The organism is Mycobacterium sp. NPDC004974, assembly GCF_053600815.1.
Genome location: NZ_JBSGAQ010000016.1, coordinates 109,886 through 167,058, shown reverse-complemented (window position 1 = coordinate 167,058; position 57,173 = coordinate 109,886). Strand labels below are relative to the sequence as shown.

Genomic DNA, 57,173 nt, shown 5'->3' with positions numbered 1-57,173 from the left:
GCCGATTGACCCTGGTGGTCGGCGAACTGAACATCGACGTCGGGTTGCCTGCACACGTCAGCATCGCCCAATACATTCCCGATGTCATCGATATCGCGAATGAACAGATCACCGCGCACGACGCGATCATCGAGTTCGACGCCGCCGACGGGCGGTGGACCCTGGCACCGCTCGGCGGTGAACCGATCGCCCCGCACCTGTCCATCGCCGAGGCGGGCGTCCATGACGGCGACCTGTTGATGATCCGCGCGGTCGGCCAGCCGGTCAGCCCGTTGTTGTTCGACGACGTCGACGACACCCACGACACAGCGGCCGGCACCGTGGCGAGCTGGTTCGCGGACAACGCCAACGTGTTGGCCGGGTTCGGTGTCGCCGCGGCCGCCGCCGTGACGCTGGCCGGCGTGACGGCACGGTGGACCGCCCAACCCGCAGTGCCCGCGGCGGTACTGGCCCTCGGCGTGATGGGGATGCTGCTGGCCTGCCTGGTGGCGCACCGGCCGGGGTTCGCCGCGGCGCCGGGCTGGATCACCGCGGTCTCGACGCCACTGGTCTTCGCGGGCTCGCTGTACCTGGTACCCGACGGTTCCGGCGCCACCTCCCTGCCGATGGCGTTCGCCCTGACCGCTTTCGGCGCGCTCCTGGTGCTGCTCGTCTCGGGCAGCGGATCCGCGGTGTACACCGCGATCATCGCGGCGTGCGCTTTCGGCGGCGTCAGTTCGACGGCAATGTTGCTGTGGCAGCCACCCATCCGCGCGGTAGGTGCTTTGCTCGCCACCGTGGCCGTTATCGTCGTCTACCTTGCCCCGCGGGTGACGATCGGGCTGTCGAAACTCCCGATCCCACGGGTGCCCACCGCCGGTGAGCCGCTCGATGACATCGAGACCCAGGGTGGCCCCACCGTCGAGGGCGTCAACGCGATCGGCAAACAGATCATCCCCACCGAGGAAGACTTGATCAGCCGGGTTCGGCGGGCCAATCAGCACCTCACCGGGATTCTCGTCGCGGCCGCGCTGGCCGCCCTGGCCGGTTGTTATCTGGCCGTGGACGTCAGCAACGGGTTCTATTGGCAGGGCACCGTTTTCGCCGTCATGGTGGCGACGGTGCTGTGCCTGCGCGGTCGCGGCCATCACGACCTGGTGCAGTCGGCGACGCTCATCGGCAGCGGGCTGACCATCGCCGTCGCCGTGGTCCTCAAGACCGCGCTGAACGTCGAGGGGTGGCAGGCCCGCGCCGCGGTCGTGCTGCTCGTCCTGATGGTGCTGATCCTGGCGTGCGGGCTGGTCGCACCCCTGCGCGAGTTCTCCCCGGTGGCGCGGCGTCAGGTCGAGATACTCGAATACATCGCCGTGGGATCGCTCTTCCCGCTGTGCTTCTGGATCATCCGGGTCTACGCGTTCTTCCGCGAGATGCGACTGTAAACGGCTGGTCAGCCGGTTGACACCTTGCTGCTGTCCGGGTCGGCGGCCATCCCGTCATGGGCGACCAGGGCCGCCTCCTGAGACAGCTCCGGCCCGGGCGGCAACAGCGACAGCACCGGCCAGGGTGCCCACTGCGGGGCGTTGGCCGGGCCGTCGGGCACCTTGACGCCGCTGACCCCGAGCACCTCGGCCGTCGGCAAATCCTTGATGTGGTAACGCACTCCGGTATCCGAGACGTAGAACAGCTGTCCCGCCGAGCGGCTGTCGGGATCGTTGCCGGTGGCCTGCACGTACTCGCCGGCTCCCGGGGTCAGGTAGACCGAATCCGCCCCCGGCCCGCTGCCGTCGGCGCTGGCCAGCCGGACCATCTGCGCTCCCTCGGCGGTGGGCAGCCGGTGCCCGACCAGCAGCCGTACGTCCGCTCCAGCATCGGTGTTGGACCGCTGCCAGCCCATGCACACCACCCGATCGGGATTGGGCGACACGATCCGCGGCGACACCAGCGGGTAGTGGTCGATCGGCAGCCGGTGCACGGTCGGCACCTCGGCCAGTGTTGCGGGCGCGATCTCGTCGATCTCGCCGGTGGCCACCTCGCCGGACGCGCTGTAGCGAATGATGTCGGCGGTGGCCTGCGAGACAGGCTGCAGACCTTCACGCAGCACGACGTAGAGCTGTTCACCTCGCGAGTCGACGGATTTGACGATGGCGCCCACCGGGTGGTCCGGTCCGAGCAGGCCGGGCTCCCCCGAACCCTGGATCAGCACCGGCGTGATCGGGTCGACCAGCGGGAAGGTGTTGAGCACGGACAACGACATTGGCCGTGTTGCCGCGCCTTGGAGGTGAAGTCCGTTGACCAGGACCGGATCTGACACATCGATCGGGGCCCGTACACCGCGGTAGACCAGATAGGTGGTGCCGCCGGTTTCGGTGAGGATCGCCTCGGCGGAGTCGGCCGGGCGAATGCCGCCGTCGAGCACCGGGTCATTGGCCAGCACCGTGGTCTGCAGGCTGGGCGTGCCGGTGGTTTCGGTGACGGCCGGCATCTGCAGGTTGTCGCAGACGGTCCACGACGACGTCACCAGGTCGTCGCCGCGGTTGATGCTCGCGGGCGCGCCGACGATGCCGACCATGGGCCCGCGCGGTACGGCGTCGAGGAACTTGTCGTCAACCTGCTTGGGGCTGTCGTTCCTGCCGACGATCAGCCGGGCCGAGGCCAGATTCAGCACGGGGTGGATCTGGTCACCGATCCGGACGAACGGCGCACCGCTCGATTTACTCAGCACGATCTGCGCGTCGCCGATGTTGGGTGCCGGTTTGAAGAACGCCATCACGGCCGAGGCCCCGGTGATCAGGACCGCGATCACCACCCCCACGATCAGGGCCCGCATCTGGCCGCGCATCGGATCGTGGATCATCCGCGAATCGCCCCGGATGAGTGCGTGCTCAAGCCGGCGGATCAGGAAACGGTAGCCGTTCACCTGTGCGCGAGTGGTAACTTGCGCTGGCATGCGTAGTGTTTAGCACGTCCGCACCACCTCGACATGACGTCCGAGCGCCTATTCGAAAAGCGATGCGTCCATTGACTTTCGCAGCAAAGCTGACCACCGCCGGCGATACCGGCCCGCAGCGGCTCGTCCCCCTGGCCGACCTGATCGTCCTGCAAATACTCGTCGGTGCCGGCATCGTCGTCGCGCAGCAACTGCACCGGCCCGGCTGGCAGGGCGCGGCGGTGGGTCTGGTGGCGGCGCTGTTGCTGGTTGCCCCGGTCGTCAAGGGCACGACAGCACCGCGGGCGCTGGCGCTGCGCGGGAGGTTTCTGCGGAATCGACGGCGACGCGCGGGCAAGACCGAGCCGGGTTCCCTGCCGACCGAACCGTTCGACGTTCCGACCTCCGACGGGTTGCAGATCGGATTCCGTTGGAACGGCTCGACTTTGCTGTCATTGCTCAAGATCGACGAAAACCCCAGGGCTCTGACCGTTTTGGAGCCCGGGGTCACAGTTTCCGGTGAGATGGTTCCCGTGCAGGCGCTGCTGGACTGCCTGCGCCAGTTCGACATCACGCTCGAATCCATCGACATCATCAGCCAGGGCGCCCGCTCGGCCGGTCACACCGACGTCGCCGCCGTCTATGACTCCGTGCTGGGGCCGCTGCCCGCGATCGCCCAGCGCACCGTGTGGATTGCCGTGCGGTTCAACCCGTCACGCTGCGCGGAGGCGGTCCGGCGCCGGGGCGGTGACCGTGACGGCATCCTGCGCGCCGCCACCACTGCGACCCGTCGCGTCGCCAACCGGCTGGCCGAGGCGGGCCTTCAGCCCCAGTTCCTGTCCGCCAGCGGCATCGCTGCGGCCACCAATCAGCTCAGCGACGGCATCAATCTCGGCACCGTCGAAGAAACCTGGGAGGACTGCCGCGAAGGCCACTTCCGGCTGTCCAGCTTCGCCGTGCAGCCGAACATGCTGACCACGGCGGGACTCGGGCTGCTGTGGACGGTACCCAGCTACTCCACCACCGTGTGCCTGTCGCTGCGCGAGGCCCCCGATCACGGCACCGACGAAGATCTGGTCCAGGTCCGCGGATTGGTCCGCTTCGACAGCGACGTGCGCGTCCCCACCCAATTGCGCGGTCTCATCCCGCTGCACGGTCAGCAGTTTTCCGCGCTGGCCGCGACGCTTCCGATCCCGACGGTCCCCGGGTCCGACCACATCGAGCACTGGGCGTCCGGCCTCCGCGGTGATGCGCTCAGTGATCTGGCGTTGCCGGCCTCGGGCTGCGGACAGGTGATCGGCGCCGACCAGGAGGGCCGCGCGGTCGCGCTGCCGCTGTTCGGCGCTCAGATCCGCCGGGTGGAGATCGTCGGCACGCTGCACCTGGCGCAGCAGGTGGTGCTGCGCTCGCTGGCGTTGGGCGCCCGGGTGCTGGTGCACAGCCGGCGTCCGGCGTTCTGGCGCGACATGGTCGACGTGGTCGGGCGCCATGACCTGCTGTGGGTTGCCGACTTCAACCGGCGCGCCATCCAGGCCGGTGCGGAGCGCAATTACACCGTCGAGATGTTCGACGGTGTTCCAGAGCAATCAGTCCGGATCGGGGTCACCACCATGGTGCTCGCCCCACCGAACACCCCCGCCGGCCACGCCGACGTGGTCCTCGATCTGATCTCACTGGAACACGACACGGTCAAGGTCAGCACGCAGGCCGGTTCGGCGGTGGTCACGATGGTCGCCACCGACGACGAGATGCGTTATCTGAGAGCGTCCGCGAATAGCACTGACTGATATGAAGGAGTGATCGTGGTCAATCCGCTTCATCGCAACCTGTCGATCGCGGTGGTGGTGCTGGGTCTCGTCGGCTACTGCGTGAGTTTCGGACCGGCCGCCGACGGCGGCGGCAACGACTGGCACGTCAGGTTCGCCGCACTGGCCGCCCTGGCCGCCGCAATCGGTTTGTTGCCCAAGCAGACTGCCCTCCCATGGCTGCCCGCCGTCCTGGCCGCCGCGGGTTTTCTCGATGCCTTGTCGAGTGTCCTGACCTCCTCCTCGGGTTGGGTGCTGACGACCATCGCGGTGCTCAACGGACTGCAGGCCGTGGCGGCCGTCGCGGCGATGTGGCTGGCACCGGAGCCACCGGCCGCGGCCACTGCCGCCGGCGGCTACGAGGCCTATCTCGACTACTACAACCAGGCTGTGCAGCAGTACTACCAGCAGGGCGCGGTGGCACAACAGGATTCGTCGCAGCACAGCAGTTACGGCCAGGCGTATGGCCAGGGTTACGCCCAGTCGCAGGTAACCCAGCAAGCACCGCAATACGGCGATTATGCCGATCTGCTGTCGCCACAACAGGATTACGGCCGGGCCGCGGCTGCGGCTCCGGCCCAGCCCGGTGGATCCCTGCCCCCGCCCGGGCGGGCCGGGGCAGGCCCCGTGACTAACCGCGCGGCCGAGTCAGCCGATGTAACAGCCAGGCGAACGGCACCGTGAACACCAAGGTCACGATGAACAACACCGTGGCCGATCCGGTGTAGACGTGCCAGCCCAACACGAACGCCATGACCAGGTCCATGGCGACCACGTGTAGCAGGAATACCTCGTAGGAGATCTCGCCCAGCCACACCATCGGCCGGCTGCCCATCAGCCGCGCGTAGAGACCGTTCCCGCCCAGCGCCAGCGGGGCCACCACGAGTGTCGCGATGATCGCGTAGAACATCGTCTTGGCCAGGTCCTCGGTCAGGTCGAGGGATACCGCGGTGGTGATCCCGGCGATCGGGGTCGAAACCACCAGATAGCAGGCCAGCGCCAGGGGCAACGCCGCCATCGCATAGCAGCGCACGCCCATCGTGCCCAGCACGGCCAGCACCATCCCGCCGACGAACCAGACCAGATAGTGCGGCAGCCAGGCACCACCTCCGACCGGCATCCATTCGGTGTTGTGCAGCAGCACCAGCCACACCGGGCTGACCGCAGCCAGGACAGTCAGCCCGGCCAATAGCAGAACCGGCCGAAAACGCCTGCGACACAACACCACCAACAGCAGATAGGCCAGCAGAGGCAACACGGCGTAGAACGCGACCTCCACCGCCAGGCTCCACATCTGGCTCAATCCCTGGTGCAGGTACTCCGCGAAGTAGTTGTCGCCGTAGATCTGAGTCAGGGTCAGGTTGCGTAGCAGGCCGGGCCACGTGTGTCCGGGATTCGGCTGTACGGGCCGCAGTTCGTAGATCCCGTAGACGACGAGGACCGTGACGACGTAGGCGGGCATGATGCGGCGGAACCGATTTCGCGCATAGCGTCGGGTGCTCGGCGCGTCGGCCCCCGAGGCCGCGGCCTGCACCCAGGGGCGGAACAGCAGGAGCCCCGAGAGCACGAAGAAGATCGCCACCCCGACCTCGAGGCGGGCGCTCATCAGCCCCAGGTATCCGTGCGAGAGCAGGCCGGTGCCGTACGCCGCGTGGGTTCCCATCACCGTCATTGCGGCGACCGCGCGCACCCCGGTGAGTGATGCGACGCGATCGACGTGCGAGACCTGCTCGAGCCCGCCCTGGTCGTCCTCAACCGCTGAGGTCATCGGTCGGCCTCCGCCTCCGTGGTCATTTGGCCATTCTGCTGCGCGCACGCCCGTTCGCGTTGTTGCATCGCGGTGTGGGTGAAGAGGTCAAGAACACCGAGTTCAGCCGCGCGCACCGGCAGGAGTACCGGCGCAAGGTGCAACTGTGCCTCGACGTGTTCGAAACCATGCTGTCCCGGTCGAGTTTCGAGTTCGAGCGCCCGCTCACCGGCATGGAAATCGAGTGCAACCTCGTCGACGATGAGTACCAACCCGCGATGACCAACCAGGAAGTGCTGGCATCGATCGCCGACCCGGCCTATCAAACCGAATTGGGCGCCTACAACATCGAATTCAACGTCCCTCCACGACCGTTGCCCGGCCGAGCCGCGCTGGACCTTGAGGACGAGGTGCGGCTGAGCCTCAATGCCGCCGAGGCCAAGGCCAGCGAGGACGGAGCGCACATCGTGATGGTGGGCATCCTGCCGACCCTGATGCCCGAGCACCTGTCGGACGGTTGGATGAGCCAGTCGACGCGCTATCAGGCGCTCAACGACTCGATCTTCACCGCCCGCGGCGAGGACATGCCCATCGACATCTCCGGGCCGGAGCGGCTGAGTCTGCAGTCGGCGTCCATCGCGCCGGAGTCCGCATGCACCAGCATGCAGCTGCATCTGCAGGTATCCCCCGCCGATTTCGCCCGCAACTGGAATGCCGCCCAGGTGCTGGCCGGCCCGCAACTCGCGGTGGGGGCCAATTCACCGTATTTCTTCGGTCATCAGCTGTGGGCCGAGACCCGCATCGAGCTGTTCACCCAGTCCACCGACACCCGGCCCGATGAGCTCAAGGCCCAGGGCGTGCGGCCGCGGGTCTGGTTCGGCGAGCGCTGGATCACGTCGATCTTCGATCTGTTCGAGGAGAACGTGCGGTATTTCCCGTCGCTGCTACCCGAGCTGTCCGACGAGGATCCGGTCGCCGAGCTCGCCGCGGGCCGGGCGCCTCAGCTGGCTGAGCTACGGCTGCACAACGGGACGATCTACCGGTGGAACCGCCCGGTATATGACGTGGTGGGCGGTGTTCCCCACCTGCGGGTGGAGAACCGCGTGCTACCGGCCGGCCCGACCGTGGTGGACATGCTGGCCAATGCGGCGTTCTACTACGGCCTGCTGCGAACGCTGTCCGAGGAAGACCGCCCGTTGTGGACCAAGATGAGCTTCGCCGCGGCCCACCACAACTTCATCGAGGGCGCCCAGAACGGCCTGGACGCCCGGCTGTACTGGCCCGGTCTGGGCGAGGTGACGCCCGATGAGTTGGTGCTGCGCAGGCTGCTCCCGATGGCGCACGACGGGCTGCGCCGCTGGGGTGTGGCGGGGGAGGTGTGTGACCGCTATCTCGGGGTGATCGAAGGTCGCGCCAAGACCGGACGGACCGGGTCGACGTGGCAGGTGGCTACCGTGCAAAAGCTGCAGTCACAGGGGTTGACCAGGCCCAAGGCGCTGGCCGAAATGTTGCGGGAGTATGTCCAGCGTATGCACAGTAATGAGCCCGTCCATACGTGGGATTGAGACGCGTACGTTGGAGGAATGACTTCTGGACAGGTCTTGGACTGGGACGGCGCGTACAAGGGGGAAGCAGGTTTCGAGGGCCAGCCGCCGTGGAATATCGGTGAGCCGCAGCCCGAGCTTGCGGCGCTGCACCAGGCCGGGAAGTTCGAGAGCGACGTGCTCGACGCGGGCTGCGGCCATGCCGAGTTGTCACTGGCGCTGGCGTCGGACGGCTACACCGTCGTGGGGCTGGATCTGAGCCCGACGGCGATCGCGGCGGCCAATCAGGCTGCGCAGGTGCGCGGGCTGTCGACGGCCAGCTTCGCCCAGGCCGACATCACGTCGTTTACGGGTTACGACGGCCGGTTCAACACCGTGATCGATTCGACCCTGTTCCACTCGCTGCCGGTCGAAGGTCGCGACGGATACCTGCAATCGATCCGCCGGGCCTCGGCCCCGGGTGCGCACTACTACGTACTGGTGTTCGCCAAGGGCGCGTTCCCGGCCGAGTTGGAGACCAAGCCCAACGAGGTGTCCGAAGACGAACTGCGCGCCGCGGTGTCGAAGCACTGGGAGGTCGACGACATCCGGCCGGCCTTCATCCATGCGAATGCCGTCGCGATGCCTGCCGATGTTCCGTTCGAGTTGCCCAAGCACGACTTTGACGAGAAGGGCCGCATCAAGTTCCCGGCATTCCTGCTGACCGCACACAAGGCAGGCTGAGATAGGCCGCCGCGTCAGAGCGGTGGCCGCACTGGTGCCGAATCGATTTGGCACCCGTCATGCGTGTCCGTATCCTGGTTGGATTCCTCGCATCCAACGGAGAAGGGACCCAAGTGACGACGCCGATCACGCTCGCACGAGACGTGGAACCATTCTCCCCGGAGGCGATCGATGCCCAGGTGTCCGCCGTGGCCGCCGGTCTTCGGGCTCAGATCTCCGAGCGCCTTGCGAAAACCCCGCTCCCAGTTGAGGATCCATCGACGGTCATCGACGCCCTCTCCGGAGGGAAGCACCTGCGCGCCCGGACCCTGCTCCTCATAGCGCACTCATTCGGCACGCCGGATCCACGGTTCGCTGCCGATGCCGCCGTCGCCCTCGAGCTGTTGCACACCGCTTCACTGGTCCATGACGACATCATCGACAGGTCTCAGTTTCGCCGGGGGCTGCCATCGCTGCACTCCGCCGCGGACGAGGCCACCGCCATCCTCATCGCAGATCTGCTCATCGCCGTCTCGTTCGAAACCGCGGCAGTTCTCGGCGAGCGCGCCGTCACCCCCCTCGCTCGCGCCTTCGGGCAGCTCTGCAAGGGCCAACTTCTCGAACCGACGCTCGGATGGGGTGACGACGGCCAGCCCTCAATCGAGGACTACGCGACGCTCAAGACCGGCGCCCTCTTCGGAGCGGCCTTCGAGCTGGGTGCCATGGCAGCTTCGTACGACCCGGCGTGCCAGGATCGTTTCCGCGAGTCGGGCCAGCGGCTCGGCCTCGCATTTCAGCTCACCGACGACCTTCTTGACGTCAGGGACGACGCGCTGAACCTAGGCAAGGATCACGGGGCCGATCTCCGCAACGGAGTTCCGACACTGCCACTGTGGAGCGCGTATCGGCACCTCGTCGATCTGGGCGAAACGCGTTCCGCCTCAGACCCGTCCCTGCGAACCGTGTTGGCCGACGAAGCAGGTTCGGATCGCACGCTGCGCTACACGAAGGAGCGAATCGGCGCTCTGGTCGAAGAATTCCGGACGTTGCTGCCCCCTGCGAATCGACTCGGGACACTCGACCTCACGGTGGACACAGTCCTGGCCAATCTTGACCAGTTCTCAAATACGGATTGCGAGTCGGGCGCTCCGTGAAACCCCGCCGCATCACCATCAAGGACGTCGCGCATGAAGCCGGCGTCTCGATCGCCACGGCGTCAGAGTCGCTGAATGGCAAGGGACGCGTCGCCGCGGCCACTCGTCAGAACGTGATCGATGTCGCGAATCGCTTGGGGTACACGGCAAACCGGATCGCCAAGAACCTGAATGCGGGCAGGACCGGCTCGCTCGTGCTGACCGTCTCCCCTATGGCCGTACGGTCCTCGACCACCGATCTACAACCCGAATGGGACATCGAGTACTACTTCAGGGTCCTCAACGGGGCCAGCGCTGAAGCCTTCCGGCGCGGGTTCCTCCTGTCCATGCTCCCGTCCCAGCTGTCCTCAGAGGCGTTCCTCTCCGCAGCCGACGGCCTCATCGTGGTCGACCCGAGCGATGACGACGAGTTGCTCACACAAGTCGCGCGCACCGGCCTGGCCTGCGCCACCATCGGTCGGAACTCCGGCGACTTCAGCTGGGTGGACAACGACTTCTCCACCGGCACAACGACGGCTCTGGTGCATCTGAACGCGGTCCGCAGTTCGCGAACGGCGCTGTTCCTGAGCGAGACCAGCTCCTCCTATGTGCGAGACGAGCTCTCCGCATACCTCGATTGGTGCTCGACCGTCTCGCTGGACCCGATCATCATCCGCTCTCCCGGCCCGCGTGTGGATGAGGCCGAGCCGGTTATCCGGGCCGCACTCGCCTCTCCCGATCGCCGTTTCGACGCGGTGCTGGCCACACTCGACACGCTGGCATTCGCCACCGAGCGCAGCGCCCACATGCTCGGGCTGGCCGTCCCCGACGACCTCCAGGTGGTCAGCCTCACGGACAGCCGCTACCTCGACTACGGCCTGCAGAAACCCATCACCGCACTCGATCTGCACCCCGTTCGGCTGGGAGAGGTCGCAGTGGATCTGCTTGTTGCGGCACTCGACGGGGAGACCGGCCGCCGTCGCGAACTCGTGAACGCATCGCTGACCGTTCGAGAATCGACGCTCGCGGACTGAGTGAACGGGCTCCTCACACGGTCTCCGGGCTGGCACTGTAGTTCCGCAGCGGGTCGCAATCAGGCTCTGGCTCCGGGTCGCGGTCGGGTTCTTCGTCGGCCGACTCGTCACGCTCGAAAATCACGATCGACTGGCCCGTCGAGGCCGCGTGCAGTCTCCTCCGGTGCACCCAGTTCTCCACCACCACGCCGAGTAGTCCGACCGCCAGCGCCCCGATGATCGTCGACCAGTCGCTAGCCCAGCCACTGCCGGACTCTCTGGGCCACGCGACGTTCACGATCTGAAATCCCAGCCACGCAAGCGCAATCCACCCGATCACTCGTCCCGCGCGTCCCAGGAAGAGGCCGGGCTCCTCGCTCCACTGGCCGCGAACGCGCGCGATGGCCAGGCCGAGGATCGGGAAGAGGAAGGAGATGAAGAATCCCACCGAGGAAAAGGAGATCAGGGCCATCTGGATGCCCTCGCTCTGGAACGGGATAAAGAGCAGCGCCGCGATGATCGCCGTGACGACCACCGCCTTCCTCGGCAGCCCGGTCGCTCCCGAAAGACTCGTGAGGGTATGGGCGAACGGCAGCTCTCCGTTTCGCGCTGTCGCCCAGACGATTCGAGAGACCGTGATCTGAATCGTCATGAGGCTCGCAGCGAATGCGATGACGAAAAGGGCGAGGATGCCGCGAAACATCGGCTCGGGAAGCGCGCCGGCCATGATGGCGACGGCCGGATCCGCGGCGTTCTCGGGGTTTCGCAGGAAGTCCTCGCTCGGCACCGCGAGCGTGAACGCGAGCGTGCTGAACACCACGATGGCCATGATGGCGAAGAACGAGACCACCATCGCCCGGGGTACAGCCCGCTTCGGGCGCTTGACCTCCTCGGCGATCGAACTCGCGCTCTCGAAGCCGATCGCGAAGTAACTCGAGAACGCGATGGCCATCACGAGTGGAGCCGCGAACAGCACCCCTTGGTGGTCAGGGAGCGCCGTCGGTGAAATGTACTCGAGGCTCTGGTGGCGTTCGAACACGAGCAGCCAGATCGCAACCCCGACGGACCCCACCGCCTCGGCGGCGATCACTGCGACCATCAGGATCTTGATGAACACTCGCCCAGCGAGGTTCACCAGCGTGCTGAACGCGAGGATCGCGACCGCCAACCACGTCACCAGCCCATGATCGACGCCCGAAAGACCGAAGATGGGCGGCATCAGCACCGCTCCGGCGTATGCGACGGCAGGAAGCGTGATCAGCAGTGTCCAGATGTAGGTCCACGAGGCGAACCAACCGTAGCGAGATCCCAGGAGCCGGCGAGACCACTGATAGATACCGCCCGAATCCGCCCACTTCGAAGCAAGCACACCCAGCGTGAGCACCACGACGAATTGGCCGGCATAGAGGATGAGGCCGCCCCAGATGAACGCGGGCCCCGAGGTAGCCAGCCCGACGCCCAGGACGCTGTAGACCGCCACGATCGGCGAAACGAATGCGAACGCGACAGACAGAGCGGAAAACGTGGTGAATTCTCTCTTCATCACCATCGGCGCCTCGGCGATGGGGCTCCCTTGATTCACAGGTGAAGGCATGTAACGGCGCTCACACTACGGCCGCCGAAACGTTTTAGCAACCCAAGTTAAAATGCTGGTGAAAGTGTGATTGTTGATCGAAACGGTTCAGGTTAGCCCGCCCCGCCCACCCCTCGGAGATACTGGAGAGCACTATGACGCCGCCGGACACACTGCGCCTCACCGTAATTCAGGAAGCACCCAGGCCACGCGATCTCGAAGCCAACATTTCCCGGGTCGGAGAGGGCATTGCTGCGACGCGTGGAACAGACCTGATCGTCTTCCCCGAGCTCTTCCTCTCGGGGTACCAGACGACTGCTCTCGACGAGATCGCACTGCAGCTTGACGATCCGAGGATCACCGAACTGGCGGACCGTTGTCGCTCCTCAGGCACAGCCCTGCTGGCCGGGTTCGTCGAACGCGGCCCGGGTGGCTGTTTCGATGCCTATCTGGCCATCGACCGAGACGGCACGATCAAGGATCCCATTCGCAAGACACACCTGTTCGGGACGGAGCGCGAGGCATTCCTCAGCGGCGACGTGCTCGAACCGGTCACCCTCTGCGACACCAGGATTGGCGTACTGAACTGCTTTGAGCTCGAATTCCCCGAGGTATCCCGCACCCTGGTCCTCCGCGGGGCCGCCCTTCTCGTCGCCGGGTCGGCCAACATGCACCCCTACGAGCGCGATCATGTCATCGCAAGCAGCTCTCGCGCGCTGGAGAACCGCGTCCCGCTGGCCTACGCGAACCGGGTAGGAAGCGAATCGGGACACAGCTTCTGCGGATCGAGCCGGATCATCGACCGGGACGGCTCCGTGCTCGCCTCACTCGACTCCGTCGAGACCGGCGGCCTGACTGCCGAGGTGGAGGTCGGTATGAGCAGCGACGGAGTGATCGACATGCTCGGTCAGCGCCGCCCCGAACTGTACGAATCGTAGAAGCAGTAGACGCACACACGGGTGCGGGCCCGGGCCTGCTCAGCCCGAACCCGCACCCGTTCACGTCACCTCAGCCGACTCTTACCGGCGTGCGGGGCGACCCCGCGTGGAAGGCGAGTGCCTCCAGTACGACGCGAGCAGCGATCAGCTGAGTCCGGGTCGAATGGTCATGCGCCGGAAGCGCCTCCGCGACATCGACGCCGATAAGCCCGGCCGGCGAGATACCGCGAGTGATCTCCAGCGCCTCGCGCATGGTCATTCCACCCGGTGTCGGAGCGCAGGTTCCTGGCGCGTAGGCGGCGTCGAGCGAATCGACGTCGAACGTCAGGTAGAACCCGTCGTCGCCGATGCGCTCGAGAATCTGATCGACCACCCAGGCGGCACCGTGCTCCCAGATATCTTCCAGCCAGATGACCCGGATGCCGTGGTCACGGCAATATTTCAACTCGGTCTTCGGGTTCATCCAGCCGCTGATGCCGACGAGCACCATCTTCGACGGGTCGTAGCCGTTATCGACCGCGCGGGTGATGGTGCAGCAATGATTCAGCTCCTCGCCACCGACGTTCGGTGCGGCGTCGAGGTGCGTGTCGAACTGCACCCATCCCGGGCTCGTACCCGGTCGTTTGGCGGCCTTGCCGACCGGAATGCTCACCGAATGATCGCCGCCGAAGACCACCGGAATGGCTCCGCCCGCCACGATCTCGGCGATGTCAGCCTCTACCCGCTCGAATGTCTTCACGGTGTTGCCGAGAGCGACTTTGCAGTCTCCACCGTCGGCGAGCGGTAGATGCGCGAACAGGTCGAAATCGTAGGTCGCCTGGAAGTTCGTGAACTGCACCGAAGTCTCGCGAATCGCGCGAGGGCCATAGTTCGCGCCGCTCCGGCTGATCGTCGTAGCGTCGAACGGGAATCCGTAAACGACCGCTTTCGTACCAGACGCCCTGATCACGTCGCGGTCGAGTTCGATGCTCGGCACACCCATGAAAGTTCCGCCGTGGCCTCCATGCAAGAGCCCGCTCCACATGGTCTCGTCGAATGAGCCCGCAGTCACCTCAGTCATGGTTTTCCTCACTTTTCTTCACACGAGCAGACACTCGCACGTCCATTTGGCAGAACCGTCTGGACATCCATCGCCCCGGGGGCATGTCTGCCGAAACGATTCGGCACGACCGTAGCATTCGACTCCACCGACGTCTAGGGAGTACTGCGACCCGCTGCCGACCCGGTGACGTAGCCGTTCAATTCAGAACGGTGGGTCGTCGGGTTCAGGCGGCGGAGGTCGGGGCGGTTCCCAATCCGGGGTAGCTCTTCGGGTGCTCGGCCGCAGCCCGGCGCGACTGGACGTGATCTCGACGCGGCTCTAAGGCACGTCGCGTAGCACCGAGGCGAACTGTTCCAAGTCCTCGGCCGTCGTGTCGACATGCGGTGAGACCCGCAGCACCGGCTTGGTCATCTCGAACGGCGCCCGCGCGAGTTCACATGCGGTGGTGACGATTCCGCGTTCGGCGATCAGCCACGCGCGCACCCCAACCGGATCGGCACCATCGGTGGGCTCGAGCGTGGTGATCGCAGTCGGCTCATCCACGGGTTCCACCACCCGCCAGCCGGGCACGTCGGCGAGGACCTGCCGCGCCGTGCGGCCCAGCTCCGCCAGCCGGCCGCGGACGTTTTCCGGTCCAGCAGCGAGGTATTCACCCAGCGCCACCGAGTAACCGATGCGGGTCGCGGCATTGTGCTCACCGTGCTCGAAGCTCGCCAGCACGCTCACCGGAACATCCCACGACGCGGGCGGCAGCCGCCGCTGCAGCCGCTCAGCCAGTTCCGACCGCACGGCCAGGAACCCCACTCCGCGTGGCCCGGCGATCCATTTGCGCGACGTCGAGTAGATCGCGTCGGCGCCGACGTTGCAGTCAAGATGCCCGAATGCCTGCGCGCCGTCCACCACGATCGGGACGCCCGCCTCACGGCACACCGCGATCATCTCAGCCAGCGGCTGAGCCACGCCACGATGACTGGCCAGCGCTGTGAAGTGCACCAAAGCCGGTGGATCGGTGGCCAGCACGCGGGCCGCCTCGTCGATCACGACCCGACCGTCCCCGTCGACGGGTAAGGCGCGCACCTGAAAACCGTTGGCGGCCATGACCGCCAGGTTCGGCCCGAACTCGCCGGGCAGGCAGGCCAGCGTGCGCTCCCCCGGCCAGCTGCCGAGCAGCAGGTCCAACGAGTGGCTGGCCCCTGACGTGTAGACCACATCGGCGGCGTCGAGTCCGGTCAGCGCCGCGACCGCAGCCCGGCCCGCCGCGAGCACCGGCGCTGCCGCCTCGGCGGCCACATAGCCGCCGACCTCGGCCTCATGGCGGGCATGTGCGGCGACGGCATCAATGACGGCGACGCTCTGCCGCGAACACGCGCCGCTGTCGAGGTGCAAACCGGCGACCTTGGGACGGGCATCAGTCCACTGCTGTGCGAGGCTCATTTCACCGCCAACGACAGGCCGAAGTCACCGGCTTCATCGGTCCACCAATGTGTCTGCCGCAAACCGGCTTTCGCGAGCTCGCCGGCAACCCCGTCGGCCCGGAACTTGCAGGACACCTCGGTCAGCATCTCCTCGCCGGCACCGAATGCGACGTCGAGATCCAGGCCGGCGATCCTGACCTGCTGCGGCGCGTCCGCCCGCAGCCACATCTCGATGCGCTCCTCGTCGGCATTCCACTTCGCCACATGCTCGAAGGCGTCGAGATCGAAGTCAGCGTCGAGCTCACGGTTCACCACCGACAACACATTGCGGTTGAACGCCGCGGTGACACCGGCGCTGTCGTCGTAGGCGCTGACGAGACGGCCGGAATCCTTGACCAGGTCGGTGCCCAGCAACACGCTGTCGCCAGGTTGCAGGGTCTCCGCCAGTGACATCAGGAAATCCGCCCGCGGGCCGGGCGTCAGGTTGCCGATGGTCGAGCCGAGGAACGCCACCAAACGGCGTCCCACCGACGGGATCTTGCCCAGGTGTTCTTCGAAATCACCGCATACCGCATCGATTTCGATGCCCGGATACTCCTGGCCGATAGCGTCGCCGGCGGCCCGCAGCACGCCGGCGTCGACGTCGAACGGGATGAACCGGCGCAGCTGGCCGCCGTCGCGCATGGCGTCGAGCAGCATCCTTGTCTTCTCCGACGTGCCGCTGCCCAACTCGACGAGGGTGTCGGCACCGGCGGCCGCGGTGATCTCCGGCGAACGGTCCCGCAGGATCTGCGCCTCGGTACGGGTCGGGTAGTACTCGGGCAGCCGGGTGATCTGGTCGAACAGATCGCTGCCCACCGAATCGTAGAACCACTTGGGCGGCAGCATCTTCGGCGACTGGGCCAGCCCCTCGCGCACATCGCGACGGAGCGCGGTGACGGCGGAATCGGCCGCCAGATAGTTGGACAGGGTGAGCGTCATACCGAACCTTTCAGTGGGGTGAGCTCGACATGCGAGTCAGAGACGTGCACCAGATGGCGGTCCGGGATGTCGGACCAGCCGGGATCGTCGTCGTAGGGCTCACTGGCGAGTACGACGCCATCCGGCAGCCGCAGCATCGACAGGGTATCGCCCCAGGTGGTGGCCACCATACGAGAACCGTTGGCAGCGAGGATGTTCAGCCGGGCGTTCGGATCCAGGGCCCCGACCTCGGTAATGGTGTCACCCAACGAATCCAGGCCCCGGGCGAAAATCAGCGCGGCCAGCACGGCGCTGTCGACGACGGACTCGGCCGACCTAGTCAACGGCAGCACCGCACGGTCCACCACCCCGTTGTGCGACAGCAGCCAGTGTCCGTCGGTGAACGGCGCCGAAGCCGAGGGTTCGATCGGCATGCCGATGGTCGCCGAGCGCACGGCCGCGACCACGCACCCACTGGTCAACGCCGGTGCCACCGACGCGAACGAGGCATCGCCCCACAACGGCTTGTCACTACGCCACCGACGCGGCGCTCCGTCGTCGAAAAACCCTGCACCCCAACCGTCGGCGTTCATCAAACCGTGCTTCTGGCGACGCGGGGCATAGGACTGCACCAGCAGGCCCTGCGGTGGATCCAACATCAACGAGGCCAGCGATCGCGGCGCGCCCAGCCACCCGATATGCCGGCACATCAGGCGTCCCAGGCCAGACGCACACCGGAGAAGATCTGACGCCGGATCGGATGGTCCCAGTTGCGGAAGCTCGGCCGCAGGATGTCTGCGGACACCGCCCACGAACCGCCGCGCAGGATCCGGTAGTCACCGTCGAAGAACGGCTCGGTGTAGCGGTCGTAGACCATCGGGGTGAAGCCGGGCCACGGCCGCAGCGGGGACGTCGTCCATTCCCAGACATCGCCCAACATCTGCTCGACACCGTAGGCCGATGCGCCGGCCGGATACGCCCCCACCGGGGCGGGCCGACGCGCGTCGCCGCCGAGGTTGGCCAGCGCGTTGGTGGGTTCGGAAGCGCCCCAGGGGAATCGGCGCCGGACCCCGGCCACCGGATCCCAGGCACAGGCCTTCTCCCATTCGACTTCGGTAGGCAGCCGGGCCCCGGCCCAGGCGGCGTACGCCTCGGCTTCGAAGAACGTGACGTGCTGGACGGGTTCATCGGCCGGAATGGTCTCGATGTGGGCGAACCGGGTGCGGGTGCCGTCCGGCCCCCAGAACTCGGGCGCTGCCAGACCCGCTTCCTGACGATGGGCCCAACCGCGCTCCGACCACCAACGGGACTGCTGATAGCCGCCGTCGTCGATGAACTCGCGCCATTCGGCATTGGTGACGGGTACCCGGCCGATCCGGAATGACGCCACGTCGACGGAGTGCGCCGGACGTTCGTTGTCCAACGAATGCGGTTCGGTGAGCTCGTCGACACCGAGCACGAATTGCCCGCCCGGGATCAGCACCGACGTGCCGGCCACCCCGGGACGGCCGGTGGGCAACGCGCTGCCGGTGTCGAGCAGCGGCGGCCCGGCCCGCAGGTTCAGCGCCTGCAGCATGGTCTCGTCGTGCTGGTTCTCGTGGCTGATCACCAGACCGAAGTTGAACGCGGGATCGTCGGTGTCCAATGCGTCCAGGGCATCGAGCGCCTTGGATCGCACGGTCGCGCAATAGGTTCGGGCGTCCGCCGGCGGTAGCAGCGGCAGGCCGACGCGACTGGCCCGCGAGTGCACGAAGGCGTCGTACAGCCGGTCCACCTCGGGATCCAGCATGCCCGGGCGGTCCGGGTTGCCGCCCCGCAGCAGCCACAGCTCCTCCTGCTGACCGATGTGGGCGAGGTCCCAGACGAGCGGGCTCATCAACGGGCTGTACTGGCGGTGCAGTTCAGCGTCGTCGAAGTCGACCAGATACAGGGTGCGTTCCCGCGCCCTGGTGAGCTGCTGCGCCAGCGTCTCGCGTGTGGTCAAAGCTCGCCCTTCACCAGTTGGCTCATCGCAGAAGCGATTCCGTGAGCCACCACCTGGTCGGCGAAATCGTCGGCCGGGCAGCGCCCCTCCTGGACCGAACGCATCAACTGCCCCATCGATTCCGCCAGATCGGCCGGAGCGCGCTCGGCCGCGGCCGACACGCATGCGACGGCCGCCTCCTGCAGCCGGCGATCGGCCAGTCCGATCCGGGCGGCCCGGTCCCATGCCGTGGCCACCGGTGCGGTCGCCTCGGTGGCAATCGCGGCGGCCCCCGGATCATCCAGGAGAGTCGTCGTCATAAACACCGCGGCGGGCCACAGGGCGTCCGGCACGCTGTCGAGATAGCGGATCTCCAGCCAGCGCCGCGGCCGCACCGGCGGGAACAGCGTGGTCAGGTGATATTCGAGATCGGCTTCGGTGGGGCGGCGGCCGCCGAGTACCGCGCGCCCGTCGGCCCAGTCGGCGAACGGGACCCAGTTGGTCACCGGGACGGCATCTGGAGTGTTGACGAGCATGACCGGCGCCCGCAGCGCATAGCGCGCCCAGTCACTGGCCGGATCATCGCCGTCGGCGCCCAGGATCGGCCCGCAGCGTGCGGAATCCAGCTGCCCCCACACCCGCTGCCGTGAGGACTGCCAGCCGGTGAATTGCCCGCCCAGCATCGGCGAATTCGCGGTGATGGCGATCATCGTCGGACCGAGCGCGTGGGCCAGCCGCACCCGCTGCGCCCAGCCATCCCGCGGGCCGGCGTCGAGGTTGACCTGAACCGAAGCGGTCGATGTCATCATCGCGGCGCCGGGCGCGGCCGATCCGCTGGCTGCGAAGAACTTCTCCATGGCCTGATAGCGCGGGCCGGGGTTGACCCGTTGGGTGGGCCGTACCGGATCGGCGCCCAGCAGCACCAGCCCCAGGCCGCGGCGTTCGAACTCCGCGCGCACCACGGCCCGATCGGCGAGCAGTGCGGTGATCGCGGCTGAGGGTCCGTCGGTCGGAGGGCCGGAGAGCTCGACGGCGCCGCCGGGTTCGACGGTGATCCGGCTGCCGCCGGGTAGCGCGGGCACCGAGGCGATGGCTTCGGAAAGCTCACCCCAGCCTGGGCGCCGCAACGGATCGTCAAGGTCGAAACAGTGCGCCTCGATCTCCAGGCCCACCTGGCCGACCGGCCCATCGTGCAGGCAGCTGGCTTCGATGAACGCCGCGGCGTCCTCGGCACCGGTGAACTCGACGGGAGGTAGATGGGCCGCATCAGCCCTGGCGGGTACCGCCATCGCAACCACCCCTCCCGGTCCTCACCGGAGTCAATCGGTTCGGTTGTGTTCCATCATCCAGATAGGACCGACACGTTCTACTGCCCCAGCGTGTTCTGCATGGCGCCGGCCAGCACGTTGACCGCGGGGCCGGCGTTGCCGGACTGGCACACCTTGGCTTGTAGAAGCACGTTTTCCCGTTTGCGGGTGGTGTTGAAACAGCGGCGGTCCGTGCCGGCCTCCTGCTTCACCCAATCGGCGTCGGTGGCGCTCGCCGGACCGCCGGTGAAGGTCCACACCTGGGTCACGAAGTTGTCCAGGTGCATCGCGGTGGTCTGGCCCGAGCAGCCGTTGGTGCGGTCGACCACCCGGTGGAACGCCCGGTCAGCGGCCTCCGGCGTCGCGAACACCCCTACCGCCTGCTTGACGTAATGAGACTGGTCATCGCCCGCGGTCTGGGTGGTGGCTCCGTTGAACGACGCGAGGTCCGGGTCGTTGTACACCTCAGGCAGGCCGATATCGGCCCAGTTGTTGCACACCGGGATGTCGACCGAGTACCCCTGGAACGGATCGGTGAACTCGGACTCCCACCGCATCGGAGCACCGACGATGTTGCCCACCGAACCTTTGGGCATGACGGCGTAGGACACCACACCGGGATCCGAGGGACGCGCACCAGCAGGTGCAGCCAATGCCAGCACGAGACCGGCCAGTCCGAAACCGACAGTCACGGCACGCATGGCCTCGATCATGCCAGTTAGTGAACCGTCCTCGTGCAATAGGTTCGCGCCGGCGACGGATAAGGCCAGGCGTAGTGCCCTGTTTCGGCAGGGCAGGCCGATCCGTCCCGCACGTCGAGTCGTTGGGTCACCTGAACCGTCACCCCGGGGCCGCGGTCGGTACGGGCGGTGCAGTCGGCCAGCGCCACCATGCCGGCGGGCATACCGAGCTCATAGCAGTGACTGGCGACCAGATTGGGGACCAGGCACAGGCGGGCGGTCGACGGATCGGCGATCTCTGCCGGCAGATGCTGATACTCGGCGCTAGGGCAGGTCCCGGTGCCGTCGGCGATGGCCCCGACGGTGTAGCTGGGGTCGACGTTGCAGGACACCTTGCCGGCCCGCGTCACCTCGGGAGCAGCCGGCGTGGTGGCCGGGACGCTCACGCAATCGCCCACGGCGAAGACCATGGCCGCGCCGCGCTCAGGTGCGGCGCCCATACCGCAGCCGGCGGCCAGGACCGGCACTGCGAGCAGTGCGGCAACCAAGAACCGATTGCGCGTCATGGTTAGCGAGAATCTCACGATTCCGGGAACGCCACCCAGTGCTTGGGCGAAAAGCCAGGCGCCCCGGCCACCAAAGGGAAGTGGCCGGGGCGTCCGTTGGGCTGCAGAGTGGTCTAGTTGGGGGCGGCCGCCTGGCAATCCGCACAGACGCCCCAGAACACGACCTCGGCTTCGTCAACCGCGAAACCGGCCAGGTCAGAGGGTTCCAGGCACGGGGTCTCGCCGACGGCGCAGTCGACGTCGGCAACCACACCACACACCCGGCAGACCAGGTGATGATGGTTGTCGCCGGCGCGGGTCTCGTAGCGCGCCGAGGAGCCGGCGGGTTCGATACGACGGACCAGACCTGCATTCACGCAGGCCCTCAGGACGTCGTAGACCGCCTGCGTCGACACCGAGCCGAGGTTCTCGCGGGCCAGGCCGGCCACATCGTCTGCAGTCGAATGCGGATAGTCGGCCAGCGCCTGGAGAACCGCGACCCGCGGCGCGGTCACACGCAGCCCGGCAGCCCGCAACAGGGCCTTGGGGTCGTGTTCATGCACCGTGGTCACGGCTCCAGTATGCGCGCTCTTTGGAGTCAGTCCAAAAGAGCGGGCTGTGATTATGGTCGCGCAGGCGGTGCCGGTGTCGGCGGGGTCTCAGGGCGTTCCGAGCCACCGCCGGGACCGCCGGGACCGCCGGGTCCACCGGGACCCCATCCACCGGGGCCACCCGGGCCGAATGAGCCGGGCCCACCGGGGCCCCACGGCGGCATCATGCCGTGCCCCGGTCCCATCCGCCCCGGTCCGCCGTCCGGTCCGCCGCGGTGGAACATCATCATGCCGCCACGGTCGTGACCGCCGCGGTGGTGATGGCCCTCGCCACCGGAATGCGCACCGAGGAAGAACCCGGTGCCGAAGACCACGGCGACGATGAACACCGTGCCGGCCGCGATGCCCACCCAGGCCAGCGCCTGCATGAGGCGGCTCGGCTTGTTCTCGGCGGGCGGGGCAGCCACAGGTGCGGGAGCGGCGGCCACCGGCTCGGTGGTAGCGACAGGTTCGGTCGCAGGATCAGGGGGTGTTTCAGTCATGACACGAGCATGCGAGCGCTGCTGAGGTGCTGATCAAGAATTGGCTGTGAATCAGCTTTGAAAGACCCGAGACTGCCCGAGGCTGCCCCGCCGTTTTCCGCACCACGGCTGCTCGCACCCGCTGACTACAGCCCGACGGTAGAAATCGGCGCGCTCGTTCACGCTGACCTACTGTTCCCACGGCTTGAACGGGTTCACCGCGTACTGGATCACGCGGTACGGCGTGCCGCCGCGGGCCATGGTGTTCCACTGGCTGACGAACACCCGGACCTGATCCAGCGTCGAGCCCGGTGAGATATAGCCGCCGTAGGGCTGCGCCAGCTGGTTGACCTCCGGCGGGGGCAACGAGTCGACCGGGTCCGGCCAGGCACTGGCGAACACCACCGTCGTCACGGGTGCAGTACCCAGTCCGGTGGGGTCATAGGCGACCCGCATCTCCATGTTTCCGTTGGTGGCGTTGAAGTACGACAGCACGGGCTTGCCGTCGATCTGCCGGATGCTCATCTCCCCCGTACGGTCGGCGAACAACGCCGTCGGCGGCTTGCCCCAACCACCCGCCGACGACCAGCCCTGCCAGCCGGCCCGGTCGGTGAAGGTCTTCGGGTTGGCCCGGTACAGGAACGGCGGGCTACTGCGGTCGAAATTGTTGGCCAGGATGTACACCCACCCACTCGGTGAATCCGGCGCCGGGACCGGGTCGTAGTAGCCGGTGATCTGCGACTGGGCGCCGCCCTGATACTTGGCGTCGCGCACCGAGCCGGGCACCGTCGGCCAATTCGGCTGGGCCGCATCCGCTTTCACCAACCGGGAGCTCTGCGGCACGAGATTGTGGGTGGTGGTCACCATCATGTAGTTCTCGCGGTTGATCGAGATCACGCCGGCAGGCAACTGGGATCCACCCGGCGGGGCAGGATCGGCCAGCAACGGCTTGTCCACGCCGGTGACACCGCGGTAGCGCACACCGCCAACATCCTCGATCGAGTCGGCGTCGACGTGCAGCGCCACCGGTGAGTGCCAACCGCCGAAGCCCACGGCCTGCCCGGCGAAGCTGTCACCACAGACCTGGAGCACCCGGCTGGGGAACTCCATGAACTCACAGAGGTCCGTCGCGCCGATGCCGTAATCACGGGTGGGAGTACCGGTCCCGGCACTCGGCCCGATGCGCAACACCTGACCGGGAGCCAGCGGAGGTACCACCGGGTCGCCCAGCCCGAAGCCCGGGTTCGCACCCGCTGCCGGTGTCGCCGAAATGGCGTTCCAGCAGAGAAAAACCGAGAGAACCCCTGCTGGAATGCGGTTTCGGCGCAAGGCGGCGTTTAAAGCTCGGCGGCCAACAGCTCGGCGATTTGAATCGTGTTCAGCGCGGCACCTTTTCGCAGGTTGTCGCCGGACACGAACAGCGCGAGACCACGCCCGTCGGGCACACCCGGATCCTGCCGGATCCGGCCGACCAATGACTCGTCGGCGCCGGCGGCGGCCAGCGGGGTCGGTACATCGACCAGCTTCACTCCCGACGCTGCGGCCAACAGTTCCTTGGCACGCTCGACCGAAAGCGGCTGGGCGAATTCGGCGTTGATCGACAGCGAGTGTCCGGTGAACACCGGAACGCGCACGCAGGTGCCGCTCACCAGAAGATCCGGGATGCCCAGGATCTTGCGGCTCTCGTTGCGCAGCTTCTGGTCCTCGTCGGTCTCACCGGAGCCATCGTCAACCAGCGAACCGGCCAGCGGGATCACGTTGAACGCAATGGGCGCAACGTATTTAACCGGCGCGGGGAACGTGAGCGCCGACCCGTCGTGCACGAGCTGCTCTGCTCCCTCGACCACCGCGCGCGTCTGCGATGCGAGCTCTTCGACACCGGCCAGGCCACTGCCCGACACCGCCTGGTAGCTCGACACGATCAAGCGGGTCAGCCCGGCTTCCTCGTGCAGCGGCTTGAGCACCGGCATGGCGGCCATGGTGGTGCAGTTCGGGTTGGCGATGATGCCTTTGGGGCGCAGCCCGGCGTCGCGCTTGAAGTTCACCTCGGAGACCACCAGCGGAACCTCGGGGTCCTTGCGCCAGGCCGACGAGTTGTCGACGACGACCGCGCCGGCCGCGGCGAACCGCGGGGCCTGCACGCGCGACATCGTCGCACCGGCGGAGAACAACGCGATGTCCAGACCGGACGGGTCGGCCGTCTCGCTGTTCTCGACCTCGATCTCCTGGCCGCGGAAGGTCAGCTTCTTACCCTCGGACCGCGCCGAGGCGAAGAACCGGACCGAGCTGGCCGGGAAGTTCCGCTGCTCCAGCAGGGCGCGCATGACCTGGCCGACCTGGCCGGTCGCACCGACGACTCCGATCGAGACCATCTCAGCGCCCCGTTCCGCCGTAGACCACGGCCTCGTCATCGCCGCCGAGGTCGAAGGCCTCGTGCAGCGCGCGGACGGCCGTGTCCAACTCGGTGTCCTTGACCAGCACCGAGATCCGGATCTCTGAAGTGGAGATCAGGTCGATGTTCACGCCGACCTCGGCCAGCGCCTCGCAGAACTTGGCGGTGACGCCGGGATGGCTGCGCATGCCCGCACCGACAAGCGACACCTTGCCGATGTGGTCGTCGTACAGCACCTGGCTGAAGCCGATCTCGTCCTTGAGCGCGGTCAGCTTCTCCACGGCCGTCGGGCCGTTGTCCATCGGGCAGGTGAAGGTGATGTCGGTCTTGCCGTCCTCGACCTTCGAGATGTTCTGCAACACCATGTCGATGTTCACGTCGGCCTCGGCGATCGCGCGGAACACCTGGGCGGCATACCCGGGCACGTCGGGCAGACCGACGACGGTGACCTTGGCCTCCCCGCGGTCGTGGGCTACTCCGGTCAGAAGGGCGTCTTCCATGGGGATGTCCTCGATCGATCCTTTGACGATGGTGCCGGGCTTGTCCGTGTACGACGAGCGAACGTGAATCGGCACGTTGTACCGGCGGGCGTATTCGACGCAGCGCAGCATCAGCACCTTGGCGCCGCACGCGGCCATCTCGAGCATCTCCTCGAAGGAAACGGCGTTGAGATGGCGGGCATTGGGCACGATGCGCGGGTCGGCGGTGAAGATGCCGTCGACGTCGGTGTAGATCTCGCAGACGTCGGCCTTGAGCGCCGCGGCCAGCGCGACCGCGGTGGTGTCCGAGCCGCCGCGGCCCAGCGTGGTGACGTCCTTGCTGTCCTGGCTGACGCCCTGGAACCCGGCGACCAGCACGATGACGCCCTCGTCCAGCGCATCGCGCAGGCGGCCGGGGCTGACGTCGATGATCTTGGCGTTGCCATGGGTGCCCGTGGTGACGACGCCGGCCTGCGACCCGGTGAACGAGCGGGCCTGCGCACCGAGGGACTCGATGGCCATCGCGACCAGGGCGTTGGAGATGCGCTCACCGGCGGTCAGCAGCATGTCCATCTCGCGCGCCGGCGGGGCCGGGGAGACCTGACGGGCCAGGTCAAGCAGGTCGTCGGTGGTATCGCCCATCGCCGAGACCACCACGACGACGTCGTTGCCGGCCTTCTTCGTCTCGACGATGCGCTCGGCCACGCGACGGATCCGATCGGCATCCGATACCGACGATCCACCGTACTTCTGTACGACGAGCGCCACTGTCCAACCCTTCAGAACGCTGGAATGAGTCGAGACAAGGATAAGGGAGACGCGCACGCGATTTTCCCCGCCGGTAGCTTGGCTCACGTGCCTGACACGCCGAACGGCCGACTGGCCAGCACCAGCGTGCCGATCCATCCCGATATCGCGGCCCGCTGGAGCCCCCGGGCGTTCGATCCCGATGCCGCCATTACCGCTGACCAACTCACCGCACTCCTGGAGGCGGCCCGCTGGGCCGCCAGCTGGGGCCACCGCCAGCCGGTGCGGTTCCTGGTGGGCCGGCGGGGCGATGAGACCTTCGTTACATTGACCGGCCTGCTCAAACGCGGCAACAGCTACGCGCATGCGGCCTCGGCGCTGATCCTGGTGTGCGCCGACCAGGGAGAAGATGAGCGGACCGCGCGTTACGCCTGCGTCGACGCCGGCGCCGCGATCGCGCAGCTGACCATCGAGGCGGTGTCCCGCGGGCTGATCGCCCACCCGATGGCCGGCTTCGACGTCGACGGCGCCCGGGCAGCGTTCGGCATTCCGGACGGCGTGCGGCCGCTTGCCGTCATCGCCATCGGCGTGCTCGGCGACTACTCGAAGACCGACCCCGCGATCGCCGAACGGGACGGCCGGCCCCGCGAACGGCTACCGCTGGAGCAGATTGTGTTTGCGGGGAGCTGGGGAATTCCGCTCGACTGACGGGCGCACCGGCTAGTTTTGGTGAAGCACCGGGAGAGGAACACATGGCACGACAGGCCATCCGCAAAGCCGTCATCCCCGCCGCCGGGATCGGTTCACGGCTGCTGCCGCTGACCAAGGCCATCCCCAAGGAGATGCTGCCGGTCGGCGACAAGCCGGTCATCGAACACACAGTGCGCGAGTTGGTCAATTCCGGGATCACCGACATCACGATCGTGGTGTCCGGTGGAAAGACCTTGATAGAAGAGCATTTTCGACCGAATACGACGCTGGTCGATCAGCTGCGCGCGGACGGCAAGAACGCATACGCCGACGCCGTCGAAGAGGTCGGCGAGTTGTCCGCGCTGGGCCACATCACGTACCTCCATCAGCACGGTCCGTACGGCAACGGCACCCCGGTGCTCAATGCCTCACGTTCATTCGGTGACGAGCCCGTCCTGGTGCTGTGGCCCGACGACGTCTTCGTCGCCGAGGTGCCGCGCGCCCAGCAGCTGATCCGGGCCTACGAACAAACGTCGTCCCCGGTGCTGGCGTTGATGCCGATGGCCCCAGCGGATTCACGCCGGTACGGCGTGCCGGTCATCAAGGAGGATCTGGACGGCGGGCTGCTCCGGATCACCGGAATCGTCGAGAAACCCCAGCCGAACGAGGCCCCGTCAGGCTATGCCGCGATCGGTGGCTATGTCGTCACTCCGGGCATCATCGATGAGCTTCGCGAGCAGACGAAGCGCTGGTATGAGCAGCCCAAGTCGGGCGAGATCTACCTGACCGACGCGATCAACGCCTACGCGAGAGACCATGCCGTCTACGGCCAGGTGATCCAGGGGCACTGGTATGACACCGGCAATCCGGCCGACTACCTGGTCGCACAGTTCGCCTTCGCGCTGGCCCATCCCGAATACGGCCCCGTGCTACGGAAATCGGCCGACGATCCGGACCCGCTGCTGCACAAGCTTTCACGGGAGATCGGAGACAGCCCACCCACATGAACCTGTCCCTGACCAACGGCCTGATTCCGATAACTCTGCAGCTGCTTGCCTTGATCGCGATCGTGGTCGCAGTCGGTCGCGGGCGGTCGCGGGCGGTCGCGGGAGTGGATGCAGCGCTGGCTGCTCGTCGCAGTGCTCGTCGGCGTCGGTCTCGCCGCGGCCGCGCGGTTGTTCGTCCGGGAACAGGGCTGGTCCGCCGACGCCATCTCGTTCGGCACGATTTTCTGGACGGCGATGTTCGGATTCGCCGTGACTGTGCTGATCGCCGGCTGGCATGGCAGTGAGTGGTGGCGCCGGCTGGTATCGGTGCTGTCCGTGGTGTTGATGGTGGTGTGCGGTCTGGCCGCGCTCAACACCGCGACCGGCTACTTCCCCACGGTTCGGGCTGCCTGGCTCCGGCTGACCCAAACCGAGCCGGAACAGTGGATCGACGAATCCCAGCTCGCCGCGCTTCAGCAGTCCGGTGAGGTACCGACGCGCGGCACGGTGGTGCGGGTCAACATCCCAGGCGACGCATCGGGTTTCGAACACCGGACCGAGGTGGTCTATCTTCCGCCGGCCTGGTTCGCCAGCAACCCGCCGCCACAACTACCCGCGGTCATCTTGATGGGCGGCGAGTTCAACCATCCCAACGACTGGCTGCAGTCGACCGGCGCCCTGCAGACGCTCGATGACTTCGCCGGACTGCATCACGGCAATGCGCCGGTCATCGTATTCCCCGACATCGCAGGCAAGTTCAGCAATGACACCGAATGCGTCGATGGGACCCGCGGCAACGCCGCGTCCCACCTGACCAAAGACCTCGTGCCCTACCTGATTTCACGCTTCGGGGTCAGCCCGAAAGCCGAGAACTGGGGACTGGCCGGGTGGTCTTCGGGTGCGACGTGCGCCCTGAACACCGCGGTCCGCAATCCCGAGATGTTCAGCGCCTTCGTCTGGCTGGACGGCACCCTCGGGCCCAATGCGGGCACCAAAGATCAGACCATCGCACGACTCTTCGGCGGCGACCAGGCGGCCTGGGAAGCGTTCGACCCTAAGACGGTGATCACCCGGCACGGCCCGTACGACACCATGGCGGCGTGGCTCGGCGTCGGCGAAAGCACACCGACCGTCCACCGTGACCCCACGACCACCCCTCCATCCGAGGAGGCGATCGCCGGGTGGGACACGTTCTCCGAGGAGCACGCCTCCAACGCCAACAAGCTGTGCGCCCTGCTGAGCGGTTACAACGTCGAATGCTCCGTGGTGGGCTACAAGGGCGGGCACGATTTCCAGGCGGCCAGTACGGCATTCGATGCAGCGCTGCCCTGGCTGGCCTGGCGGCTCGGTACGCCGAGTGTGCGAGAACGACCGCTGCCCGGATCGGACGGGAACTAGCCGACCGCTACTTCCAGAGTGCCTCCAGCGAGGTGACGGACTGGCCGAGCGCTCGGGCGCTCAGCGCTCGCAGTGCACGCCGCTCGACCACGTCGAAACTCGCCCCGACATGCTCATGCAAGGCGGTGTGGCCGGCGTCGAGCTGATCATCGAGCAGGAGGTCGACGATCTGAAGGTGCTCGTCGATCGTGGCAATCACCCGTTCCTCGGTGACGAAGTCATACATCCGGATCAGCCGGATCCGCCGGTTGAGGTTGTCGAGCGTGGCCACCATCGCCTTGTTCCCGGATGCCGCGCACAGCTCGAGGTGGAATGACTCGTCGCGCAGCACCATGTCACCGTCCGGTGGGGGCGGGCTGGCCTTCAGATCCAGCCACTCCGCGCGCAATGTCGCGAGCCGGTCCTTGTCGTAGTGCAGCTCATCGGTTTCCAGGATCCGGGTGATGCCGCGCAGTTCGATGGTGATGCGCAGCTCGTAGAGGTCGCGGACGCCCGGGATATCCAGCGCGACCGGGTAGTACCCGTCGGGCCTGCGTTCGAGCATGCCGTCGGCGTGCAGCCGGACCAGTGCCTCTCTCAGCGGGGTCCGGCTGACGTTGAGCGTCTCGCACAGCTGGGACTCGACCAGCCGGGTGCGATGGTCGATCTCACCGACCATGAGCTTCTTGCCGAGGTCGAGGTAGACGCGGTCGCGCAGGGAGACCGGTTCCTCCACTTGGGCCGTGGTCATTGCAGTTCCTTGAGCGCGGCCACCACATCGGAGCTGGTGGCATGCGCCCCGAACACCCCGCCCTGCATGGTGATCATGTTCAGCGCCGCAACGTGGTTGGCGTAGTCGGTGGCACCGGTGGCGTCGGAGACGACGAGGCATTCGTATCCGCGGTCGTTGGCGTCACGCATGGTGGTGTGCACGCAGACGTCGGTGGTGATCCCGGTGAAGATGATGTGCGTGATGCCGCGGCTGCGCAGCACCAGTTCCAGATCCGTCGCGTAGAAGCTTCCCTTGCCCGGCTTGTCGATGACGGGTTCGCCTGGCAGAGCGGCCATCTCTGGTACCAACTGCCAGCCCGGCTCGCCCTGGGTCAGGATCCGTCCGCACGGCCCGGCCGAGCCGATCTCGGCACCGATCTGGGCCGAGCGCCAGCGCTTGTTGGCAGGCAGGTCCGACAGGTCGGGCCGATGGCCCTCACGGGTGTGGACGATGAACAGCCCGGCGGCGCGGGCCGCCGCGAGCACCTCCTGCGCGGGGCCGAGCGGGGTACGCACCAGGGACAGGTCGTAGCCCATGGTGTCGACGTATCCGCCCTCACCGCAGAAATCGACCTGCCAGTCGATGTTGATCAACGCCGTTCGCCCGGTGGGGATGTCACCGTCGTAGGGCCACGCATAGGGGTTGGCCTGAATCGTCACGGTCATACTGCTTCTCCCACGAGAACGGGTTGCTCGGTGCGCACCGGCAGGTACGCCAGAGCGGTGAAGGCCAGGCCGCCGACAACCATCGCCACCACCGCATCGGACAGCTGAGGAGCGTAGAAGTGCGTCAGCAGCGCTCCCCCGGCGCCGATCACCCATGCGGCGAACGGCTTCCAGTAGAGCCCGGCGGTCGACGACGTGCGCCTGGCGGAGAACACCAGCTGGTCGAGGATGAGCACGATGCCGATCGGGGGTACCAGCACCCCGAGGATGTTCAGCCAGGTTGCGAAGTACGACCAGATGCCGGCGACGGCGGCGACTGTTCCGATGATGCCGAGCACGATCGTCAACTGGCGCATGGTCTTTCCGGTGATATTGCCGAATCCGACAGCCCCGTTGTACAGGCAGTGTGCACACACGCTGCCCAGGTTGACGAAGACGAACACGATCGCCAGCGGCACCAGGACTCCCCCGGCGCTGACCAGGACATGCAGGAAGTCGCCTCCGGCGGTGTCGGCCGCGGCGGCGGCACCGAGTGCGACCACGAGCGCGCCGGCCAGCTGAGCGATGAAGTAGGCCACCGGGAATGCGGCGAACGCCGCCAGTGCACCTTCCCTACCGTTGCGGGCCCACCGCGTGAAATCGGCGGTCATGGTTCCCGAGTCGGCGAAGCACGCGAAGACCATCGTCACGGCGACACCGAAACTGAACGCGCTCGCCCCGGCTCCACCGCCGTAGGACAGGGCCGAGCCGATGCCGCGGTCGGCCGCCGCCAACACCACGGCGACCACACCGAGCGGGATGAACAGGACCGATGCGACCACGCCGATCCACGAGATCGCCCGGATCCCGACGAAGGTCAGCGCCACGAACAGCACCCCGGCCAGCAGAGTGATCCACGGCGCGCTCCACCCCATGGACAGGTTGAGCGTCGAGCCCACCATGCCGGTCTGGAAGGCGAACCAGCCGATCACCAGCGCGGACAGGAATGCCGACACGATGCGAAAGCCTTTGGCTCCGAAGGTGTCCGCCGCCGTGAGCGCGAAGTTCTTACCGGAGCGACCGGCCAGGTAGCTCAGCGTGCCCACGTAGCCCATCAGGATGAGGTCGCCGACGAGGATCGCCGCCATTCCGGCGACGAAGCCGAGGTTGTAGACGACGATGCCGGCGAACACCGCCGAGGTCATGATCATCGGGAATCCGACCCACACCGCCGACACCGCGAACAGTGATTTCCGGGCGGACACCGGGACGGGCTCGTTCTCGTACTCCTCACCAAGCGCCGAATGATGTTCGGCGTGCGCTGTATTCATGGCTGTATACGGTGCGGTATACGGATTTCCCGAGCGTTTCTGTCGATGAACGTTCCGTAACGGGGTCCTCACCGCCGGGCAGCGCCGAGGTTTACGTCACCGCAACACAACGAGCCGGTCCGCGTAACAGAAACGTCGTCAACTCCCAGTGATCGGCCCGTCCGGGCCGCCACCCCCAGGAGATGTTGATGGATACAGGAACCACGGCGTTCATGCTGTGTTGCATCATCGGCCTCACGCTGATGATCCCCGGCCTTGCCCTGTTCTACGGCGGCATGGTCTCGGTCAAGAGCTCGACCAACATGATGATGATGACGTTCGGCGCGGTCGCCCTGGTGGGCGTGCTGTGGGTGCTGTTCGGCTTCTCGATGGCCTTCGGCAGCTCGATCGGCGGCACCGGGTTGGTCGGTAGCTTCACCGAATTCGCCGGCATGAAGGATCTGGTGGAGCCGATGACCTCGGTCAACGGCCTTCCGGTCAGCCTGTTCTCGTTGTTCCAGGCACTTTTCGCAGCCATCACCGTGGCGCTGATCTCCGGCGCGGTCGCCGACCGGATGAAGTTCGGCGCGTGGATGGTATTCGCCGGCGTGTGGGCCGTCTTGGTGTACTTCCCTGTCGCACACTGGGTGTTCGCCTTTGACAAGACGTTCTCGGACGACTCAGTCGGCGGCTGGATCGCCAACAAGCTGCACGCCATCGACTTCGCCGGCGGTACCGCCGTGCACATCAACGCCGGCGCGGCCGCCCTGGCGCTGGCCATCGTCCTGGGCAAGTCCGCCCTGTTCGGCCAGCTACGCAAGCCGCACAATGTCCCGCTGACCCTGCTGGGCGCCGGAATGCTGTGGGCCGGCTGGTACGCCTTCAACGGCGGATCCGCGCTCGCCGCAGGCAATTCCGCGGCCATCGTGATGGTCACCACCTTCGTTGCCACCTGTGCGGCCACCCTGGCGTGGATCGCGGTCGAAAAGGTCAAGACCGGCCACGTCACCGGCGTGGGCGCCGCTTCTGGCGCCATCGCCGGCCTGGTGGCCATCACCCCGGCCTGCGGTGCGGTGACGCCGGTCGGCGCCATCATCCTGGGCGCCATCGCCGGTGCGGTGTGCGTGCTCGCGGTGGGCCTCAAGGAGAAGCTCGGCTACGACGACTCCCTTGACGTCGTGGGTGTCCACCTGGTCGGCGGCGTGATCGGCACCCTCCTGATCGGCTTCCTGGCCAGCGAAGCCATGCCCAGCAAGGTCAGTGGCCTGTTCTACGGCGGGGGCCTCGACCAGCTGTGGAAACAGGCGATCGCCGCGGGCGCGGTGGCCGCCTACTCGTTCGTGGTCGCGTTCGTCATCGCCTACGTGCTCAAGAAAACCATGGGTATCCGCATCTCCCCCGAGGCAGAGGAGAAAGGTATCGACACCACGTTCCACCGGGATTCGGCCTACGAGCTCGAATTCGCCTGACCTGACCCACGATTCCCCGGCCCGGCTGCCGTGGGCCGCTCTCACGGCAGCCGGTGACCGGGGTTTCCTCGGCTTGCCGATGTTTCCTACTGTGATACTTTGATTCATATCAAGAGACGAAAGTGCTGGTGCTATGCCCTCCGATCTCGCCGCCCTCGCCGAACAATCCGGTACCAAATTCATCCTCGCGCTGTTCGTCGACCTGCGCGGAAAGCCTTGCGCCAAACTGGTTCCCGTCGAATCGGTCGAGCTTCTGGCCACCGAGGGCGTCGGCTTCGCTGGCTACGCCGTCGGCGCCATGGGCCAGGAACCCAAAGACCCCGACCTGATCGCCATCCCCGATCCCGCATCGTTCACCCCGATACCGTTCATCAAAGAAGGCCTGGCCCTGGTGCACTGCGACCCCCACGTCGGCGGCGCACCGTGGCCGTACGCGCCGCGGGTCATCCTCAAGGGCCTGATCCAGCGCGCCGCCGACGCGGGATTCGAACCCTGGGTCGGCGCCGAGGTCGAGTACTTCCTGCTGCGCCGCAACGCCGATGGCGCCCTGGCCACCGCCGACGCCGCGGACACGGCCGCCCAACCCTGTTACGACGCGCGCGGCGTCACCCGGATGTACGACCACCTCACCGCGATCTCCACCGCGATGAACAGCCTCGGCTGGTCCAACTACGCCAACGACCACGAGGACGGCAACGGGCAGTTCGAGCAGAACTTCGAGTTCTCCGACGCGCTGACCACCGCCGACCGGGTGATCACACTGCGCTACCTGCTGTCGATGATCGCCGCCGAACGGGACATGGTGGCCACCTTCATGCCCAAGCCGTTCGCCGACCGCACCGGCAGCGGGCTGCACCTGCACCTGTCACTGACCAGCGCCGGGACGCCGGTCTTCCCCGCCGACGCCGACGAGCGGGGCCTCGGCCTGTCCGAGACGGCGTACGCGTTCATCGGCGGCATCCTCGACCACGCCTGCGCGCTGCAGTCCGTCGTCGCGCCAACCGTCAACTCCTACAAGCGAACCGGTGCCATCTCGACCGCATCAGGCGCCTCGTGGGCCCCTCGCAAGCCCAGCTACGGCGGCAACGACCGCACCCACTACATCCGCGTGCCCGACAGTCAACGAATCGAATTGCGCGGCGGCGACGGCTCGGCCAATCCCTATCTCGCCATCGCCGCGGCGTTGGGCGCCGGGCTCGACGGCGTCAAGCGCAGCCTCGACCCGGGAGCGGTGGGGGCCCAGGGACCGGCGGCCCTGCCACCCACGCTGCTGCACGCGATCGAATCACTGGAGACCGATCCGATCGTCACCGGCGTGCTCGACGTCGCGGGCGACGGGGTCGCCTCCTACTTCGCCGGCGTCAAACGCGAGGAGTTCTTCGCCTACCACGGCACCGTCACGCCGTGGGAAATCGACCAATACCTGACGGCTTTCTAGAAGGGAGAACAACATGTGCGGGATCGTGGGGCTACACCTGCGCACACCAGAGCTGTACCCGCGGCTCGGCGAACTGCTGGCCGCGATGCTGGGCGAGATGTCCGACCGCGGTGCCGACTCGGCGGGAATCGCGGTCTACGGGGACCCGGAGTGGTCGCCGTACGGGCAGGGCTGCGTCTCGGTCACCGATATCGCCGAGGCACCCGAGCTGGGTCCGGATGTGGATGTGGTGCAGGTGGATTCGACCTACCTGCTGTCGGCCGACATGGACTCCGAGGAACTGCTGAGCCTGGTGCGGGCGGCTTACCCGACCGCGTTGATCTCGGGGTTCGGCGCCGATCTGGCGGTGCTCAAAGGGGTCGGTCATCCGCGCGCCCTCACCGAGGCCTGGGGCCTGGCCAAGGCGCAGGGCTGGCAGGGCGTCGGCCATACCCGGATGGCCACCGAGTCGGCGGTGACGCCGTCGGGCTGCCATCCGTACACCGTCGGCCCCGGACAGTGCCTGGTGCACAACGGGTCTTTCGCCAACCACGCCACCATCCGCCGCGAGCTGCGCCGGGCCGGGGTGGCGTTCGACAGCGAGAACGACACCGAGGTGGGCGCCCGGTTCGTGGCCGAGCAGCTGGCCGCGGGCCGGGATGTGGCGACCGCGCTCAAGGAGCTCCTCGCAGCCTTTGATGGCTTCTACACCCTGCTGGTCTCCGATCACGACTCATTCGCGGTGGTGCGTGACGCCATCGCGTGCAAGCCAGCGGTGATCGCCGAGACGGCCGACTGGGTGGCGATGGCCAGTGAGTACCGCGCGCTGGCCGGGCTCCCCGGGGTCGAGCAGGCACGCATTTGGGAACCGGAACCGGAGGTGGTCTACGCATGGACACGTTAGTTGGGTTTGACCTGCGCACAACACCATTGCGTGAGGTCAACGCCGCATTGCATCAGCCGGGCGTCGAGGGTGACTACGTCATCGCGCACCCCGACGGCGCACACAATGTGGCCGTCGGCCTCAACGCCCCGTTGCGGGTGACGGTCGAAGGCCACGTCGGCTACTACGCCGCCGGGATGAACCAGCTCGCCGAGGTCACGATCAACGGCAACGCCGGGACCGGGGTGGCCGAGAACATGATGAGCGGCACGGTCCGCGTCACCGGAAATGCCTCACAGTCCGCGGGTGCGACGGCGCACGGCGGGCTGCTGGTCATCGAGGGAGACGCCGCTGCGCGGTGCGGCATCTCGATGAAAGGCGTGGACATCGTGGTGGGCGGCAGCATCGGCCACATGAGCGCGTTCATGGCCCAGGCCGGCCGGCTCGTAGTGCGCGGCGACGCCGGAGAGGCGCTGGGCGATTCGATCTATGAGGCCCGCATCTACGTGCGCGGCGAGGTGGCTTCCCTGGGCGCCGACTGCATCGCCAAACCGATGCGTGCCGAGCACCATGCCGAACTCGCGGAGTTGTTGGCAGCCAGTGGCTTCAGCGACGACGACACCGCGGGCTATACCCGTTACGGCTCAGCCCGGAACCTCTACCACTTCCACGTCGACAATGCGAGTGAGTACTGATGCGCGAATCCGCCACCTTCGATCGATCCACGATCGCCGACATCCAGCGCGCCGCCGAGACCGGCATCTACGACATCCGCGGTTGGGGTGCCAAGCGACGGCTGCCGCATTTTGACGACCTGCTGTTCCTGGGTGCGTCGATGTCGCGCTACCCGCTGGAGGGCTACCGGGAACGCTGCGGCACCGACGTGATCCTCGGCAACCGGCACGCCAAACATCCTCTGCACCTGGATATCCCGGTCACCATCGCGGGCATGAGCTTCGGCGCGCTGTCCGGGCCGGCCAAGGAGGCCCTGGGCCGCGGGGCCAGCGAGGCGGGCACGTCGACCACCACCGGCGACGGCGGCATGACGCCTGAGGAGCGCGGGCAGAGCAAGCACCTGGTGTACCAGTACCTGCCGTCGCGCTACGGGATGAACCCCGACGACCTGCGCAAGGCCGACGCCATCGAGGTGGTGCTGGGCCAAGGCGCCAAGCCCGGCGGCGGCGGAATGCTGTTGGGGCAGAAGATCTCCCCGCGGGTGGCCCAGATGCGCACCCTGCCCGAGGGGATCGACCAGCGCAGTGCGTGCCGGCACCCGGACTGGACCGGTCCCGACGATCTCACCATCAAGATCAATGAGCTGCGGGAGATCACGGACTGGGAGAAACCCATCTACGTCAAGGTCGGGGCCACCCGCACCTATTACGACGTGAAGCTGGCCGTACACGCCGGGGCCGATGTGGTGGTGGTCGACGGCATGCAGGGCGGCACCGCCGCCACCCAGGAGGTGTTCATCGAACACGTCGGCATCCCGACCCTGGCCGCGGTGCCGCAGGCGGTGCAGGCCCTGCAGGAACTGGGGGTCCATCGCCAAGTTCAATTGATCGTGAGCGGCGGCATCCGCTCGGGCGCCGACGTGGCCAAGGCACTGGCGCTGGGCGCCGACGCGGTCGCGATCGGCACCGCCGCACTGATCGCGTTGGGTGACAACCACCCCCGCTACGCCGCCGAGTACGAGAAGCTCGGCAGCGCGGCCGGTTTCTACGACGACTTCCAGGACGGACGCGATCCGGCCGGTATCACCACCCAGGACCCGGAGCTGGCCGCCCGGTTCGACCCGGTCGAGGGCGGCCGACGGTTGGCCAACTACCTGCGCGTGCTGACCATGGAAGCCCAGACCATCGCCCGGGCCTGCGGCAAGGCCCACGTGTGCCACCTGGAGCCCGAGGACTTGGTGGCAGTGACCATCGAGGCGGCGGCGATGGCCCGGGTTCCGCTGGCGGGCACGAACTGGATTCCGGGCTCGTGAGTACCGCAGATGTGGTCATCGTCGGTGGCGGCCTGGAGGGCGCGGCGGCGGCCTGGGCATTGAGCCAACGCGGCGTCACCGATGTGACTGTCCTGGAGCGCAATACCGTCGGCTCCGGGATGACCGGGAAATCCAGCGGGATCGTGCGCTGCCACTACGGGGTCAGCTCGCTGGCCGCCATGGCCACCGTCGGCCTCGAGGTGTTCGAGAAAGCCGAACAGTATTTCGGGACCGACATCGGATTTCGGCAGACCGGCTATGTCGTAGGCGTCGGGGAACCCAACGTCGACAATCTGCGCAAGAGCCTTGCCGCCCAACGCGAGGTCGGGGTGCAGACCGAGGAGATCGACGCCTCCGAGGTGGCCGAGCTGTGGCCGTGGGCCGATCTGGAACCGTTCGCGGCCTTCGGCTGGGAGGAGCGCGGCGGATACGGTGACGCCTACCAGACCGCACAGGCGTTCGCCGTGACGGCTCGGGCAGCCGGGGTGCGAATCCGCCAGGGCGCCAACGTCACCGGGCTGGTGCTCGACGGGGGTCGGGCCGCCGGCGTCGAACTGGCCGACGGCACAAGGGTTTCGGCGGGCACCGTCGTCGTGGCCACCGGCGCATGGACCCGGCCGTTCCTGGCCCCCTATGGCGTCGACGTGCCGATCAGGGTGGTTCGGGAGCAGATCGTCACCATCTCGCCCGGGGTGCCGATCGGCGCAGTCCCGGTGTTCTCCGATCTGGTGTCGCTGCAGTACGTCCGGCCCGAGCTGGGTGGGGAGATCCTGTTCGGCAACAGCGACCTGGCGCACTGTGAGCTCGCCGACCCGGACGACTACCTGAATCGGGCCACCGACGACTTCATCGACCTGACCGTCGACAAGGTCGGCACCCGATTTCCAGGCCTCCCCGACGCGGCGATCACCGGCAGCTACGCCGGCTGCTACGACGTCACGCCGGACTGGAACCCCGTCATCTCCGCGACCGGTATCGACGGCCTGCTGGTGGCGGCCGGATTCAGCGGGCACGGCTTCAAGATCGCGCCGGCGGTCGGCAGGCTGGTCGCCGACCTTGTGATCGAGGGGCGCAGCTGCGACCCGCGGATACCCGAGTCGGATTTCCTCCTCGCCCGGTTCGCAGAGGACAATTTGCTCAAGAGCCGGTACCCGTACGTCGGGGCTGGGGAGATGCGATAGACCGGGGGCGTACAAGTTGAGTGACGTCCCGCTGCTGCGCAACACCGGCACAGCTCGCGACCGCGATCCGAACGAACCGGTCGAGGAACTGGAATTCGAGGCGGCGATCGGACGCAACGTCCGTCAACTGCGCCAGCAGCACGGGCTCACCGTCGCCGACATGGCCGCCCGGGTGGGCATCTCCAAGGCGATGCTGTCCAAGATCGAGAACGCCCAGACCTCATGCAGCCTGTCCACCCTGGCGCTGCTCGCCAAGGGTCTCGACGTTCCGGTGACCAGTCTGTTCCGCGGGGCCGACGTCGAACGTCCGGCGGCATTCGTCAAGGCGGGCACCGGCCCGGAGATCGTGCGCAACGGCACCAAGCAGGGGCATGAATACCAACTGCTCAGCTCCCTGCGCGGGGAGCACAAGCGCCTGGAATGTCTGTACGTCACGCTGACCGAGAAGAGTCAGACGTACCCGCTGTTCCAACATCCCGGCACCGAGTTCATCTACATGCTCGAAGGCGTCATGGACTACAGCCACAGCCGCTCGGTGTATCGGCTGCAGCCGGGCGATTCCCTGCAGATCGACGGGGAAGGCGCTCACGGACCGGTTGACCTGATCGAACTGCCGATCCGGTTCCTGTCGGTGATCGCCTTCCCCGATTCGCAGGTGTGAACCACCGCTTCGGTCACTGCTCGTACAGGCTGATGATCCGCTGCGGGCCGTGGTGGTTGTGCCAACCGGGCTTCATGCCGGGAGCCGGCGTCGCGTAGGTGTCGGGGCTGTACAGGTTGCCCGAGCCGGACGGCTCCTGAGCGGCAGCCGTGCCGGCCAGTCCCAGCGCGACGGCGCCGAGGATGCCTGCGGAAAGGACGGGCAGTGCCAGAGCCTTGGTGAAGTTCGCCATTGTCGTGAATCCTTCTGTCTCAGTTTGGTTTTGGTTTTCAGTTGCGGCTTGTTCGGCCACTGAGACAAGAGTGCGGCCTGGACGGCTCTGGGTCTGTCGGGCGATCGGGCGGCGAGGTGGGTGAAGTTGCGTTCCCCCGATCGGGGGAAGTGCACGTCAGCTCACCGCGTGCAGCGGGTGCTCCTTGTCGGACGCCGCGACGAGCCTCTGACCGGCGATGGGGCCCGGTGTGTCGGGAGTTGGCAGGCAGCGGCGCGGGTGTCACTGTTGTGCTATGCGCCACCGTGCCCGTCGAGCGGTCCGCGACGCCTCCACCTGCCTCGCCGTGATCGTTCGGATGGCGTTGACCAGCGCGGTCGCCGTCGCGCCCAGCCTGGTCGGCCTGACCCAGGAGAACCGGGTACGGCCGGTGGCCGCGGTCCTGCCGGGGCCCGACCTCGCCGGCCAACCCTGGGCGGCGACGCCGTCGGCGCGTCCAACCGCCGCGGCGCCGGCTACGACGGGGCCACCGCCACCCCCGGAGGTTCAGGCACCGGGCGCGGTGCGCATCCCCGCGATCGCACTGGCGGCCTATCGGAACGCGGACGCCATGATGGCGCAGAGCCAACCCGACTGCGGTGTGACCTGGAACCTGCTCGCCGGGATCGGGTACGTCGAGTCCACGCATGCGTTCGGCGGCGCCGCCGACAAACGCGGTGACCCCGTCAGTCCCATCTATGGCCCCACCCTCGACGGCTCACTGCCGGGCAACGAGATCATCGTCGCCAGCAGCTTTGGCGGCGGCACGACCTACGCCCGCGCGCTGGGGCCCATGCAGTTCCTGCCGAGCACGTGGCTGCTGCACGGCGCCGACGGCGACGGCGACGGCCGGGCCGATCCGCACAATCTGTTCGATGCCACTCTGGCCGCGGCCCGCTACCTCTGCAGCGATGGTGCGGACCTGCGCGACCAGGCGCAGCAGACCACCGCGGTGCTGCGCTACAACCACTCCATGGCCTACGTCGCCAACGTGCTGGGCTGGGCACGGGCCTACGCCACCGGTGTGGCTCCGGTGAACCTGCCGCCGCTCACCGCGCCGCAGCCGCCGAGCGTCGCTGTTCGCGCGGTCGACGGCCCCGCCGCATCGGCCGTCGGGTCGGCTGAAACCGCCACGCCGGACAAGACCGTGCGTCGAGACGACGCCGCGGACACCGGTTCAGCGACACCCCGGCCGGGATCTTCGGTGCCGCACTCGGGCTCCACCAACACGAGCACGACGAGCGGGTCCCGGCACAGCACTGGCACCGCCACACCCAAGGTCAAGTTCGGCAACGGCCGTTCCGGCGGTGCGCGCTGACGCCGCGGCCCCGACCGATTCTCGGCATAACGGCCGGGCCGCTGGCATCTGGCAGCATTTTGGCCAACCAATCCCCCGGGCGTACAGTTGAGCGCGTGCAGCGGGTGCTCCTTCTCGGACGCCGCGACGGGGTCTGATCAGACCGGCTTCCTGTCGCGGGTTTTTGCGATGCGCCGGTCGGGTCCCCTTTCAACTCCCGGAGCAAAAACATGACCACCCCCGACATCTCTGCAGATGCCTTCAGTTCGGTTCGCGCGATCAATACGCCGGCCGGCGCCCCCAACCCCGGACAGCCCGTCTGGAACACCCAGCGCGGCTCATCCATGCCGGTCAGCCGCTATCGCAGCTTCGCCGACGAGGTCCCCGGCGGCAGCCCGGCCTTCGGCGCCGGCGTCCCGTTCGACCGCACCTGGCCGGACCGCGTCATCGACAAGGCGCCCATGTGGTGCGCGGTCGACCTGCGCGACGGTAACCAGGCCCTGATCGACCCCATGAGCCCCGCGCGCAAGCGCCGTATGTTCGACCTGCTGGTCCGGATGGGTTACAAGGAGATCGAGGTCGGCTTCCCGTCAGCGAGCCAGACCGACTACGACTTCGTCCGCGAGATCATCGAGGACGGCGCGATCCCGGACGACGTCACCATCCAGGTGCTGACCCAGTGCCGGCCCGAGCTGATCGAACGCACCTTCGAGGCCTGCGCGGGAGCCCCGCAGGCGATCGTGCACTTCTACAACTCGACGTCGATCCTGCAGCGCCGCGTGGTGTTCCGCGCCGACCGTGAGGCCGTCAAGAAGATCGCCACCGACGGCGCCCAGATGTGTGTCGAGGAGGCCAAGAAGTACCCGCAGACCCGGTGGCGCTTCGAGTACTCCCCCGAGTCGTACACGGGCACCGAGCTGGAGTACGCCGTCGAGGTGTGCAACGCCGTCGCCGACATCGTCAAGCCCACTCCCGAGTGGCCGCTGATCGTCAACCTGCCTGCCACCGTCGAGATGGCCACCCCGAACGTCTACGCCGATTCGATCGAGTGGATGAGCCGGCACCTGGCCCCGCGCGACTCGATCATCCTGAGCCTGCACCCGCACAACGACCGCGGAACCGGCGTCGCCGCAGCGGAATTGGGCTACCAGGCCGGCGCCGACCGGATCGAGGGCTGCCTGTTCGGCAACGGCGAGCGCACCGGCAATGTCTGCCTGGTGACCCTGGGCCTGAACATGTTCAGCCGCGGGGTCGATCCGCAGATCGACTTCTCCAACATCGACGAGATCCGGCGCACGGTCGAGTACTGCAACCAGCTGCCCGTGCACGAACGTCACCCCTACGGCGGTGACCTGGTCTACACCGCGTTCTCCGGCAGCCACCAGGACGCCATCAACAAGGGCCTGGACCAGATGAAGGTGGACGCGGACGAGGCCGACGCCGACATGGACGACATCCTGTGGCAGGTCCCCTACCTGCCGATCGACCCCAAGGACGTCGGCCGCACCTACGAGGCCGTGATCCGGGTGAACTCGCAGTCCGGCAAGGGCGGCGTGGCCTACATCATGAAGGCCGACCACGGCCTGGTGCTGCCGCGCCGGCTGCAGATCGAGTTCAGCCAGGCGATTCAGCAGATCACCGACGGCGAGGGCGGCGAGGTGTCGCCCAAGGAGATCTGGGACGCGTTCTCCGAGGAGTACCTGGCCCCGATCATCCCCCTGGAGCGCATTCGCCAGAAGGTCGTGGCCTCCGAGGTGGACGGTGGCACCGACACCATCACCGCGATCGTGAAGATCGACGGCGTCGAGCGCGAGATCATCGGTGCCGGCAACGGCCCGCTGGCGGCGTTCGTCGATGCCCTGGGAGCCATCGGCTACGACATCAACGTGCTGGATTACTCCGAGCACGCCATGTCCTCAGGTGAAGAGGCGCAGGCCGCGGCCTACGTCGAGGCGTCGATCGGCGGTCGGACCGTCTGGGGCGTCGGCATCGCGACTTCGATCACAACTGCATCACTTCGTGCGGTCGTATCTGCTGTCAACCGCGCCGCGCGTGCTTAGCTGACGTCGGCGTAGATCACTGCGCCTCCGCCAAGTACAAGGAGCAGTCCATGGACTGGGGCTCAACGTGGGATTTCCTCTGGCATTTCCTGATCATCTTCGCCTGGATCGCATACCTGCTGGTCCTGTTCCAGATCCTCACCGATCTGTTCTGGCGTGATCACAAGACCTCCGGCTGGGTCAAGGCTCTGTGGGTGGTCTTCCTGATCGTGCTCCCGTGGCTCGCCGCGCTGGTGTACCTGATCGCCCGGGGTAAGGGCATGTCCGAGCGCGCGCAGGCGGCGGCGCTGGCGGCCAAGAAGGAAACCGACGACTACATCAAGCAGGCGGCCGGCCGATCCCCGGCTCAGGAGATCGCCGACGCCAAGGCGCTGCTGGATGCCGGCACCATCAGCCAGGCCGAGTTCGACGGGCTGAAGGCCAAGGCGCTGGGCTGAGGTTCTGACTCAGGACGCCCCGGCGGGCCGCGAATCAGAAAAGCGTGTACTGATCGCTGTCCGCGGGGGTGTCGCAGAACTCCTCGACGTTGGCGCCACCGACGACATGGGCCAGCAGGCCCATGAACGTCTCGTCGTCGAGGAGTGGCACACCGAGCTCCACGGCCTGATAACCCTTGCCCTGATCGGGCGCGGATTCGTTGCAGATCACCAGCGACGTCTGCTGGTCCACCAGGTCGGTGTAGGCCAGCCCGGCGTGCAGGATGCGCTCGATGAGCTCCTCATGGGTGCGCGCCACCTCCGCCGACAGCGCCACCCGCATGCCCTGCACGAGCGGCCGCCCCGGCACATAGACACCCGGGTTGGCGTACTCGCACGGCAGCCGCGAAGCCAGGACCTTCAGCGGTCGCAGCTCCTCATGGGTGATGTGGCCGTTGGGCCAGCTGCGTCGGCTCACCTCCCGCAGCGGCAGCCAGATCTTGCGGTCCCGGGCCCGGGCCAGGGTGGGCTTGAGGATCTGCGCCAGCACCAACGCGTCATCGAGGGCATCGTGTGGCTTCATCTGGCTCACGCCCCAGTGCGCGGCCAGCGTCTCCAGGCGCAGGTTGTCGGTGCCCAGTGCCAGCCGGCGGGCCAGCTCGACGGTGCACATGACGCTGTCGATCGGCAGCTCGGCCCCGACCAACTCGGCCTCGGCGATCAGGAAGCTGTAGTCGAAGCCCACGTTGTGCGCGACCAGCGTGCGCCCGCGCAGGATGTCGCTCAATTCGTTGACGACAGCCCCGAACGTCGGCTGGCCTTCCAACATCTCGGCCGTCAGCCCGTGCACATGGGTGGGCCCGGGATCCACCCCCGGGTTCAGCAGGGTGGCCACGCTGCGCTCGACATTTCCGTCATCCCCGACCGCGAGGGCGGCGACGCTGACGATACGTGCCTGACCCGGGCGGAACCCGGTGGTCTCCACGTCGACGACGGCCCAGCCCGCGCCCGGCTCATCCGCCGGTCTGCCCCACGCGCTGCTCATATTCGCCAGGATGGCACGCGGGCCCGACAACCTCGGGCGGCGCGGCAGCGTGTCGTGCCCCTAAAATCGCCGGAATGCTGACCCTTCGCGGGCGTGCCGCACTGGCCGCCGGATCAACCGCGCGCTGGGCGTCGCGGGTCACCGGGCGCGGCGCGGGCGCGATGATCGGCGGCCTGGTGGCGATGACGCTGGACCGATCGATCCTGCGTCAACTGGGCCAGGACCGCCGTAGCGTGATCGTGACCGGCACGAACGGCAAATCGACCACCACCCGGATGACCGCGGCCGCCCTGGCCACGGTGGGCCCGGTGGCCAGTAACTCCGAGGGCGCCAACATGGACGCCGGGCTGGTGGCGGCACTGGCCGGGGCCCGCGAAGCCACGCTGGCCGCCCTGGAAGTCGACGAGATGCACGTCCCGCACGTCAGCGATGCGGTGTCGCCGGCGGTGATCGTCCTGCTGAACCTGTCCCGCGACCAGCTGGACCGGGTCGGTGAGATCAACCACATCGAACGCACCCTGCGCGGCGGCCTGGCCCGCCATCGCGACGCGGTGATCGTGGCCAACTGCGACGACGTACTGATGACCTCGGCCGCCTACGACAGCCCCAATGTCGTGTGGGTGGCCGCCGGCGGCAGCTGGGCGGGCGACTCGGTGAGCTGTCCGCGATCCGGCGAGATCATCGAGCGCAACGGGCGGGACTGGTACTCGACCGGCAGTGACTTCAAGCGGCCCAGCCCGCAGTGGTGGTTCGACGACACCCACATCTACGGTCCGGACGGCCTCGTCCTGCCGATGACGCTGGCCCTGCCCGGCGCCGTCAACCGCGGTAACGCCACCCAGGCCGTCGCGGCCGCCGTCGCCCTCGGCGCCGACCCTGCTGCCGCGGTAGCCGCGGTCTCCGGCGTCGACGAGGTCGCCGGGCGGTACCGCACCGTACAGATCGGCACACACACCGCCCGGATCCTGCTGGCCAAGAACCCGGCCGGTTGGCAGGAAGCCCTGTCCATGGTGGACAAGCACGGCGCCGGAGTCGTCATCTCGGTCAACGGGCAGGTGCCCGACGGCGAGGACCTGTCCTGGCTGTGGGATGTCCGGTTCGAACACTTCGACGACACTGTCGTCGTCGCCGCCGGCGAGCGCGGCACCGACCTCGCGGTGCGGCTCGGGTACGCCGGCGTCGAGCATTCACTGGTGCACGACACCATCGCCGCGATCGACTCCTGCCCGCCCGGGCATGTCGAGGTGATCGCCAACTACACCGCGTTCCTGCAACTGAATCGGCGGATCTCGTGAGTGCTGTGCAGATCGGGCTCGTGCTGCCCGACGTGATGGGGACCTACGGGGACAGCGGCAACGCGGTGGTGCTGCAACAGCGGTTGCGGCTGCGCGGTATCGACGCCGAGATCGTGGAGATCACCCTGGCCGACCCGGTGCCCGACTCGCTGGATCTGTACACCCTCGGTGGCGCCGAGGACTATGCGCAGCGCCTGGCCACCAAACACCTGATCCGGTATCCCGGTCTGCAGCAAGCGGTTTCGCGGGGTGCGCCGGTGCTCGCGATCTGCGCGGCGATCCAGGTCCTCGGCCACTGGTACGAGACGTCGGCCGGTGAGCGGGTGGAAGGCGTCGGACTGCTCGACGTCACCACCTCCCCGCAAGAAGCCCGCACCATCGGCGAGGTGGCCTCCAAGCCCCTACTCGACGGGCTCACCCAGCCGTTGACGGGATTCGAAAACCACCGTGGCGGAACGGTTCTCGGTTCCGATGCCCGTCCGCTGGCCGCGGTCACCAAAGGTGCGGGCAACCGCTTGGGCGACGGCTACGACGGTGCGGTGCAAGGCAGCGTGGTGGCGACCTATCTGCACGGGCCGTGCCTGGCCCGCAATCCGGAACTGGCCGACCATCTGCTGTCTCGGGTGGTCGGTGAGCTGCCGCCGCTGGAGCTGCCCGAGGTTGACCTGCTGCGCCGCGAACGCCTGGCGGCCCCGCGCCGGGTGTAGCTCGCCTCTCTTCAGCCGAAACGGTATTCCAGCAGACCGTTACTCGCACTTTCCCTGCCGGAATACCGTTTCGCGGCGGCTTTATGCGAAAACATCGACCGCAGCGGCGATGTGGGCTGCGGCGTCGGTGAGAATCGGCTCGCCATGGCCGAATCCGGCGCGCTGCGCGCCCGTGGCCGCGAGTTTGGACACCGAGTCGGTGAGCTCGGTGCGGTCGGTGTTGAAAACGCCCACGATCACCTGGCCGTTGAACTCGGCGACCGTGTCCCCGGTCAGCACGGCGTCGGCATCCGGGAGATAGAGCGCGATGCTGCCCGGGGTATGGCCGGGGACCCCGATCACCCGGGCACCACCCGCGAAGTCCAGTACGTCGCCGTCCTCGACCACGCGGTCCACTCGGCAGGCCGGGCCGTGCGGTGACGCGTCGAAGTCGGGGCGGAGCGTCCGCTCCGAGTCGGTCAGCACCGGCAGCGGACCCGGTTCGCCGCGGACATAGGACGCATCCGCGGCCCCCGCGACGACCTCCACATCGCCCCAATCGGCGATCTCGGCCGCGGCACCGCAATGGTCCTCGTGAAAGTGAGTGAGCACGATGCGCCTGACGTGCAGACGTCGCATCCCGAGCACGGCCAGCGCCTCAGCGATCAGACCGGAGCTGTCCGGCCAACCGGTGTCGATGAGCGTGACACCTTCACCGTCCAGCCACAGGTAACTGTTGAGCAGATGAGCCTGGCCGCCGGGGATGCGCAGACGATAGAGCGAGGGCGCCATCTGAAGTAGGTCGGGCATGACTCGACGCTAGTGGCTCACGCCGAAACTGCATTCCAGCGGGCCGCTACCCGTACTTTCGCGGCCGGAATACAGTTTCGCGGAGAGTGCCGTCCCAACCACGCGCCTTCAATGCCCGGTAGGCCCGCTGGACCACGTCTGCTTCGCGGTCCTCCTTGATGACTCGCATGACATCCCATCCGAGCTGCTCAAGTTTCGGCAGCACCCGCAGATCCTTGACGTACTGTGCCCGATCCGTTTGATGCTGACCGCCGTCATACTCCGAGGCGACCTGGAACTCCTCCCAGCCCATGTCCAGTGTGCGCACCAACCGGCCCCACTCGTCCACGACCGTGATCTGCGTTGTCGGCCGTGGCAGCCCGGCGTCGATGTAGAGCAGGCGCAGGCGGGTCTCCGGAAGTGACGCCGCGCCACCATCGACCAACGGCAGTACAGCTTTGAGCCTCGCCACCCCGCGTGCGCCCCGGTAGCGCTTGGCCAGTAACAGCACCTCCTCGGCGGAGAACGGGCGCGCGCGCATCAGGGCATCCAGGCGTTGGATGGCCTTCTTGCGGGGCAGGAAACGCCCGAGGTCGAAGGCCGTACGTGCGGGTGTCGTCACCGGTATGCCCGCAACACAGGTCATCTCGTCATCAGCGATACGTTCGTGCCGGACGATGATGCCGCGTGGTGGTCGAGTGCAGTCCCAGATGAGCTCGATCGCGACGTCATCGTCGACCCACTCGGCTCCGTGCAGTGCCGAGGCCGCGACCCCGGACACGATGCCTTCGCGATGCGTCCACAGCCACGCACCCACCGTTCTGTCCCGTAATGAGGGCACATGATTTCGGGGAGTGTGGACATTCGGATAAATCGGCCGATACCAGCGCTGCAGCTCATATCGGGTCACGACACCATTTGCGATGGCTTCTGTGCCGACGAATACCTCCCCCATGCGCAGATACTGGCGCGGGGGTGAGACAAGCTCGCCGAGGCTGTAATCCAGCAGGCAGCTACTCGCACTTTTTCTGCTGGAATACCGTTTCGGCGCAAATAGGTGTCAGGCCATCGCGCGGCGGCCGGCCAGCGCCCGGCCGAGCGTGAGCTCGTCGGCGAACTCCAGGTCACCGCCCATCGGCAGGCCCGAGGCGATACGCGTGACGGTCAGGCCGGGGATGTCGCGCAGCATCCGGACCAGATAGGTGGCCGTCGCCTCGCCCTCGGTGTTGGGATCGGTCGCGATGATCACCTCGGCCACATCGACGCCGTCGACGCGTTCACCGATCCGGTTGAGCAGCTCCCGGATGCGCAACTGGTCGGGCCCGATGCCGGACAACGGATCCAACGCCCCGCCCAGCACGTGGTAGCGACCGCGGAATTCGCGCGTGCGCTCGACGGCCTGCACGTCCTTCGGCTCCTCGACCACGCACACCAACGAGCCGTCGCGGCGGGGGTCCTTACAGATCCGGCAGCGTTCCTCGTCGGAGACGTTGCCGCACACCGCACAGAAAGTGACGCCGTCACGGACGCGGCCCAGTACCGCGGTGAGCCGATCGATGTCCGGCGGCTCGACGCTCAGCAGGTGAAACGCGATCCGCTGCGCGCTCTTCGGCCCGATCCCGGGAAGCTTGCCGAGCTCGTCGATCAGGTCCTGGACCGGGCCTTCAAACACTCAGAGTCCCGGAAGTCCGAACCCACCCAGCCCGCCGGCCAGCGGGCCCAGGCGGCTCTGCGCCAGGGTGGTCACCTGATTGGAGGCATCGGCAAGGGCACCGACGATGAGATCCTGCAGGGTCTCGACGTCCTCGGGATCAACGACCTTGGGGTCGATCGCCACCGCGATCACCTCACCGCTGCCCTTGACCGTGACCTGTACGAGCCCGCCGCCGGCCTGGCCGTGCACCTCGGAGTTGGCCAGCGCCTCCTGCGCCTCCATGAGCTGCTGCTGTACCTGCTGCGCCTGCGCCAGCAGGGCCGACATGTCGGGCGTGCCTCCGGGTTGCATGAGTGGTCCCCTTGCCGTGTTGATTGCGTCTTGGTCTCGACTTGGTTGCTCTCGCCTGTCGGCGGCGATTCGGACTTTCAGCCTAGTCGGCGTGCGGGCTAGCGTGGCGCCCGTGCGAGTCCCAGCCTGCGTGCGTGTCGGCACCGCGATGGTCAGCAGCGTGTTCATCGCCGCGGCTGTCCCGGCGATCGTCGACGCTCCCCACGCCAACGCCGCTCCCTCGAACATCGCCGGCATGATCGTGTTCCTCGATCCCGGCCACAACGGCGCCAACGACGCGTCGATCAGCCGCCAGGTGCCCACCGGCCGCGGCGGCACCAAGGACTGCCAGGCCAGCGGCACCTCCACCGCGGACGGGTACCCCGAGCACACCTTCACCTGGGACACCACTCTGCGGGTACGCGCCATCCTGAACCAGATGGGTGTGCGCACCGCCATGTCGCGCGGCAACGACAACGCGCTGGGGCCGTGCGTCGACGAACGAGCTTCGATGGCCAACGCCCTGCGGCCCAACGCCATCGTGTCCATCCACGCCGACGGCGGCCCGCCCAACGGCCGCGGCTTCCACGTGCTCTACTCGTCGCCGCCACTGAACAACGTGCAGGCCGGGCCGTCGGTGCAGTTCGCCCAGACCATGCGCGATCAGCTTTCGGCGTCGGGCATCCCACCCGCCACCTACATCGGTTCGGGTGGCCTGGACGCCCGCTCGGACATCGCCGGGCTCAACCTGGCGCAGTTCCCGTCGATCCTCGTCGAGTGCGGCAACATGAAGAACCCGGTCGACTCGGCACTGATGAAGACTCCGGACGGCCAGCAGAAGTATGCCGAGGCAATCGCCCGGGGTGTCGCCGCCTATCTGGGCAGCCAGCAGCGATAGCTCGCCGCCCCAGATGGTCAGGCGCTACGCGCCCTCCACTTCCTTCTTCAGGTTGGCCAGCAGCTCGTCCTGGATCTTGCGCAGGCCAAGCGGCGCGAAAGTCTTCTCGAAGAAGCCCTTGACCCCGCCGGCACCGGTCCAGCTGGTCTTGAGGTTGACCGACGATCCGGCGCCCGCGGGGGCGACGGTCCAGTTGGTCACCAGGCTGGAGTTGGCGTCCTTCTCGATCACCGTGTGACCGGCCACGTCCACCGACGCCTTGATGTCACGCACCCGGGACTCGGTCGCCTGCAGCTTCCAGCTGGCCACCGTGCCGGCGCCCTGACCACCCTCGAGCACCTGGTAGTCGCGGTAGTGCGAGGAGAGGATCTTCGGGCGCACGGTCTGGTAGTCCGCGATCGCCGCGAACACAGCGGCCGGCTCGGCGTTGATCAGAACCGTGCTGACCGCACTGACCTGTCCCATGACTGAAACTCCTTCAACTCGTGTCTGCGGTCGCATCGTCGGCAACCTCCGACTAGCGTATATGTGTGTCTGTTGTTACGACTGACGCACAAGCTGTCCATGCCCTTGGCGTGCAGCGCCTCCTGGACAGTTACAGCGCCATACCGCCCAATTCGACGGTGCGGCTTGCCAAGCCCACGTCGAACCTGTTCCGTGCGCGAGATCGCAGCGATGTCAAGGGTCTGGACGTATCGGGGTTGACCGATGTGATTGCGGTCGACGCCGAAGCCCGCACCGCCGACGTGGCCGGCATGTGCACCTATGAGGACCTGGTGGCGGCGACGCTGCCACACGGCCTGGCACCGCTGGTGGTACCGCAACTCAAGACCATCACGCTCGGTGGCGCGGTCACCGGGCTCGGCATCGAGTCGACCTCGTTCCGCAACGGTCTGCCACACGAATCGGTGCTGGAGATGGACATTCTCACCGGAACAGGCGAGATCGTCACCGCCTCACCGGAACAGCATTCCGACCTGTTTCGGACATTCCCCAATTCGTATGGCACGCTGGGTTATTCAACCCGGCTGCGGATCGAGCTGGAACCCGTCACACCATTTGTCGCGTTGCGCCACCTGCGCTTTCACTCGTTGACCGAACTCGTCGCCGCGATGGATCGGATCATCGAGACCGGTGGACTCGACGGCGAACCGGTCGATTACCTCGACGGCGTGGTGTTCAGCGCCGACGAGAGCTACCTGTGCGTCGGTTTCAAGACGACGACGCCGGGGCCGGTCAGCGACTACACCGGCCAGGACATCTACTACCGCTCGATCCAGCACGCGCGGGGTGAGAAGCACGACCGGCTGACGATTCACGACTACCTGTGGCGGTGGGACACCGACTGGTTCTGGTGCTCGCGGGCATTCGGCGCGCAGCACCCCACGATCCGGCGGTTCTGGCCACGCCGGCTACGACGCAGCAGCTTCTACTGGAAACTCATCGGCTACGACCAGCGGTTCAACATCGCCGACCGGATCGAAAAGCGCAACGGACGCCCACCCCGCGAGCGGGTGGTACAGGACATCGAGGTGCCCATCGAGAACTGTGAACGGTTCCTTGCGTGGTTCCTGGAGAACGTGCCGATCGAACCGATCTGGCTGTGCCCACTGCGGTTACGCGATGACGACCGCCATACCGCGGGCTGGCCTCTGTATCCCCTTCGCGCCCACCACACCTACGTCAACGTCGGATTCTGGTCCTCGGTACCGGTCGGCCCGGTGGAAGGCCACACCAACAAGCTGATCGAGACCAAGGTCAGCGAGCTCGACGGACACAAGTCCCTGTATTCCGATTCCTACTACCCGCGTGAGGATTTCGACCAGCTCTACGGCGGAGAGACCTACAAGGCCGTCAAGAAGTCCTACGACCCCGATTCACGCCTGTTTGACCTGTACTCGAAAGCCGTGTTGCGCCGATGAACGGAGAACAGCGATGACCACCTTCAAAGAACACTCGACGCACGCAGGCGATCACAAGCTCAGCCTGGCCGAGATCCTGGAGATCTTCGCCTCCGGCTCGCAGCCACTGAAATTCACCGCCTACGACGGCAGTACCTCCGGCCCCAGCGATGCCACCCTCGGCCTGGACCTCAAGACCCCGCGCGGCACCACGTACCTGGCGACCGCCCCGGGGGATCTGGGCCTGGCCCGCGCCTACGTGTCCGGCGACCTGGACCTGTACGGGGTGCATCCCGGCGACCCGTACCCGCTGCTGTGCGCACTGGCCGAGAAGATGGCGTTCAAGCGTCCGCCCGCACGGGTGCTGGCCAACATCGTCCGGTCCATCGGCATCGAGCATCTCAAGCCCATCGCGCCGCCGCCCCAGGAAGCGCTGCCGCGGTGGCGGCGGGTGGTAGAAGGCTTGCGGCACAGCAAGACCCGCGACGCCGAGGCGATCCATCACCACTACGACGTTTCGAACACGTTCTACGAGTGGGTGCTCGGGCCGTCGATGACCTATACCTGCGCGTGCTACCCGGATGCCGATGCCAGCCTGGAAGAGGCGCAGGACAACAAGTACCGCCTGGTGTTCGAGAAGCTGCGGCTGCAACCCGGCGATCGCCTGCTCGACGTCGGCTGCGGCTGGGGCGGCATGGTGCGATACGCCGCGCGCCACGGTGTCAATGCGCTCGGGGTGACGCTGTCCATGGAGCAGGCCCGGTGGGCGCAGGAGGCCATCGTCAAGGAAGGTCTCGAGGACCTCGCCGAGGTGCGTCACAGCGACTACCGCGACATCGCCGAAACCGGGTTCGACGCGGTGTCCTCGATCGGCCTGACCGAGCACATCGGCGTGCACAACTACCCGTCGTACTTCGGTTTCCTGAAGTCGAAGATGCGTACCGGTGCGCTCCTGCTCAACCACTGCATCACCCGCCATGACAACCGAAGCGGAGCGGCCGCAGGCGGGTTCATCGACCGCTACGTGTTTCCGGACGGCGAGCTGACCGGCTCGGGGCGCATCATCACCGAGGTGCAGGACGTCGGCCTGGAGGTCATGCACGAGGAGAACCTGCGCAACCACTATGCGATGACGCTGCGCGACTGGTGCGCCAACCTGGTCGAGCACTGGGACGAGGCGGTCGCCGAGGTCGGGCTCCCCACCGCCAAGGTGTGGGGCCTGTACATGGCCGGCTCCCGGCTCGGCTTCGAGACGAATGTGGTTCAGCTACACCAGGTTCTGGCCGTCAAACTCGACGACCGCGGCAACGACGGCGGCCTGCCGCTGCGGCCCTGGTGGGCGCCCTAGAACGCCAGCCCCATCAAGACGATCAGTAACGTTTTTCGGACTATTCGTTATTGAACGTCTTGCGAGGACCCCATACCGTTTGAACCATGAAAACGGTTCTCATCACGGGTTGTTCATCAGGGTACGGACTCGAAACCGCCCGTCACTTCCATGCCAACGGCTGGAACGTGATCGCCACGATGCGTACACCGCGCGCCGGGCTACTGCCGGATTCGGACCGAATCCAGCTGGTGGCGTTGGACGTCACCGACCCCGACAGCATCTCGGCGGCGCTCGAAGCCAGTGGCCCGATCGACGTGCTGGTCAACAACGCGGGCATCGGCGTTGTCGGGACCTTCGAGCCCATGCCGATGGAGACGATCCGGGAAGTGTTCGAAACCAACACATTCGGCGTAATGGCCATGACACAGGCTGTGCTGCCGCAGATGCGAACGCGCGGATCCGGGGTGGTGGTCAACGTGACATCGAGCGTGACTCTGACCGCGATGCCGTTGGCCGCGGTGTACACCGCCAGCAAGATGGCGATCGAAGGGTTCACCGCGTCGCTCGCACTCGAGCTCGACGCGGTGAACGTGGCGGCGAAACTTGTCGAACCGGGCTACGGGCCGACGACGAGCTTCACCAGCAACGGCGCAACGCGGATGGACGGACTGATTCCCGAGCCGTATCAGGCGTTCGCCGCGCCGATCCTGGCGGCGTTCGGGCAGGCCACCGTCTTCACGACCGAGTCCGATGTCGCCGAGACCGTCTACCGGGCCGCGACCGACACGACCGGCTGCCTGCGGTTCCCGGCGGGCGCCGACGCGGTGGCGTTGGCCGGCAGCGCGGCAACGTAGACGATCAGCGTCGTGCGGGCGATATCTTGGCGGCATGCCGGCAGACATCGCCCGCAGCTCTGATCCGCTCGAAGCGATCATTCCGTTGCTGCGTCCCCAGGTCGTGCTGTCCAAGGTGGTCAGCGGTGCCGGCGACTGGAGTATCCGCAAGCCGCGCTATGCCGAACCGTCCTTCTGCCTGATGCTCGCGGGGAGTTGTTGGCTCAGCCCGGACGGGATCGATCCCGTCGAACTCTCCGCGGGCGACTTCCTGCTACTGCCCGAGACGCCGAGTTTCGTGATGGCCAGCGATCCGGTGTTGGCACCGACCGACGTAGAGCTCCATCCGACCGCCGACTCCCACTACGGGCCGACGGACGGACCGGGGCCGATGCGGATGCTCGGCGGATACTTCCGCTTCGATCGGGCCAACGCCAGGCTGCTGGTAAAGCTCCTTCCGCCAACGATTCTCATCCGCCACGACGAATCCGGCTCGGACCGCCTGAACCGGATCGTCGAACTCATCACGGACGAGGCGATCGCCCAACGTCCGTGCCGCGAACCGATTCTCGAGCGGCTCGTCGAGGTGCTGCTGATCGAGGCCTGCCGGTTCCGAACCGAACGGCCCACCGCCGGCGAGCACGGACTGATCGCCGGGCTTTCCGATCCTCAGCTCGCCGGTGCCCTGCGAGAGATTCACGACGGCGTCGCCGAGCACTGGACAGTCGAGAAGCTGGCCCGCACCGCGAACATGTCCCGCGCCGTGTTCGCGGAACGTTTCGCGAGCACGATCGGGATGCCACCGATGCAGTACGTGCTGGAGTGGCGGGTAGCGCTGGCCAAGGACATGCTGCAATCCGAACAACTCTCGATCGGCGAGATAGCGACCAGGACCGGCTACCAGTCGGCCAGTGCGTTCACCACCGCGTTCACCCGGGTGACCGGACGCGCTCCACGCGAATACGCCCGCGGCAGCGGGGACTGAGCAGCGTCAGCTCTCGATCTTTCGCGCACCCAACTCGTTCTGAAGCAGCTCCAGCGCGACCTCCTCGGGGTCGCGACGCGGCCCGGCCTCACTCTGCGAGGCCTCGGCGAGCATCTCTTCCTCTTCCTGCTCCGGGGACGACGGCGGTTCAGGATCCGGCTCCGGGTCGGGTTCGGGAATGACACGGCCCGGCCGGGTCGGCACCCTTGGCGGGGGCTTGGCGGCCTTTGACGGGGCGACGGAGGCCGGAGTTTCTGGTTGGCGGACCTCGCACCGGATCTGCCAGTCGACACCCAAGGCATCCTTGAGCGCCTCCCGGATCACTTCGGCGTTGTGTGACTCGGTGATGCGTTTGGCAAGCTGCGGCGAAACATGGGACAAGGCAAGCGTATTGCCGTCGAGCGCCATCACCATGACATCGTTGATCATCGCGTCGAGCGTCTTGCTGCGGACGCGAACCTTGGATCGGATTTCCGCCCACGCGTTACGTACGGCGGTCGTGTCCAGCGCACCGGGCGCAGCCACCGGCGCGGGCTCGGATTCGGGCGCACGTTCCGGTGGGAGATCTGGCTCGAACTCGGGCTCGGGCGGCAGGGGAATTTCGGGCTCGGAGTCCGCAGCAGGTGGTGGTGGCGGCGGCGCAGCCACCGGTTCCGGCACGGCTGCCGGTTCGGGCACGGCTGCCGGTTCGGGCACGGCTGCCGGTTCCGGCGCGGCTGCCGGTTCCGGCGCGGCTGCCGGTTCCGGCGCGGCTGCTGGCGTAGGAGCGGGCGCAGGCGGTGGTGCGGGTGTCGGGGCAGCTTCCGGTTCCCGAGCAGCCTGACTACGACGGGTGAACGTCTTGGTCGGCTCCGCAGCGGACGGGGCCGCTGGGTCGGCGGTCGGGGCGGCGGGCCTGGCGGCCGAAGCCGGGGGCGACGGCGAAGTCGACATTTCCCCGGCCGGGATTGACATATCCAGCCGGTTCTCGATGCGTTCGATGCGCTGCAGGAACGCCGATTCGGTGTCATGCGCCGAGGGCAGCAACAACCGGGCACACACCACTTCCAACAGCAACCGAGGCGCGGTCGCACCGCGCATCTCGCCGAGGCCGGCGTGCACCACCTCCGCGTACCGGGTCAACGTGCCCGCGCCTATATGGGCCGCCTGCTCCCGCATCCGTTCCAGCACGTCGTCGGGCGCGTCCACGACACCGCGGGTGACCGCGTCGGGAACAGCCTGCAGCACGATCAGGTCGCGGAAGCGTTCCAGCAGATCGGTGGCGAACCGCCGCGGATCATGACCGGCGTCGATCACCGCTTCCACCGCACCGAACAGCGCGGCCGCATCCCCGGCCGCCAGCGCCTCGACCGCATCGTCGATGAGCGCCATGTCGGTGGCACCGAGAAGCGCGAGCGCCCGCTGATAGGTGATGTGGTTACCGTCGGCGCCCTGTTGGGAGCCGGCCAGCAGCTGATCGAGCACCGACAGCGTGTCGCGGGGTGAGCCGCCGCCGGCTCGGATGACCAACGGATACACCGCGTCGTCGACGTTGACGTTCTCTTCGGCGCAGATGCGTTCGAGCAGTGGGCGCATGGTGCGCGGGGCCAGCAGCCGGAACGGGTAGTGGTGGGTACGCGACCGGATGGTCGGCAGCACCTTCTCCGGTTCGGTGGTGGCGAACACGAAGATCAGGTGCTCGGGCGGCTCCTCGACGATCTTGAGCAGCGCGTTGAAACCGGCCGTGGTGACCATGTGCGCTTCGTCGATGATGAAGATGCGGTACCGCGATTGCGCGGGGGTGAAGAACGCGCGATCGCGCAGTTCGCGGGTGTCATCGACGCCACCGTGGCTGGCCGCGTCGAGTTCGGTGACGTCAAGGTTGCCCGAGCCGTTCGGCGCCAGCGCGACGCACGAATCGCACACGCCGCACGGTGTGGGCGTGGGCCCCTGCTCACAGTTCAGCGAACGGGCCAGGATGCGCGCCGAGGACGTCTTGCCGCATCCGCGCGGCCCGGAGAACAGGTAGGCGTGGTTGATCCGCCCTGCTGTCAGCGCAGTAGATAGCGGCTCGGTGACATGTTCC

At 67.2% G+C, this 57,173-nt stretch carries 55 protein-coding genes (2 of these 55 running past the window's edge); 28 read left to right on the top strand and 27 right to left on the bottom strand.

Features of this window, described 5'->3' with window-relative positions:
- A protein-coding gene (gene eccD, locus ACWEFV_RS28180) for a type VII secretion integral membrane protein EccD (RefSeq protein ID WP_450072586.1) crosses the window boundary here: on the top strand, positions 1-1,418 show its 3' portion. 88 nt of this gene lie to the left of the window's left edge; 1,418 of the gene's 1,506 nt are visible here — the last part of the coding sequence; its start codon lies beyond the left edge, outside the window; its stop codon occupies positions 1,416-1,418.
- An 8-nt stretch (positions 1,419-1,426) separates the two neighbouring features.
- On the opposite strand, the gene eccB is transcribed toward eccD, so the two are convergent.
- On the bottom strand, positions 1,427-2,926 hold the full coding sequence (eccB, locus tag ACWEFV_RS28175; RefSeq protein ID WP_450072585.1) for a type VII secretion protein EccB: 1,500 nt from the start codon (positions 2,924-2,926) through the stop codon (positions 1,427-1,429).
- Positions 2,927-2,988: 62 nt separating this feature from the next.
- On the opposite strand from eccB, the gene eccE reads away from it, so the two are divergent.
- Together eccE and ACWEFV_RS28165 are read left to right on the top strand one after the other, a co-directional pair.
- Complete coding sequence (gene eccE, locus ACWEFV_RS28170) at positions 2,989-4,692, top strand: type VII secretion protein EccE (protein WP_450072584.1); 1,704 nt, start codon at positions 2,989-2,991, stop codon at positions 4,690-4,692.
- Positions 4,693-4,707: 15 nt separating this feature from the next.
- Complete coding sequence (locus ACWEFV_RS28165; protein WP_450072583.1) at positions 4,708-5,394, top strand: DUF5336 domain-containing protein; 687 nt, start codon at positions 4,708-4,710, stop codon at positions 5,392-5,394.
- Here ACWEFV_RS28165 and ACWEFV_RS28160 read toward each other — a convergent pair.
- Complete coding sequence (locus tag ACWEFV_RS28160) at positions 5,342-6,478, bottom strand: acyltransferase family protein (protein WP_450072582.1); 1,137 nt, start codon at positions 6,476-6,478, stop codon at positions 5,342-5,344. The two genes, ACWEFV_RS28165 and ACWEFV_RS28160, sit on opposite strands and share 53 nt — an antisense overlap.
- A gap of 74 nt (positions 6,479-6,552) precedes the next feature.
- Here ACWEFV_RS28160 and ACWEFV_RS28155 point away from each other — a divergent pair, with 74 nt between their 5' ends.
- The 4 genes from ACWEFV_RS28155 (at position 6,553) to ACWEFV_RS28140 (ending at position 10,870) form a co-directional block, all read left to right on the top strand.
- Complete coding sequence (locus ACWEFV_RS28155) at positions 6,553-8,022, top strand: glutamate--cysteine ligase (RefSeq protein ID WP_135459235.1); 1,470 nt, start codon at positions 6,553-6,555, stop codon at positions 8,020-8,022.
- A gap of 18 nt (positions 8,023-8,040) precedes the next feature.
- Positions 8,041-8,724, top strand: a complete 684-nt coding sequence (locus tag ACWEFV_RS28150; protein ID WP_135459237.1) for a class I SAM-dependent methyltransferase — start codon at positions 8,041-8,043, stop codon at positions 8,722-8,724.
- Positions 8,725-8,837: 113 nt separating this feature from the next.
- A complete protein-coding gene (locus ACWEFV_RS28145) occupies positions 8,838-9,857 on the top strand; it encodes a polyprenyl synthetase family protein (protein WP_450072581.1) in 1,020 nt (339 codons plus the stop codon).
- The gene (locus ACWEFV_RS28140; RefSeq protein ID WP_450072580.1) at positions 9,854-10,870 is read left to right on the top strand and encodes a LacI family DNA-binding transcriptional regulator; all 1,017 of its coding nucleotides are present in this window, start codon (positions 9,854-9,856) and stop codon (positions 10,868-10,870) included. The genes ACWEFV_RS28145 and ACWEFV_RS28140 overlap by 4 nt, the downstream gene beginning before the upstream one ends.
- Positions 10,871-10,883: 13 nt before the next feature.
- On the opposite strand, the gene ACWEFV_RS28135 is transcribed toward ACWEFV_RS28140, so the two are convergent.
- The gene (locus tag ACWEFV_RS28135; RefSeq protein WP_450072579.1) at positions 10,884-12,431 is read right to left on the bottom strand and encodes an APC family permease; all 1,548 of its coding nucleotides are present in this window, start codon (positions 12,429-12,431) and stop codon (positions 10,884-10,886) included.
- Between the two features lie 146 nt (positions 12,432-12,577).
- On the opposite strand from ACWEFV_RS28135, the gene ACWEFV_RS28130 reads away from it, so the two are divergent.
- Positions 12,578-13,360, top strand: coding sequence for a carbon-nitrogen hydrolase family protein (locus ACWEFV_RS28130; protein WP_450072578.1), 783 nt, complete (start codon positions 12,578-12,580; stop codon positions 13,358-13,360).
- A gap of 70 nt (positions 13,361-13,430) precedes the next feature.
- On the opposite strand, the gene speB is transcribed toward ACWEFV_RS28130, so the two are convergent.
- From speB to ACWEFV_RS28065, 13 genes are all read right to left on the bottom strand, one after another.
- Positions 13,431-14,420 (bottom strand): agmatinase, encoded by a 990-nt coding sequence (gene speB / locus ACWEFV_RS28125; RefSeq protein WP_135459248.1) that lies wholly within the window; start codon positions 14,418-14,420, stop codon positions 13,431-13,433.
- A gap of 300 nt (positions 14,421-14,720) precedes the next feature.
- Entirely contained in the window at positions 14,721-15,836 is a 1,116-nt protein-coding gene (egtE, locus tag ACWEFV_RS28120) for an ergothioneine biosynthesis PLP-dependent enzyme EgtE (RefSeq protein ID WP_450072577.1), read from the bottom strand.
- Positions 15,833-16,798 carry an L-histidine N(alpha)-methyltransferase gene (egtD, locus tag ACWEFV_RS28115; protein ID WP_450072576.1) on the bottom strand — a complete coding sequence of 322 codons (966 nt, stop codon included), beginning with the start codon at positions 16,796-16,798 and terminating at the stop codon, positions 15,833-15,835. Before egtD ends, egtE begins: the two co-directional genes overlap by 4 nt.
- The gene (egtC, locus tag ACWEFV_RS28110; RefSeq protein ID WP_450072575.1) at positions 16,795-17,487 is read right to left on the bottom strand and encodes an ergothioneine biosynthesis protein EgtC; all 693 of its coding nucleotides are present in this window, start codon (positions 17,485-17,487) and stop codon (positions 16,795-16,797) included. The genes egtD and egtC overlap by 4 nt, the downstream gene beginning before the upstream one ends.
- A complete protein-coding gene (gene egtB / locus ACWEFV_RS28105) occupies positions 17,487-18,761 on the bottom strand; it encodes an ergothioneine biosynthesis protein EgtB (RefSeq protein ID WP_450072574.1) in 1,275 nt (424 codons plus the stop codon). The genes egtC and egtB overlap by 1 nt, the downstream gene beginning before the upstream one ends.
- Positions 18,758-20,029, bottom strand: a complete 1,272-nt coding sequence (egtA, locus tag ACWEFV_RS28100) for an ergothioneine biosynthesis glutamate--cysteine ligase EgtA (protein WP_450072573.1) — start codon at positions 20,027-20,029, stop codon at positions 18,758-18,760. The genes egtB and egtA overlap by 4 nt, the downstream gene beginning before the upstream one ends.
- A 77-nt stretch (positions 20,030-20,106) precedes the next feature.
- On the bottom strand, positions 20,107-20,748 hold the full coding sequence (locus tag ACWEFV_RS28095) for a sensor domain-containing protein (protein WP_167858206.1): 642 nt from the start codon (positions 20,746-20,748) through the stop codon (positions 20,107-20,109).
- Between the two features lie 17 nt (positions 20,749-20,765).
- A complete protein-coding gene (locus ACWEFV_RS28090; protein ID WP_450072572.1) occupies positions 20,766-21,293 on the bottom strand; it encodes a hypothetical protein in 528 nt (175 codons plus the stop codon).
- 113 nt (positions 21,294-21,406) lie between these two features.
- Positions 21,407-21,844, bottom strand: a complete 438-nt coding sequence (locus tag ACWEFV_RS28085; protein WP_450072571.1) for a Fur family transcriptional regulator — start codon at positions 21,842-21,844, stop codon at positions 21,407-21,409.
- A gap of 50 nt (positions 21,845-21,894) precedes the next feature.
- Positions 21,895-22,365, bottom strand: a complete 471-nt coding sequence (locus ACWEFV_RS28080; RefSeq protein WP_450072570.1) for a hypothetical protein — start codon at positions 22,363-22,365, stop codon at positions 21,895-21,897.
- Positions 22,366-22,533: 168 nt separating this feature from the next.
- The gene (locus tag ACWEFV_RS28075; RefSeq protein WP_450072596.1) at positions 22,534-23,616 is read right to left on the bottom strand and encodes a DUF4185 domain-containing protein; all 1,083 of its coding nucleotides are present in this window, start codon (positions 23,614-23,616) and stop codon (positions 22,534-22,536) included.
- A 65-nt stretch (positions 23,617-23,681) separates the two neighbouring features.
- The gene (locus ACWEFV_RS28070; protein WP_135459269.1) at positions 23,682-24,716 is read right to left on the bottom strand and encodes an aspartate-semialdehyde dehydrogenase; all 1,035 of its coding nucleotides are present in this window, start codon (positions 24,714-24,716) and stop codon (positions 23,682-23,684) included.
- Position 24,717: 1 nt separating this feature from the next.
- The gene (locus ACWEFV_RS28065) at positions 24,718-25,983 is read right to left on the bottom strand and encodes an aspartate kinase (RefSeq protein ID WP_450072569.1); all 1,266 of its coding nucleotides are present in this window, start codon (positions 25,981-25,983) and stop codon (positions 24,718-24,720) included.
- An 87-nt stretch (positions 25,984-26,070) separates the two neighbouring features.
- On the opposite strand from ACWEFV_RS28065, the gene ACWEFV_RS28060 reads away from it, so the two are divergent.
- From ACWEFV_RS28060 to ACWEFV_RS28050, 3 genes are all read left to right on the top strand, one after another.
- The gene (locus ACWEFV_RS28060; protein ID WP_450072568.1) at positions 26,071-26,670 is read left to right on the top strand and encodes a nitroreductase family protein; all 600 of its coding nucleotides are present in this window, start codon (positions 26,071-26,073) and stop codon (positions 26,668-26,670) included.
- A gap of 44 nt (positions 26,671-26,714) precedes the next feature.
- Entirely contained in the window at positions 26,715-27,659 is a 945-nt protein-coding gene (locus ACWEFV_RS28055; RefSeq protein ID WP_135459275.1) for a UTP--glucose-1-phosphate uridylyltransferase, read from the top strand.
- Positions 27,660-27,767: 108 nt separating this feature from the next.
- A complete protein-coding gene (locus tag ACWEFV_RS28050; RefSeq protein ID WP_450072567.1) occupies positions 27,768-29,036 on the top strand; it encodes an alpha/beta hydrolase in 1,269 nt (422 codons plus the stop codon).
- 7 nt (positions 29,037-29,043) lie between these two features.
- Here the strand turns inward: ACWEFV_RS28050 and ACWEFV_RS28045 are convergent, their stop codons facing one another.
- The 3 genes from ACWEFV_RS28045 to ACWEFV_RS28035 are packed head-to-tail and all read right to left on the bottom strand — an operon-like array spanning position 29,044 to position 31,762.
- Complete coding sequence (locus ACWEFV_RS28045; protein WP_450072566.1) at positions 29,044-29,766, bottom strand: GntR family transcriptional regulator; 723 nt, start codon at positions 29,764-29,766, stop codon at positions 29,044-29,046.
- Complete coding sequence (gene biuH, locus ACWEFV_RS28040; protein WP_450072565.1) at positions 29,763-30,452, bottom strand: biuret amidohydrolase; 690 nt, start codon at positions 30,450-30,452, stop codon at positions 29,763-29,765. Before biuH ends, ACWEFV_RS28045 begins: the two co-directional genes overlap by 4 nt.
- Complete coding sequence (locus tag ACWEFV_RS28035; RefSeq protein ID WP_450072564.1) at positions 30,449-31,762, bottom strand: cytosine permease; 1,314 nt, start codon at positions 31,760-31,762, stop codon at positions 30,449-30,451. The genes biuH and ACWEFV_RS28035 overlap by 4 nt, the downstream gene beginning before the upstream one ends.
- A 188-nt stretch (positions 31,763-31,950) precedes the next feature.
- On the opposite strand from ACWEFV_RS28035, the gene ACWEFV_RS28030 reads away from it, so the two are divergent.
- The 7 genes from ACWEFV_RS28030 (at position 31,951) to ACWEFV_RS28000 (ending at position 39,339) form a co-directional block, all read left to right on the top strand.
- Entirely contained in the window at positions 31,951-33,210 is a 1,260-nt protein-coding gene (locus tag ACWEFV_RS28030) for an ammonium transporter (protein WP_450072563.1), read from the top strand.
- A 133-nt stretch (positions 33,211-33,343) separates the two neighbouring features.
- Positions 33,344-34,648 (top strand): type III glutamate--ammonia ligase, encoded by a 1,305-nt coding sequence (glnT, locus tag ACWEFV_RS28025; protein ID WP_450072562.1) that lies wholly within the window; start codon positions 33,344-33,346, stop codon positions 34,646-34,648.
- A 13-nt stretch (positions 34,649-34,661) separates the two neighbouring features.
- The gene (locus tag ACWEFV_RS28020; RefSeq protein WP_450072561.1) at positions 34,662-35,531 is read left to right on the top strand and encodes a glutamine amidotransferase; all 870 of its coding nucleotides are present in this window, start codon (positions 34,662-34,664) and stop codon (positions 35,529-35,531) included.
- Positions 35,519-36,205, top strand: coding sequence for a protein glxC (locus tag ACWEFV_RS28015; RefSeq protein ID WP_450072560.1), 687 nt, complete (start codon positions 35,519-35,521; stop codon positions 36,203-36,205). The genes ACWEFV_RS28020 and ACWEFV_RS28015 overlap by 13 nt, the downstream gene beginning before the upstream one ends.
- Positions 36,205-37,497 carry an FMN-binding glutamate synthase family protein gene (locus ACWEFV_RS28010; RefSeq protein WP_450072559.1) on the top strand — a complete coding sequence of 431 codons (1,293 nt, stop codon included), beginning with the start codon at positions 36,205-36,207 and terminating at the stop codon, positions 37,495-37,497. Before ACWEFV_RS28015 ends, ACWEFV_RS28010 begins: the two co-directional genes overlap by 1 nt.
- Complete coding sequence (locus ACWEFV_RS28005) at positions 37,494-38,678, top strand: NAD(P)/FAD-dependent oxidoreductase (RefSeq protein WP_450072558.1); 1,185 nt, start codon at positions 37,494-37,496, stop codon at positions 38,676-38,678. The genes ACWEFV_RS28010 and ACWEFV_RS28005 overlap by 4 nt, the downstream gene beginning before the upstream one ends.
- Positions 38,679-38,694: 16 nt before the next feature.
- Complete coding sequence (locus ACWEFV_RS28000) at positions 38,695-39,339, top strand: helix-turn-helix domain-containing protein (protein ID WP_135459298.1); 645 nt, start codon at positions 38,695-38,697, stop codon at positions 39,337-39,339.
- Positions 39,340-39,352: 13 nt separating this feature from the next.
- On the opposite strand, the gene ACWEFV_RS27995 is transcribed toward ACWEFV_RS28000, so the two are convergent.
- A complete protein-coding gene (locus ACWEFV_RS27995) occupies positions 39,353-39,571 on the bottom strand; it encodes a hypothetical protein (RefSeq protein WP_450072557.1) in 219 nt (72 codons plus the stop codon).
- Between the two features lie 274 nt (positions 39,572-39,845).
- Between ACWEFV_RS27995 and ACWEFV_RS27990 the strand changes: the two genes are divergently transcribed.
- The 3 genes from ACWEFV_RS27990 (at position 39,846) to ACWEFV_RS27980 (ending at position 43,383) form a co-directional block, all read left to right on the top strand.
- Entirely contained in the window at positions 39,846-40,907 is a 1,062-nt protein-coding gene (locus ACWEFV_RS27990; protein ID WP_450072556.1) for a lytic transglycosylase domain-containing protein, read from the top strand.
- Between the two features lie 209 nt (positions 40,908-41,116).
- Positions 41,117-42,946 (top strand): 2-isopropylmalate synthase, encoded by a 1,830-nt coding sequence (gene leuA / locus ACWEFV_RS27985; protein ID WP_135459303.1) that lies wholly within the window; start codon positions 41,117-41,119, stop codon positions 42,944-42,946.
- Positions 42,947-42,996: 50 nt separating this feature from the next.
- Positions 42,997-43,383: an SHOCT domain-containing protein gene (locus ACWEFV_RS27980; RefSeq protein WP_135459305.1), complete on the top strand. Its 387-nt coding sequence runs from the start codon at positions 42,997-42,999 to the stop codon at positions 43,381-43,383.
- 34 nt (positions 43,384-43,417) lie between these two features.
- Here ACWEFV_RS27980 and ACWEFV_RS27975 read toward each other — a convergent pair whose 3' ends face one another.
- The gene (locus ACWEFV_RS27975; RefSeq protein WP_450072555.1) at positions 43,418-44,407 is read right to left on the bottom strand and encodes a DEDDh family exonuclease; all 990 of its coding nucleotides are present in this window, start codon (positions 44,405-44,407) and stop codon (positions 43,418-43,420) included.
- Positions 44,408-44,481: 74 nt separating this feature from the next.
- On the opposite strand from ACWEFV_RS27975, the gene ACWEFV_RS27970 reads away from it, so the two are divergent.
- Both ACWEFV_RS27970 and ACWEFV_RS27965 read left to right on the top strand, forming a co-directional pair.
- Complete coding sequence (locus ACWEFV_RS27970) at positions 44,482-45,702, top strand: MurT ligase domain-containing protein (RefSeq protein WP_450072554.1); 1,221 nt, start codon at positions 44,482-44,484, stop codon at positions 45,700-45,702.
- A 5-nt stretch (positions 45,703-45,707) separates the two neighbouring features.
- On the top strand, positions 45,708-46,409 hold the full coding sequence (locus ACWEFV_RS27965; RefSeq protein WP_135460318.1) for a type 1 glutamine amidotransferase: 702 nt from the start codon (positions 45,708-45,710) through the stop codon (positions 46,407-46,409).
- A gap of 81 nt (positions 46,410-46,490) precedes the next feature.
- Here the strand turns inward: ACWEFV_RS27965 and ACWEFV_RS27960 are convergent, their stop codons facing one another.
- The 4 genes from ACWEFV_RS27960 to ACWEFV_RS27945 all read right to left on the bottom strand — a co-directional run bounded on the left by ACWEFV_RS27960 (position 46,491) and on the right by ACWEFV_RS27945 (position 49,182).
- A complete protein-coding gene (locus tag ACWEFV_RS27960; RefSeq protein ID WP_450072553.1) occupies positions 46,491-47,198 on the bottom strand; it encodes an MBL fold metallo-hydrolase in 708 nt (235 codons plus the stop codon).
- A gap of 46 nt (positions 47,199-47,244) precedes the next feature.
- Positions 47,245-48,132 (bottom strand): hypothetical protein, encoded by an 888-nt coding sequence (locus ACWEFV_RS27955; RefSeq protein ID WP_450072552.1) that lies wholly within the window; start codon positions 48,130-48,132, stop codon positions 47,245-47,247.
- Between the two features lie 105 nt (positions 48,133-48,237).
- The gene (recR, locus tag ACWEFV_RS27950; RefSeq protein WP_135459316.1) at positions 48,238-48,849 is read right to left on the bottom strand and encodes a recombination mediator RecR; all 612 of its coding nucleotides are present in this window, start codon (positions 48,847-48,849) and stop codon (positions 48,238-48,240) included.
- Positions 48,850-49,182, bottom strand: coding sequence for a YbaB/EbfC family nucleoid-associated protein (locus ACWEFV_RS27945; protein WP_135459319.1), 333 nt, complete (start codon positions 49,180-49,182; stop codon positions 48,850-48,852). It lies immediately after the preceding gene.
- A gap of 148 nt (positions 49,183-49,330) precedes the next feature.
- Between ACWEFV_RS27945 and ACWEFV_RS27940 the strand changes: the two genes are divergently transcribed.
- Positions 49,331-50,059 carry an Rv3717 family N-acetylmuramoyl-L-alanine amidase gene (locus ACWEFV_RS27940; RefSeq protein WP_167858209.1) on the top strand — a complete coding sequence of 243 codons (729 nt, stop codon included), beginning with the start codon at positions 49,331-49,333 and terminating at the stop codon, positions 50,057-50,059.
- 24 nt (positions 50,060-50,083) lie between these two features.
- Here ACWEFV_RS27940 and ACWEFV_RS27935 read toward each other — a convergent pair whose 3' ends face one another.
- Complete coding sequence (locus ACWEFV_RS27935) at positions 50,084-50,524, bottom strand: SRPBCC family protein (protein WP_135459321.1); 441 nt, start codon at positions 50,522-50,524, stop codon at positions 50,084-50,086.
- Between the two features lie 65 nt (positions 50,525-50,589).
- Here ACWEFV_RS27935 and ACWEFV_RS27930 point away from each other — a divergent pair, with 65 nt between their 5' ends.
- From ACWEFV_RS27930 to ACWEFV_RS27915, 4 genes are all read left to right on the top strand, one after another.
- Entirely contained in the window at positions 50,590-51,981 is a 1,392-nt protein-coding gene (locus ACWEFV_RS27930) for an FAD-binding oxidoreductase (RefSeq protein ID WP_450072551.1), read from the top strand.
- A gap of 13 nt (positions 51,982-51,994) precedes the next feature.
- Positions 51,995-53,308 (top strand): class I SAM-dependent methyltransferase, encoded by a 1,314-nt coding sequence (locus ACWEFV_RS27925; protein ID WP_450072550.1) that lies wholly within the window; start codon positions 51,995-51,997, stop codon positions 53,306-53,308.
- Positions 53,309-53,394: 86 nt separating this feature from the next.
- Positions 53,395-54,144: an SDR family oxidoreductase gene (locus ACWEFV_RS27920; protein ID WP_450072549.1), complete on the top strand. Its 750-nt coding sequence runs from the start codon at positions 53,395-53,397 to the stop codon at positions 54,142-54,144.
- 34 nt (positions 54,145-54,178) lie between these two features.
- Positions 54,179-55,108, top strand: a complete 930-nt coding sequence (locus ACWEFV_RS27915; protein ID WP_450072548.1) for an AraC family transcriptional regulator — start codon at positions 54,179-54,181, stop codon at positions 55,106-55,108.
- Positions 55,109-55,114: 6 nt separating this feature from the next.
- On the opposite strand, the gene ACWEFV_RS27910 is transcribed toward ACWEFV_RS27915, so the two are convergent.
- A protein-coding gene (locus tag ACWEFV_RS27910; RefSeq protein WP_450072547.1) for a DNA polymerase III subunits gamma/tau crosses the window boundary here: on the bottom strand, positions 55,115-57,173 show its 3' portion. 53 nt of this gene lie beyond the right edge of the window; only the last 2,059 of its 2,112 coding nucleotides appear in the window; the start codon falls outside the window, past its right edge; its stop codon occupies positions 55,115-55,117.

Bases quoted from the DNA above. Each gene is read 5' to 3' on its own strand.
- eccB (WP_450072585.1), bottom strand. From the start codon at position 2,926: ATGCCAGCGCAAGTTACCACTCGCGCACAGGTGAACGGCTACCGTTTC.
- eccE (WP_450072584.1), top strand. From the start codon at position 2,989: ATGCGTCCATTGACTTTCGCAGCAAAGCTGACCACCGCCGGCGATACC.
- ACWEFV_RS28160 (WP_450072582.1), bottom strand. From the start codon at position 6,478: ATGACCTCAGCGGTTGAGGACGACCAGGGCGGGCTCGAGCAGGTCTCG.
- ACWEFV_RS28150 (WP_135459237.1), top strand. From the start codon at position 8,041: ATGACTTCTGGACAGGTCTTGGACTGGGACGGCGCGTACAAGGGGGAA.
- ACWEFV_RS28130 (WP_450072578.1), top strand. From the start codon at position 12,578: ATGACGCCGCCGGACACACTGCGCCTCACCGTAATTCAGGAAGCACCC.
- speB (WP_135459248.1), bottom strand. From the start codon at position 14,420: ATGACTGAGGTGACTGCGGGCTCATTCGACGAGACCATGTGGAGCGGG.
- egtE (WP_450072577.1), bottom strand. From the start codon at position 15,836: ATGAGCCTCGCACAGCAGTGGACTGATGCCCGTCCCAAGGTCGCCGGT.
- egtD (WP_450072576.1), bottom strand. From the start codon at position 16,798: ATGACGCTCACCCTGTCCAACTATCTGGCGGCCGATTCCGCCGTCACC.
- egtC (WP_450072575.1), bottom strand. From the start codon at position 17,487: ATGTGCCGGCATATCGGGTGGCTGGGCGCGCCGCGATCGCTGGCCTCG.
- egtA (WP_450072573.1), bottom strand. From the start codon at position 20,029: ATGGCGGTACCCGCCAGGGCTGATGCGGCCCATCTACCTCCCGTCGAG.
- ACWEFV_RS28095 (WP_167858206.1), bottom strand. From the start codon at position 20,748: ATGCGTGCCGTGACTGTCGGTTTCGGACTGGCCGGTCTCGTGCTGGCA.
- ACWEFV_RS28090 (WP_450072572.1), bottom strand. From the start codon at position 21,293: ATGACGCGCAATCGGTTCTTGGTTGCCGCACTGCTCGCAGTGCCGGTC.
- ACWEFV_RS28080 (WP_450072570.1), bottom strand. From the start codon at position 22,365: ATGACTGAAACACCCCCTGATCCTGCGACCGAACCTGTCGCTACCACC.
- ACWEFV_RS28070 (WP_135459269.1), bottom strand. From the start codon at position 24,716: ATGGTCTCGATCGGAGTCGTCGGTGCGACCGGCCAGGTCGGCCAGGTC.
- ACWEFV_RS28055 (WP_135459275.1), top strand. From the start codon at position 26,715: ATGGCACGACAGGCCATCCGCAAAGCCGTCATCCCCGCCGCCGGGATC.
- ACWEFV_RS28050 (WP_450072567.1), top strand. From the start codon at position 27,768: ATGCAGCGCTGGCTGCTCGTCGCAGTGCTCGTCGGCGTCGGTCTCGCC.
- ACWEFV_RS28045 (WP_450072566.1), bottom strand. From the start codon at position 29,766: ATGACCACGGCCCAAGTGGAGGAACCGGTCTCCCTGCGCGACCGCGTC.
- biuH (WP_450072565.1), bottom strand. From the start codon at position 30,452: ATGACCGTGACGATTCAGGCCAACCCCTATGCGTGGCCCTACGACGGT.
- ACWEFV_RS28035 (WP_450072564.1), bottom strand. From the start codon at position 31,762: ATGAATACAGCGCACGCCGAACATCATTCGGCGCTTGGTGAGGAGTAC.
- ACWEFV_RS28030 (WP_450072563.1), top strand. From the start codon at position 31,951: ATGGATACAGGAACCACGGCGTTCATGCTGTGTTGCATCATCGGCCTC.
- glnT (WP_450072562.1), top strand. From the start codon at position 33,344: ATGCCCTCCGATCTCGCCGCCCTCGCCGAACAATCCGGTACCAAATTC.
- ACWEFV_RS28020 (WP_450072561.1), top strand. From the start codon at position 34,662: ATGTGCGGGATCGTGGGGCTACACCTGCGCACACCAGAGCTGTACCCG.
- ACWEFV_RS28015 (WP_450072560.1), top strand. From the start codon at position 35,519: ATGGACACGTTAGTTGGGTTTGACCTGCGCACAACACCATTGCGTGAG.
- ACWEFV_RS28010 (WP_450072559.1), top strand. From the start codon at position 36,205: ATGCGCGAATCCGCCACCTTCGATCGATCCACGATCGCCGACATCCAG.
- ACWEFV_RS27995 (WP_450072557.1), bottom strand. From the start codon at position 39,571: ATGGCGAACTTCACCAAGGCTCTGGCACTGCCCGTCCTTTCCGCAGGC.
- ACWEFV_RS27990 (WP_450072556.1), top strand. From the start codon at position 39,846: ATGCGCCACCGTGCCCGTCGAGCGGTCCGCGACGCCTCCACCTGCCTC.
- leuA (WP_135459303.1), top strand. From the start codon at position 41,117: ATGACCACCCCCGACATCTCTGCAGATGCCTTCAGTTCGGTTCGCGCG.
- ACWEFV_RS27980 (WP_135459305.1), top strand. From the start codon at position 42,997: ATGGACTGGGGCTCAACGTGGGATTTCCTCTGGCATTTCCTGATCATC.
- ACWEFV_RS27975 (WP_450072555.1), bottom strand. From the start codon at position 44,407: ATGAGCAGCGCGTGGGGCAGACCGGCGGATGAGCCGGGCGCGGGCTGG.
- ACWEFV_RS27970 (WP_450072554.1), top strand. From the start codon at position 44,482: ATGCTGACCCTTCGCGGGCGTGCCGCACTGGCCGCCGGATCAACCGCG.
- ACWEFV_RS27960 (WP_450072553.1), bottom strand. From the start codon at position 47,198: ATGCCCGACCTACTTCAGATGGCGCCCTCGCTCTATCGTCTGCGCATC.
- ACWEFV_RS27955 (WP_450072552.1), bottom strand. From the start codon at position 48,132: ATGGGGGAGGTATTCGTCGGCACAGAAGCCATCGCAAATGGTGTCGTG.
- ACWEFV_RS27945 (WP_135459319.1), bottom strand. From the start codon at position 49,182: ATGCAACCCGGAGGCACGCCCGACATGTCGGCCCTGCTGGCGCAGGCG.
- ACWEFV_RS27940 (WP_167858209.1), top strand. From the start codon at position 49,331: ATGGTCAGCAGCGTGTTCATCGCCGCGGCTGTCCCGGCGATCGTCGAC.
- ACWEFV_RS27935 (WP_135459321.1), bottom strand. From the start codon at position 50,524: ATGGGACAGGTCAGTGCGGTCAGCACGGTTCTGATCAACGCCGAGCCG.
- ACWEFV_RS27925 (WP_450072550.1), top strand. From the start codon at position 51,995: ATGACCACCTTCAAAGAACACTCGACGCACGCAGGCGATCACAAGCTC.
- ACWEFV_RS27920 (WP_450072549.1), top strand. From the start codon at position 53,395: ATGAAAACGGTTCTCATCACGGGTTGTTCATCAGGGTACGGACTCGAA.
- ACWEFV_RS27915 (WP_450072548.1), top strand. From the start codon at position 54,179: ATGCCGGCAGACATCGCCCGCAGCTCTGATCCGCTCGAAGCGATCATT.